Annotated in this window: 52 protein-coding genes, 1 tRNA gene and 2 pseudogenes (2 of these 55 running past the window's edge); 32 read left to right on the top strand and 23 right to left on the bottom strand. The window is 71.4% G+C overall.

Going from position 1 to position 56,681, the window contains the following annotated elements:
- Together ACZ42A_RS04815 and ACZ42A_RS04810 are read right to left on the bottom strand one after the other, a co-directional pair.
- Window positions 1–1,625, bottom strand: the 5' portion of a protein-coding gene (locus tag ACZ42A_RS04815) for a helix-turn-helix transcriptional regulator (protein ID WP_468525682.1). 1,240 nt of this gene lie to the left of the window's left edge; only the first 1,625 of its 2,865 coding nucleotides appear in the window; its start codon is at window positions 1,623–1,625; the stop codon falls past the left edge of the window.
- Window positions 1,626–1,822: 197 nt separating this feature from the next.
- A pseudogene (locus tag ACZ42A_RS04810) lies at window positions 1,823–2,872 on the bottom strand (alpha/beta hydrolase); the annotation flags it as partial.
- Window positions 2,873–3,224: 352 nt separating this feature from the next.
- Here ACZ42A_RS04810 and ACZ42A_RS04805 point away from each other — a divergent pair.
- The 5 genes from ACZ42A_RS04805 (at window position 3,225) to ACZ42A_RS04785 (ending at window position 7,023) form a co-directional block, all read left to right on the top strand.
- Window positions 3,225–3,542: a hypothetical protein gene (locus ACZ42A_RS04805; RefSeq protein ID WP_468525681.1), complete on the top strand. Its 318-nt coding sequence runs from the start codon at window positions 3,225–3,227 to the stop codon at window positions 3,540–3,542.
- Between the two features lie 514 nt (window positions 3,543–4,056).
- Window positions 4,057–4,473 (top strand): GlcG/HbpS family heme-binding protein, encoded by a 417-nt coding sequence (locus ACZ42A_RS04800; RefSeq protein ID WP_443309013.1) that lies wholly within the window; start codon window positions 4,057–4,059, stop codon window positions 4,471–4,473.
- Between the two features lie 117 nt (window positions 4,474–4,590).
- Window positions 4,591–5,397: an SDR family oxidoreductase gene (locus tag ACZ42A_RS04795; protein ID WP_365473284.1), complete on the top strand. Its 807-nt coding sequence runs from the start codon at window positions 4,591–4,593 to the stop codon at window positions 5,395–5,397.
- A 170-nt stretch (window positions 5,398–5,567) separates the two neighbouring features.
- Entirely contained in the window at window positions 5,568–6,134 is a 567-nt protein-coding gene (locus ACZ42A_RS04790; RefSeq protein WP_468525680.1) for a Dps family protein, read from the top strand.
- A 721-nt stretch (window positions 6,135–6,855) separates the two neighbouring features.
- On the top strand, window positions 6,856–7,023 hold the full coding sequence (locus ACZ42A_RS04785) for a hypothetical protein (protein ID WP_468525679.1): 168 nt from the start codon (window positions 6,856–6,858) through the stop codon (window positions 7,021–7,023).
- Between the two features lie 646 nt (window positions 7,024–7,669).
- On the opposite strand, the pseudogene ACZ42A_RS04780 reads toward ACZ42A_RS04785, so the two are convergent.
- From ACZ42A_RS04780 to ACZ42A_RS04755, 6 genes and pseudogenes are all read right to left on the bottom strand, one after another.
- A pseudogene (locus ACZ42A_RS04780) lies at window positions 7,670–8,004 on the bottom strand (Dps family protein); the annotation flags it as partial.
- A 37-nt stretch (window positions 8,005–8,041) separates the two neighbouring features.
- The gene (locus ACZ42A_RS04775; protein WP_468525678.1) at window positions 8,042–8,872 is read right to left on the bottom strand and encodes an SDR family NAD(P)-dependent oxidoreductase; all 831 of its coding nucleotides are present in this window, start codon (window positions 8,870–8,872) and stop codon (window positions 8,042–8,044) included.
- A 534-nt stretch (window positions 8,873–9,406) separates the two neighbouring features.
- Window positions 9,407–10,606 carry an XdhC family protein gene (locus tag ACZ42A_RS04770; protein WP_468525677.1) on the bottom strand — a complete coding sequence of 400 codons (1,200 nt, stop codon included), beginning with the start codon at window positions 10,604–10,606 and terminating at the stop codon, window positions 9,407–9,409.
- A gap of 89 nt (window positions 10,607–10,695) precedes the next feature.
- Window positions 10,696–12,906 carry a xanthine dehydrogenase family protein molybdopterin-binding subunit gene (locus ACZ42A_RS04765; protein WP_468525676.1) on the bottom strand — a complete coding sequence of 737 codons (2,211 nt, stop codon included), beginning with the start codon at window positions 12,904–12,906 and terminating at the stop codon, window positions 10,696–10,698.
- A complete protein-coding gene (locus tag ACZ42A_RS04760) occupies window positions 12,903–13,892 on the bottom strand; it encodes an FAD binding domain-containing protein (RefSeq protein ID WP_468526139.1) in 990 nt (329 codons plus the stop codon). Before ACZ42A_RS04760 ends, ACZ42A_RS04765 begins: the two co-directional genes overlap by 4 nt.
- A 2-nt stretch (window positions 13,893–13,894) precedes the next feature.
- Entirely contained in the window at window positions 13,895–14,413 is a 519-nt protein-coding gene (locus ACZ42A_RS04755; protein WP_468525675.1) for a (2Fe-2S)-binding protein, read from the bottom strand.
- Window positions 14,414–15,266: 853 nt separating this feature from the next.
- Here ACZ42A_RS04755 and ACZ42A_RS04750 point away from each other — a divergent pair.
- Both ACZ42A_RS04750 and ACZ42A_RS04745 read left to right on the top strand, forming a co-directional pair.
- Entirely contained in the window at window positions 15,267–16,301 is a 1,035-nt protein-coding gene (locus tag ACZ42A_RS04750) for a helix-turn-helix domain-containing protein (protein ID WP_468525674.1), read from the top strand.
- A 633-nt stretch (window positions 16,302–16,934) separates the two neighbouring features.
- Window positions 16,935–18,044 (top strand): low temperature requirement protein A, encoded by a 1,110-nt coding sequence (locus ACZ42A_RS04745; protein WP_468525673.1) that lies wholly within the window; start codon window positions 16,935–16,937, stop codon window positions 18,042–18,044.
- Between the two features lie 355 nt (window positions 18,045–18,399).
- Here the strand turns inward: ACZ42A_RS04745 and ACZ42A_RS04740 are convergent, their stop codons facing one another.
- From ACZ42A_RS04740 to ACZ42A_RS04720, 5 genes are all read right to left on the bottom strand, one after another.
- Window positions 18,400–19,320, bottom strand: a complete 921-nt coding sequence (locus ACZ42A_RS04740) for a helix-turn-helix domain-containing protein (RefSeq protein WP_468525672.1) — start codon at window positions 19,318–19,320, stop codon at window positions 18,400–18,402.
- Between the two features lie 43 nt (window positions 19,321–19,363).
- On the bottom strand, window positions 19,364–20,212 hold the full coding sequence (locus tag ACZ42A_RS04735; RefSeq protein WP_468525671.1) for an oxidoreductase: 849 nt from the start codon (window positions 20,210–20,212) through the stop codon (window positions 19,364–19,366).
- A gap of 49 nt (window positions 20,213–20,261) precedes the next feature.
- A complete protein-coding gene (locus ACZ42A_RS04730; RefSeq protein ID WP_468525670.1) occupies window positions 20,262–21,527 on the bottom strand; it encodes an MFS transporter in 1,266 nt (421 codons plus the stop codon).
- Between the two features lie 167 nt (window positions 21,528–21,694).
- Window positions 21,695–21,862, bottom strand: a complete 168-nt coding sequence (locus tag ACZ42A_RS04725; RefSeq protein ID WP_468525669.1) for a hypothetical protein — start codon at window positions 21,860–21,862, stop codon at window positions 21,695–21,697.
- 511 nt (window positions 21,863–22,373) lie between these two features.
- The gene (locus tag ACZ42A_RS04720; protein ID WP_468526138.1) at window positions 22,374–23,039 is read right to left on the bottom strand and encodes an ArsR/SmtB family transcription factor; all 666 of its coding nucleotides are present in this window, start codon (window positions 23,037–23,039) and stop codon (window positions 22,374–22,376) included.
- Between the two features lie 362 nt (window positions 23,040–23,401).
- On the opposite strand from ACZ42A_RS04720, the gene ACZ42A_RS04715 reads away from it, so the two are divergent.
- The 18 genes from ACZ42A_RS04715 to ACZ42A_RS04630 all read left to right on the top strand — a co-directional run bounded on the left by ACZ42A_RS04715 (window position 23,402) and on the right by ACZ42A_RS04630 (window position 41,734).
- On the top strand, window positions 23,402–24,031 hold the full coding sequence (locus tag ACZ42A_RS04715; RefSeq protein ID WP_468525668.1) for a flavin reductase family protein: 630 nt from the start codon (window positions 23,402–23,404) through the stop codon (window positions 24,029–24,031).
- A 161-nt stretch (window positions 24,032–24,192) separates the two neighbouring features.
- The gene (locus ACZ42A_RS04710) at window positions 24,193–25,803 is read left to right on the top strand and encodes an MFS transporter (protein WP_468525667.1); all 1,611 of its coding nucleotides are present in this window, start codon (window positions 24,193–24,195) and stop codon (window positions 25,801–25,803) included.
- A 449-nt stretch (window positions 25,804–26,252) separates the two neighbouring features.
- Window positions 26,253–27,908, top strand: coding sequence for an adenosine deaminase family protein (locus tag ACZ42A_RS04705; protein ID WP_468525666.1), 1,656 nt, complete (start codon window positions 26,253–26,255; stop codon window positions 27,906–27,908).
- A gap of 537 nt (window positions 27,909–28,445) precedes the next feature.
- Entirely contained in the window at window positions 28,446–30,377 is a 1,932-nt protein-coding gene (locus tag ACZ42A_RS04700) for a sensor histidine kinase (RefSeq protein ID WP_468525665.1), read from the top strand.
- 83 nt (window positions 30,378–30,460) lie between these two features.
- Window positions 30,461–30,895: a roadblock/LC7 domain-containing protein gene (locus ACZ42A_RS04695; RefSeq protein ID WP_468525664.1), complete on the top strand. Its 435-nt coding sequence runs from the start codon at window positions 30,461–30,463 to the stop codon at window positions 30,893–30,895.
- On the top strand, window positions 30,892–31,269 hold the full coding sequence (locus ACZ42A_RS04690) for a DUF742 domain-containing protein (protein ID WP_468525663.1): 378 nt from the start codon (window positions 30,892–30,894) through the stop codon (window positions 31,267–31,269). The genes ACZ42A_RS04695 and ACZ42A_RS04690 overlap by 4 nt, the downstream gene beginning before the upstream one ends.
- Window positions 31,247–31,909, top strand: coding sequence for a GTP-binding protein (locus ACZ42A_RS04685; protein ID WP_468525662.1), 663 nt, complete (start codon window positions 31,247–31,249; stop codon window positions 31,907–31,909). The genes ACZ42A_RS04690 and ACZ42A_RS04685 overlap by 23 nt, the downstream gene beginning before the upstream one ends.
- Before the next feature lie 76 nt (window positions 31,910–31,985).
- Window positions 31,986–32,555 carry a GAF domain-containing protein gene (locus ACZ42A_RS04680; RefSeq protein WP_468525661.1) on the top strand — a complete coding sequence of 190 codons (570 nt, stop codon included), beginning with the start codon at window positions 31,986–31,988 and terminating at the stop codon, window positions 32,553–32,555.
- A gap of 47 nt (window positions 32,556–32,602) precedes the next feature.
- Complete coding sequence (locus ACZ42A_RS04675) at window positions 32,603–33,781, top strand: Gfo/Idh/MocA family protein (RefSeq protein WP_468525660.1); 1,179 nt, start codon at window positions 32,603–32,605, stop codon at window positions 33,779–33,781.
- Window positions 33,782–33,960: 179 nt separating this feature from the next.
- Window positions 33,961–34,989 carry an L-threonine 3-dehydrogenase gene (tdh, locus tag ACZ42A_RS04670; protein ID WP_468525659.1) on the top strand — a complete coding sequence of 343 codons (1,029 nt, stop codon included), beginning with the start codon at window positions 33,961–33,963 and terminating at the stop codon, window positions 34,987–34,989.
- A gap of 28 nt (window positions 34,990–35,017) precedes the next feature.
- Entirely contained in the window at window positions 35,018–36,211 is a 1,194-nt protein-coding gene (locus ACZ42A_RS04665) for a glycine C-acetyltransferase (protein WP_468525658.1), read from the top strand.
- Window positions 36,212–36,242: 31 nt separating this feature from the next.
- A complete protein-coding gene (locus ACZ42A_RS04660) occupies window positions 36,243–37,145 on the top strand; it encodes a LysR family transcriptional regulator (protein WP_468525657.1) in 903 nt (300 codons plus the stop codon).
- A 36-nt stretch (window positions 37,146–37,181) separates the two neighbouring features.
- Window positions 37,182–38,555, top strand: a complete 1,374-nt coding sequence (locus ACZ42A_RS04655) for a B12-binding domain-containing radical SAM protein (RefSeq protein WP_468525656.1) — start codon at window positions 37,182–37,184, stop codon at window positions 38,553–38,555.
- Window positions 38,556–38,618: 63 nt separating this feature from the next.
- On the top strand, window positions 38,619–39,191 hold the full coding sequence (locus tag ACZ42A_RS04650) for a helix-turn-helix domain-containing protein (RefSeq protein ID WP_468526137.1): 573 nt from the start codon (window positions 38,619–38,621) through the stop codon (window positions 39,189–39,191).
- On the top strand, window positions 39,188–39,721 hold the full coding sequence (locus ACZ42A_RS04645) for a GNAT family N-acetyltransferase (RefSeq protein ID WP_468525655.1): 534 nt from the start codon (window positions 39,188–39,190) through the stop codon (window positions 39,719–39,721). Before ACZ42A_RS04650 ends, ACZ42A_RS04645 begins: the two co-directional genes overlap by 4 nt.
- 30 nt (window positions 39,722–39,751) lie before the next feature.
- Window positions 39,752–40,111 carry an MmcQ/YjbR family DNA-binding protein gene (locus ACZ42A_RS04640; protein ID WP_468525654.1) on the top strand — a complete coding sequence of 120 codons (360 nt, stop codon included), beginning with the start codon at window positions 39,752–39,754 and terminating at the stop codon, window positions 40,109–40,111.
- Between the two features lie 201 nt (window positions 40,112–40,312).
- Entirely contained in the window at window positions 40,313–41,566 is a 1,254-nt protein-coding gene (locus ACZ42A_RS04635) for an MFS transporter (protein WP_468526136.1), read from the top strand.
- 94 nt (window positions 41,567–41,660) lie between these two features.
- Window positions 41,661–41,734 (top strand) — tRNA-Pro (locus tag ACZ42A_RS04630).
- Between the two features lie 70 nt (window positions 41,735–41,804).
- Here the strand turns inward: ACZ42A_RS04630 and ACZ42A_RS04625 are convergent.
- Complete coding sequence (locus tag ACZ42A_RS04625; RefSeq protein ID WP_468525653.1) at window positions 41,805–43,532, bottom strand: AfsR/SARP family transcriptional regulator; 1,728 nt, start codon at window positions 43,530–43,532, stop codon at window positions 41,805–41,807.
- Window positions 43,533–43,656: 124 nt separating this feature from the next.
- Between ACZ42A_RS04625 and ACZ42A_RS04620 the strand changes: the two genes are divergently transcribed.
- The 3 genes from ACZ42A_RS04620 (at window position 43,657) to ACZ42A_RS04610 (ending at window position 46,068) form a co-directional block, all read left to right on the top strand.
- Entirely contained in the window at window positions 43,657–44,697 is a 1,041-nt protein-coding gene (locus tag ACZ42A_RS04620) for an NADP-dependent oxidoreductase (protein ID WP_468525652.1), read from the top strand.
- Window positions 44,698–44,765: 68 nt separating this feature from the next.
- Complete coding sequence (locus ACZ42A_RS04615; RefSeq protein WP_468525651.1) at window positions 44,766–45,392, top strand: hypothetical protein; 627 nt, start codon at window positions 44,766–44,768, stop codon at window positions 45,390–45,392.
- A 103-nt stretch (window positions 45,393–45,495) separates the two neighbouring features.
- Complete coding sequence (locus tag ACZ42A_RS04610; RefSeq protein WP_468525650.1) at window positions 45,496–46,068, top strand: sigma factor; 573 nt, start codon at window positions 45,496–45,498, stop codon at window positions 46,066–46,068.
- Between the two features lie 111 nt (window positions 46,069–46,179).
- Here the strand turns inward: ACZ42A_RS04610 and ACZ42A_RS04605 are convergent, their stop codons facing one another.
- The 7 genes from ACZ42A_RS04605 to ACZ42A_RS04575 form a co-directional block, all read right to left on the bottom strand.
- Window positions 46,180–47,352 carry a GTP-binding protein gene (locus ACZ42A_RS04605; protein ID WP_468525649.1) on the bottom strand — a complete coding sequence of 391 codons (1,173 nt, stop codon included), beginning with the start codon at window positions 47,350–47,352 and terminating at the stop codon, window positions 46,180–46,182.
- Between the two features lie 6 nt (window positions 47,353–47,358).
- The gene (gene rpmF / locus ACZ42A_RS04600) at window positions 47,359–47,529 is read right to left on the bottom strand and encodes a 50S ribosomal protein L32 (protein ID WP_086173436.1); all 171 of its coding nucleotides are present in this window, start codon (window positions 47,527–47,529) and stop codon (window positions 47,359–47,361) included.
- A gap of 93 nt (window positions 47,530–47,622) precedes the next feature.
- Window positions 47,623–48,042, bottom strand: coding sequence for a (2Fe-2S) ferredoxin domain-containing protein (locus tag ACZ42A_RS04595; protein WP_468525648.1), 420 nt, complete (start codon window positions 48,040–48,042; stop codon window positions 47,623–47,625).
- Entirely contained in the window at window positions 48,039–48,566 is a 528-nt protein-coding gene (locus ACZ42A_RS04590; RefSeq protein ID WP_365762911.1) for an NUDIX hydrolase family protein, read from the bottom strand. Before ACZ42A_RS04590 ends, ACZ42A_RS04595 begins: the two co-directional genes overlap by 4 nt.
- A 24-nt stretch (window positions 48,567–48,590) precedes the next feature.
- Entirely contained in the window at window positions 48,591–49,730 is a 1,140-nt protein-coding gene (locus tag ACZ42A_RS04585; RefSeq protein WP_468525647.1) for an amidohydrolase family protein, read from the bottom strand.
- A 1-nt stretch (window position 49,731) separates the two neighbouring features.
- Complete coding sequence (locus tag ACZ42A_RS04580) at window positions 49,732–51,135, bottom strand: type I glutamate--ammonia ligase (protein ID WP_468525646.1); 1,404 nt, start codon at window positions 51,133–51,135, stop codon at window positions 49,732–49,734.
- A 40-nt stretch (window positions 51,136–51,175) separates the two neighbouring features.
- Entirely contained in the window at window positions 51,176–51,985 is an 810-nt protein-coding gene (locus ACZ42A_RS04575) for an SAM-dependent methyltransferase (RefSeq protein ID WP_468525645.1), read from the bottom strand.
- A 171-nt stretch (window positions 51,986–52,156) separates the two neighbouring features.
- On the opposite strand from ACZ42A_RS04575, the gene ACZ42A_RS04570 reads away from it, so the two are divergent.
- On the top strand, window positions 52,157–53,038 hold the full coding sequence (locus ACZ42A_RS04570; RefSeq protein ID WP_468525644.1) for a Cof-type HAD-IIB family hydrolase: 882 nt from the start codon (window positions 52,157–52,159) through the stop codon (window positions 53,036–53,038).
- Window positions 53,039–53,167: 129 nt separating this feature from the next.
- Complete coding sequence (locus tag ACZ42A_RS04565) at window positions 53,168–54,145, top strand: Dyp-type peroxidase (RefSeq protein WP_468525643.1); 978 nt, start codon at window positions 53,168–53,170, stop codon at window positions 54,143–54,145.
- A gap of 1 nt (window position 54,146) precedes the next feature.
- Here the strand turns inward: ACZ42A_RS04565 and ACZ42A_RS04560 are convergent, their stop codons facing one another.
- Both ACZ42A_RS04560 and ACZ42A_RS04555 read right to left on the bottom strand, forming a co-directional pair.
- Window positions 54,147–55,556, bottom strand: coding sequence for a serine/threonine-protein kinase (locus ACZ42A_RS04560; RefSeq protein WP_468525642.1), 1,410 nt, complete (start codon window positions 55,554–55,556; stop codon window positions 54,147–54,149).
- Window positions 55,557–55,688: 132 nt separating this feature from the next.
- Window positions 55,689–56,111, bottom strand: coding sequence for an arsenate reductase ArsC (locus ACZ42A_RS04555; protein ID WP_468525641.1), 423 nt, complete (start codon window positions 56,109–56,111; stop codon window positions 55,689–55,691).
- A 42-nt stretch (window positions 56,112–56,153) separates the two neighbouring features.
- Here ACZ42A_RS04555 and ACZ42A_RS04550 point away from each other — a divergent pair, with 42 nt between their 5' ends.
- A complete protein-coding gene (locus ACZ42A_RS04550) occupies window positions 56,154–56,468 on the top strand; it encodes an ArsR/SmtB family transcription factor (protein ID WP_468525640.1) in 315 nt (104 codons plus the stop codon).
- 77 nt (window positions 56,469–56,545) lie between these two features.
- Window positions 56,546–56,681, top strand: the start of a protein-coding gene (locus ACZ42A_RS04545) for an aquaporin (protein ID WP_468525639.1). It continues 662 nt past the right edge of the window; only the first 136 of its 798 coding nucleotides appear in the window; the start codon lies at window positions 56,546–56,548; its stop codon lies off the right edge, out of view.

The raw sequence follows: 56,681 nt of genomic DNA, 5'->3' as shown, positions 1-56,681 counted from the left end.
TCCGGCTTCAACCGTTCCAACACCCGGTAGTAGGGCTGCCACAGCTCATGCCGGGCACCGAAGAAGCAGATCACCGCCAGCATGTGAAGCGCGTCGACGAGCGCCTTGTCGCGGGCGTCATACCTGTGGGTCTCGGCCGCGGACTCGACGACGGCGACCAGCAGTCGGTGAGCAGTGTCGACATCACCGCCGCTGTTGAGGTCGAGCAGCGCCGCTGCTGTGGCGAAGTGCAGCGAGCCTTCGTCGATCTCCGGGGAAGCGGATCTGGCGTCGTCCAGGATCTTGCGGGCGCTGTGAAGTGCGCCGGTGGACTCAGCGCCAAGGTAGGCCGCCTCAGCGAGGCGGCGGCTGCGGTTTGGTCCCTGGGGGGTGAGGACTGCAGCCCGGACAAGCGTCCGCATCCCGCCGTTTGCGTCACCACGACGCAGGGTGAGGCACGCTGCGTGCTCCAGCAGGGCGGCAACCTCCTCGTCGGGTTCCAGGGTCGCCTCACCCAGGTGCCAGGCGCGGCGCTCGGGCTGGTCGACGAGGACCTGGGCGAGTGCCCCGTGTGCTGCGCGTCGTTCGCTGCTGGTCGAGTTGCTCACCACGGCGGAGCGGATCAGCGGGTGGCGAAACCTCAGGCGCCGCGTCCTGTCCTCGATGTGCACCAGTTGGTCACGCTCGGCGGGCGCGAGATCGTCCAGGCTGTATCCGTCGTTCGCCTGCCGCGAGGCCGCCTGCAGCACACCCAGGTCGCCGGTCCCTTCCAGCGCCGCGAGCAGCAGCAGACTCTGGGACGGCATGGGCAGCCCAGTCACGCGGGAGCCGAACAGCGTCTCCAGGCGCCGGCTGAGTGGGAGCACGGCGGGCGGGTCAGCCAGCGCCGGCTGCAGTGCTGTCGGTAGTTCCAGCAGCGCCAGGGGATTGCCGCCCGCCACAGCCAGAAGGTGTTGGCGCACATTGCGCGCGAGGGCGGGGAACTTGCTACCGATCAACTGAGCCGCCGACTCCGCGTCGAGCGGTGGCAGCTCGTACGTGGGCAGTGCGCCGCCCTCGGAGAGGCTATGAGCTCCGGGGCGCGCTGCGGCGAGCATGCTCACCCCGACGCCGGCCACCCGGCGGGCGACGAAGCCCAGCACGGCGGTGCTTGCCCGGTCGACCCAGGGCAGGTCATCGATGATGATCAGAAGCGGATCCCCGGCGGCGACCGTCTGGAGGAGTCGCAGTACAGCGTTGGAGACGAGTAGCCGCTCCGGCGGCCGACCGCTGTCGAAGCCGAGCGCCACGCGGAGGGCGTCACGGAGAGGCAAGTCGAGGTCGTCCAGGGTGTCCAGGAACGGGAAAAGGATCTGATTGAGGCCCGAGTAGCTGCAGTCTGCCTCGAACTCCACGCCGGCGGCGCGGAGGACCCGGATGCCTTCCGCCTCCGCGGCCCCCGCCAGCTCGTCCAGCACCGCCGTCTTCCCCACCCCGGCTTCGCCGGCCAGCAGCAGCGCCCCGCCGCCCGCCCTGATACGCAGCAGATCACGGATCCGACGGAGGTCACCGTCCCGACCGATCAGCGTGCCCGTCGCACTGTGCCTGGCTGAGCCACCACCGATCACAACCACTTTCCTCTGCACTTCAAGGCTTGCCCTGGTCATGGATGCGTCAGAGTCATCCTTTGTGTCGGAGAGGTGACTCTGTGCACGGCCGCAAAACCCAGGCGGACCCCAGACAGTATGCACGACATTCTGTTGGACATAGTGTCCGACGGGGGTCAGTCGGACAACCTCGTTGTCCAGAGGGAGGGTTGGGTGGCCACACGCCGGTGGGGCGCTGCGGCGGTGGGTTCGCCGGTCGTGCCCAGTGCCTGCCGCAGCACGAGAACGGCCTGAGTGATCGCCCCGCGTGCCGCAGACGTCGACGAGAGCGGGGTGAGCACGACGAAATCGTGGATGACGCCCTCGTAGCGCGTCGCGGTTACCGCCACTCCTGCCGCACGCAGCTTGGCCGCGTACGCCTCGCCTTCGTCCCGTACGACGTCCGCCTCCGCGGTGATGACGAGCGTTGGCGGCAGTCCGGTGAGCTGCTCCTCGGTCGCCCGCAGCGGACTCACGGTGATCTCCGTACGCTGCGCGTCACCGGGGACGTACTGGTCCCAGAACCACCGCATCGCGTCCCGCCGCAGGAAGTAGCCTTCCGCGAATCGGTGGTAGGAGTCGGTGTCGAAGTTGGCATCGGTGACCGGACAGAACAGCACCTGCTGGACGAAGCTCACGTCCCCGCGCTCCTTGGCCAGCAGCGTCAGCGCCGCACTCAGATTACCGCCCGCCGAGTCCCCCGCGATGGCCATACGCATGGGGTCGATGCCGTGGTCGGCTCCTCGGTGCGCCGCCCACCGGGCGACGGCGTAGCACTCCTCCAGCGCGACGGGGTAACGGACCTCCGGGGAGAGGGCGTACTCGGGGAAGACCGCGGCGGCCCCCGCACCGACCGAGAGTTCACGCACCAGTCGGTCGTGAGTGAGCGCACTGCCGAAGACCCAGCCCGGGCCGTGGATGTACAGGATGGCGGGCAGCGCGCCGACGGCCCCCTTGGGGCGGACGATACGGACTGCGACACTGCCGTTCGGTCCGCCCGAGACCGCGATCCACCTCTCGTCCACTTCGGGCATGCCCGCCTGCCGAGACCGCCCTTCCTGCCCACCGTGCGTGCCTTGCACGGCAGGTGTCGCCTCTGCCGCCCGTACCGCTTCCGCCGTCCCTGCCGTCTGCATTCTCTGCATGGCTTTGCGGCCTTCCACCGGCCCGAGATCCGTGAGGTACGGCGGCTCTGCGGTGGCTTCCGCGAACGCGCGGGCTTCCGGTTCGAGCGCTGGCTCCACAGGGATGGAGGACGAGTCGGACATCACACACTCCTTTACGGCGGTGGCGTCGGACTCGGAAGCTCAACGCCCGGTGCGCCTGCGCCGCGCAGCCGTGGAGGCGCACCTGGGTACCGGCGGAGGCGAAGATCACCTGCGATGGAAACACCGGCGCAGCCCCCAGTGCATCAGTCACATGACTGGGAAGTGCGGGCCTGCTGCCGCGCACAGCTGTCGTACTGACCGGCGTCGCCGGCTGTGGTGCAGCGATCCGGCGGGCGCGCAGGTCGGGCCGTCGCCAGGCAGGCGCCCGGCTGGGAGAGGAGAGGCCGGGCGCCTGCGGGGGGGGGCTGGGCGTGGCGTTGGGGATCGCCGTGGCCCCGGGCCTGTGGTGGGTATGCGGACGCCGGCCGCGGCGTTGACCGGCATGTTGCGCAGGATGGCCTGCCGCGCCGAGGGCATCGGTCGTCAGGCAGACCAGCCCGTGGATGGCAACGGCGGCCAGATAAGCCAAAGGGAAGGCCCAACCCTCGGGCGTGAAGGCGTAAGGCACATCCAGCCCCATGATGAAGAAGCCGGTCATGGCAAGCGTCAGCAGCAGGCGCTCCTGCACCGCGTCGGGTCCCACCGCGTGGGTGACCTGGGTGACGAAGAAGACGAACACCAAGTCGAAGAAGCGCTCGGCCGGCGTCACACGGCCCTGGGGACTCTCTGAAATCCACAGCCACCTGGGAACGAGAGATCCCGGTCCGTTCGGTTCGTCTCACGAGCGGTTCGCTTTCCCTCAGCGGTACGAGCGGAGCTGATCGCTTCTTCGTGGGATCGGCGTGCCGACCGGGTGCGAGCCAGGGGCCCGCCCGTCCACGAACTGCGCGCCGCGGCCTCAAAAGGCGGACCGGCGATCCGGCAGCACGGGGCGTCTGAGCGGCGTCGGATCGCCCGACATGACCCTGAAGCGGTCACCTCATCCCTTCCGGTAACCGCGTGCCGCTCGTGCCAATCGATACCTATGCGGGAGTCAAGTCTGCCTGCCCCGCCATGGGCACCATACCTATGGGAACCGCTGACAGCCCGTTCCGGCATGGTCGGATGACGGATTACCCCCACGCCCGGCATGGCCAAACATGGATGTCGAAAGGGAACGCCGACCGGTTAGCAGAAATTCACGGCAAGCGCCTGAATGACGAAAGCGGTCGGCAATGAAGACACTATGTAAGGAGCTGGTCGCAGTGCCTGACATTTCGACCGAAGAGGCCCAGCGGGTTCTCTCGGCCGGTGTGCGAAGGGCAGCGGAAATGGCGCTGCCTGTGAACATCGCGGTGTTCGATACCGGTGCGAACCTCAAGACCTTCGTTCGTATGGACGGTGCCCTGCTGGGCTCCGCCGATATCGCGATGGGGAAGGCGCGCACGTCGGCGCTGTTCCAGCTGGACTCCGAAGCGCTCTTCGAATACTGCAAGCCGGGCGGTACGTCGTTCGGCCTGGAGAACAGCAACGGCGGACTGGTGGTCTTCGCCGGCGGCAAGCCGATTCGCAACGCCGAGGGCGTGGTCGTCGGGGCCGTGGGTGTGTCCGGGGGGTCGGTCGCCCAGGATGCCGAGATCGCCCAGGCGGCCGCTGCCGCGCTCGCTGCCGCGTCGGCCTGAGTTTCCGTCCCGGCCTGAGCTTCCGCCCCGGCTGGGGTGTGCCATGAACCGGTCCTGTCGATCGGTTTCTGAAAAATCACCACATACAAAAAACCAAGTAAAGGAATATGCATCATCATGAGCGGTAAGCGGATTCTGATCACGGGTGCCGGATCGGGTTTCGGTGAGGGTGCGGCCATCGGTCTGGCGAAGGAGGGTCACGACGTCATCGCCACGGCCCAGATCTACCCCCAGGTCGCGGCGCTCCGGCTGAAGGCGCGCGAACTCGGCCTGGACAACCTGCGGGTCGAGAAGCTGGACGTCCTGGACCCGTACGACGTCGCGGCCGCGCTGAAGTGGGACATCGACGTGCTCTTCAGCAACGCCGGTATCGGTGAGGCCGGTCCGGTCAGCGAGATCCCCGTCGGGCTGCTGCGGAAGAACTTCGAGACGAACGTGTTCGCCCCGCTCGAGCTCGCTCAGAAGTTCGCCCGCAAGTGGATCGACCAGGGCCGGCCGGGCAAGGTGGTCTTCACCTCCTCGATGGGCGGTCTGTTCACCCCGACCGGCTTCGGCCCCTACGTGTCGACCAAGCACGCGCTCGAGGCCCTCGCGGAGGCGCTCCGGGACGAGCTGCGCCCGCACAACATCAAGGTGCAGACCGTCAACCCCGGCGCCTACCTGACCGGTTTCAACGAGACCATGGCCGAGACGGCCTTCAGGTGGCTCGACGACGACAAGAACTTCAACAAGCGTGCCGACGTGCAGGCCGGGTTCGACTCGCTGCTCGGCACCGATGAAGGTCGCCTCGACCCCCAGGAGATGATCGACGCGATGGTGCGGATCGTGCCCAGCGACACGGGCAAGTTCCGCAACGTGGTGCCGGGCTTCGTCGAGGACATGCTGAAGAAGTCCCAGACCGAGGCCTGGGACATCACCATCTAGGTGTTCCGTCCACGGAGATCGCCCTGACGCGGATCTCCTCCGAGGCACCTTGAAACGGCTGAGGGCCTTCTGGCGCGGTGCGGATTCCCACATCCGCGGCGGTGACCGGAAGGCCCTCATGCCGTCCCACCTGATGCCCTGACACGGGGCACTTCCCACTGGATGCCCGGATGGCGCATCCCGCCGCTGTCGACGCCGCGCCGGGTGCGCCTCCTGGGCTGTTGAACGGAGAGAGTGTGACAACCATAGGCTCGACCGTGACGAAAAGGCGGAGCGAGGACGACGTTCCGTTGATCACCGCGTCACCGGCCTTGACCGGCGCCCTTCAGCAGGTGCTCGTCGATCTGATCGAGCTGCACCTGCAGGGCAAGCAGGCACACTGGAATGTCGTAGGTCGCACCTTCCGTGACCTGCATCTGCAACTCGACGACATCGTCGACACGGCCAGGGAGGCGGCCGATACGGTCGCCGAGCGCATACGCGCACTCGGCCCCGCCGTGGACGGACGTTCCGACATGGTCGCCGCGACCACGACGCTTCCCGCCTTCCCCGGCGGAGAGCAGGACACGGCAACCGTGGCCTCCCTGCTCGACACCCGCCTCCGTGCTACAGCGGCGACGCTCAGGCAGGCACGTGACGAGGTGGACGCGGAAGATCCGCCGACCGCCGACCTCCTGCACGCGATCATCGGCGACCTGGAAAAGCACGCATGGATGATGCGGGCGGAGAACCGTTAAGAGGTCGTCTCATTTGGCGTGTTCGATCGTCTGGCATCGTGGGCATCGTTGAGCGTCCGGTGCCGGATGAGTTGTGGGAGCTGTTCGAGTGGGTGGTGCCGCCTGCTCCCTCGCGGGGGGAGCTGACGGGCGCGAACCTACACGACGGCCAAGCTCTAAGGAGATCGCTGGCCGCCTGCACCTGAGCGCCCGCACGGATGGGTGCGCGGCCTGTACATGGAGTTCACCCAGGTGAACCGCGACCCGGAACTGCAGCGGGTCTCGGTCTGCGTCATGAGCGGAGCATTGTCTCTGCTCTCGTTCCAGCAGAAGGGTGGGTCACCGGGCTTCCACCAGGGGCGCGGCGATGTCCGCTGCCTGCAGCAGCGGACCCGGCCGGCGAACCGGCTTTGCTGTGGCTTGTGGCCGAACAGCTCGGGATCGGCATCGACGCCTCTGCTCCTGCCGTGGCCGCAGGCATGCTCACGATCGACGCTTGAGTCAGGTTTATCCGATGGCTCGGTCGGCGGTCTACTGGGCGGCATCCGCAGAAGAGCGGCGCAGCACGCAGCGCGCGCTGTCGAGAATGACGGATCCAGCGGCGGATCCCGACCCAGCCGTGCCTGGCATACGGCGCAAGGTGTCATGGCACGGGCGGTGGAGGACGAAGGGTTGATGGCGCATCGTCTACCGGGCGGCGTTCCAGCCCGACGTTGGTGAAAGCCTCCTGGGCTTCTACGGTGTGCCCACTCCGTCAGAGCCCCAGGCCCTGGCCACCGAGAGCCAGCAGGCACTGGCCGAGAGGTCCGATGCGGTACGCCAAATGCCCGGCGGCCACACACCGTTCCTGTCGAAGCCGGCGGAGTTGGCCGCCCTGCTGACGGGCATCGCCCTGTCTTTCTACGGCTGATTCCGGGCTGCCCGATCACTGCACCGTTGGGCAAGTTCATCTCGTGGCTCGGGCCGTCGCGTGACGGCATCGAGGGCCCCCGCCTGTGCGCGGATCCTGTCCGTGATCGAGGAGTGCCTGCGTGGCGGCGTGACATGTACCGAACTCAGCGTGGAGCAGATCGCATCCAGTGGGCCGCCATGTAGCACGGCCTTACACCCGTCGAGTGCTGTTGTCGGTCCGGTCCGGACCGACAGAGGCAGGCGGTCCGACGACCTTGGGAGTGCTTGCGTTGGCGACAGATTCCCGGTCGTGAGGCTCGTCGGCCGTCGGAAGTCAGTGAGGTCACCTCATAAGGAGGATGTGGCCGACGACAGCGGGATGTGGCCAGCTGTCAGGTGCCGTCGGCATCGCGGTCACCTGTCGCGCGGTCGCGCAGGGCCCGACAATGTCTGCTTCCCTCTTTGGGCAGCACGTTGGACAGGATGTCCAATCGATCTTATGATTCGGCAGTGGATGCGGGACTGACTGCCCTCTTCCTCCAGGAACGAGCCCCGGCCGGTGTGCTGTCCCCCGTGGCCCCGGCCGGGGCTCATCGCCACGACACCGGCGTACCGACGCCCACAACCCGGAGTTCATCGCGGCATGGGGGGAACGGCGGTCGGTGTCAGGTGTTCTCCGCCTGGAACATCCAGTGCTGCTTCTCCAGGTCCGCGGTGATGGAGATGGGCAGGTCCTGGGTGACCGGGTCGGCCTCTGCGGTGTTCGTGACCCGCTCCCGCATCCGGACGACAACCTGCGCCAAGGACTCTACGACTGCGGCTACCGCATCGCTGTCCCTTACCCAACCAGCCGGGTAACCGGGCAGGTTGCTGCGGGCGGCGATGGTCCCGCCCGTCCGCCGGGCGTGATGCCGAGTGCGGCAGCCCGCTCGGCGACAGCGTCGGAGAACTCTCGGGCGCCCGTCACGACCTCGTCGAGTTGCCGCCGATGAACTTGCCGCCGGTGAAGCGACTGGCAGGCATCGAACGGGGCGCGCTCAGGGGAAGGCTTGAGCCTCTCCGGGTACTGGGCCGGAGCGGCGCAAGACGTTGAATGTGTGCTTGGCGAGTCGGTGCCGGAATTCGGCGTCGAGGGAAATAGGGTTCGGCTGGACTGGCCGTCTCTCGTCCAGGTACTGGCCGGCCCACCTATTGGTGTACAGGGCAGCGTTCACAACATTGTGGGCTCCGCGCACGACCGAATCACCGCGTATATCGAACATGGCGTGCAACAGATCAGTGCTGATGACTCCCGGGTGCACACTTACGGTGTCCGGCTGGGGCTGCGGAGCCTGCTCGACCAGCCAGCGAGCGTGCGCCACCAACGCCAGCTTGGAGCGTGCGTACGCGATCGTGGCGCTGTAGTCGGAGCGCTCGAGATTGAGGTCGTCCGGGTCGAGCGTAGCGAAAAGATGGGTCGACGAAGCGACATGGACTACTCGGCCGCCGGATGCGAGGAGCGACGGGGTGAGAAGTTCGGTGAGCAGGACGGCCGCTAGGTAGTTCGTCTGTAGAGTCGCTTCATTGCCGTCCTGGCTGAGCCGACGCCGCGGTGCTCCCGGACGGCCTGCGTTGTTGATGAGTACGTCGACCCGATCCGTGATCTTCGAGATCTCGGAGGCAAGCGCGCGCACCATGGCCAGGCTGTCGAAGTCAGCCTGTACGTATTGCACCTCTCCTGCGCCGGAAGCGCGGAGCTCCTGCAATTGCCGAATTACTTCTTGTGGCCTTTGCGGTCCATGCAGGATCAATTGAGTCGTATGCGGAGCCAGCAGACGGGCGGCGGCTTGCCCAATGCCGCTGGTAGCGCCGGTGAGCACCACCGTCATGTCGTGTCTTCTCGGCTGAGCGAGCCGCCCTGTTGCACTCACTGTTTCTCTCATGCGACCTGTTCCTGGTCGAGGAAGTCGGTGGACTTCGGCAGCTCGCTCCCCAAGCGGCGGTCTCCGCATCCAAGGCGGTGCGGGGGTCGGCGACAAGCCGGAGACATCTTCTCTCCTTGGAAACGAGGTCCGATGACGAGCGCACAGGCGCGCCGAACGCAGTGCGCGTGAGCTTGATGACGTGCTCTCTGTGAGGCGGGGCAGCGCTGGTCAGAAGGGCGCTCAGGTATCGCCGAGCAGACGCTCCACCAGCAGCGGCTTGAATCGCGTGGCATGACGGCACTGTTCGAGGGATCGCCGGGGTCGTAATGGAACACCGCGCCGCAACCCTGGCGCGGGCCATCCCTGGGGACAGTCGTCACCTGTCCGGCGGGTACCGCCGACCCCGGGTCCGCTCCGTCGCGCGCCGGGTTGCTCAGCTCGGCCAAAGCGTCGCAGAGACGTTTCTTCTGTGTATTGCGCAGTGCTGGTGTGGGTGTGTCATCTGACGGATGCGCTGTCGTCGAGAAGACGCGGAGCGGCAGTCCGCATTGGCTGCTCTCGCACACGGCAACCGGAGACGGAAGCCGTGTCATGGTGAATGGAAGTGCCTGTACTGGCCAGTGGGAGGCCTGAGCCGCCCCGTCGATCGGCGACGATCTCGGCAACGATCGACAGGGCCGTCTCCTCGGGCGTGGCCGCGCCGAGGTCGAGGCCGATCGGCGATCGCAACCGGGCCAGCTGGTGATCGGTTACCCCTGCTGCGCGCAGGCGCCGTATGCGGTCCTCGTGGGTGCGCCGGGACCCCATGGCCCCGACATAGGAAACCGGCAGCTTCAGCGCCTGTTGCAGGAGCGGTATGTCGAACTTGGCATCGTGCGTGAGCACACACAGCACTGTTCGGTTGTCGAGGCGAGTGGCTGCCAGGTAGCGGTGAGGCCAGTCGACGACCACTTCGTCCGCCTGGGGGAAACGCGCCTTGGTCGCGAATACCGGTCGGGCATCGCAGACGGTCACGTGGTAGCCGAGGAATTTGCCGAGCCGTACGAGCGCTGCCGCGAAGTCGATTGCTCCGAAGACGATCAGGCGGGGGGCCGGGGCACTGGATTCGACCAGCAGTGTCAGCGGGCGACCGCAGTAGGAGCCCTCCTCGCCGATCACGACTGTCCCGGTGCGCCCGAGTTCCAGCATCGCCCGAGCCCTGGCTGCTGCGGTGCGATCCAGCTGGGGCTGGTCTCCGAGCGTTCCCTCATACGACCCGTCGGAGTGGACTGTCAGCGCGCGACCGAGCCGTTCGGCCGGTCCGTCGACAACACGAGCCAGCGCAACCGTCTCCTGTGAGCGTGCGGCGGACAACGCGGCAGCGAGGACGTCCCGGTCCGGATTACCGGCACGGACCGGCGCGACCAGGATGTCGATGACCCCGCCACACGTGAGGCCGACGGCGAAGGCGTCCTCGTCGCTGTACCCGAACTGCTGCAGGACGGTCTCACCGTCTTTCAGCGCCTGCTGACACAGGTCGTACACCGCGCCTTCCACACAGCCGCCGGAGACCGAGCCGATGGCAGTGCCGTCGCCGTCCACGGCAAGGGCGGCGCCAGGCGCACGGGGTGCGCTACCGCTGACCGCGACCACGGTGGCGACGGCGAAGTCATGGCCTTGCTCAAGCAACTGGCACAGCTCTCGTGCGATGTCCAGCATGGGTTTCTCCCCGGCCTACGGCGGTGCGATACGGCGCCGGACGGTGGCGCCGGCGACGGCTCCGCGGCTCACGGCCGCGGAGCCGGTCTTCAGAGCATGAGCTGGTCGATGGTGATCGGAAGGGAGCGGAGGCGGCGTCCGGTGGCATGGAAGACGGCGTTGCCGATGGCCGCGGCCAGGCCGACCAGACCGACCTCACCGACTCCCTTGGTTCCGACCGCGGTTGCCCGGTCGGGACCGCCGACGAACAGCACCTCCATGTCGGGAACATCCGCGTTCACCGGCATCAGGTAGTCGCCGAACGTGGCGTTGGCGATGCGGCCGGTGACCGCGTCGGTGGCCGTCTCCTCGAACATCGCCTGGCTGATGCCGCCCACCGTGCCGCCGATGATCTGGCTGGTGGCGGTCTTCTCGTTGAGGATGCGACCGCCGTCGATCGCGGAGACCACCCGGGCCACCCGCAGCAGGCCCAGTTCCGGGTCGATGCGCACCTCGACGAACTTGGCTCCGAAGGCGCCGGAGAGCGCCATCCCCAGCTCCTCGGCCTGCGGGGGAGTGCTCCGGCCGTCGGCGCTGAGTTCTTCAAGGCCGTGACGGGTCAGGATCTCCGTGTAGGTCTCCCCCCGTGCGGGATCACCGATGCGGTGGACGCGCCCGTCGGTGACGGTCACGTCGTCGAGCGCGGCTCCGTGCAGCGGGGATTCGGTGTCGTCGCGCACGACGTCGAGGAATTCCTGCACCAGGCGTCGGCACGCGGCGTGGACGGCGTTGGCGAGAGCCCCGGTGAGGCCGGAGCCGCCGGCCTGGGGGGAGTAGGGCATGTCGGAGTCGCCGAGGCCGAACCGCACCCGGGCGACGTCGAGTCCCAGAAGCTCGGCCGCCAGCTGGGTCATGACCGTGTAGGTGCCGGTTCCGATGTCGGTGGCGGCGCTGCGCACGTATGCCGAGCCGTCGTGGCGCACCGAGGCGCGGGCCTGGCACGGCACTTGGTAGAACGGGTAGGAGACGCCGGCCAGGCCGTAGCCGACGAGCCAGCGGCCGTCGCGCATGGAGCCCGGTTCCGGGGTACGGCGCGACCAGCCGAACCGCTCGGCGCCCTCGAGATAGCACTCCCGCAAGGCCTTGCTCGACCAAGGCAGGCCGAGCAGCGGGTTCTCCTCTGCGTAGTTGCGCAGGCGGATCTCGAGGGGGTCCATACCGATGGCGTGGGCGACTTCGTCGATGGCGGACTCGAGAGCGAAGTTGCCCTGGCCCTCGGCTGGCGCGCGCATGGAGCCCGGGCAGGGGATGTTCAGCCGGGCCTGCCGGTCGCGGGTCAGCACGTTGGGGCAGGCGTAGGAGACGGCAGATCCGAAGGAGACCGGTTCGTAGTCGTCGTCCTCCATCGCGACCGACGAGATGCCGTGATGCTCGATGGCGACGAGGTCCCCGCCCCGGGTGGCACCGATCTTGATCTGCTGGACGCTGTTGGGCCGGTGCCCCACGGAGGTGAACATCTCCGGCCGGGTCAGGACCAGCTTGACCGGGCGCTTGACCTCGCGGGCGGCCAGCACGGTCAGGATGACGTGGGACCACACCCGCAGGCCGGCGCCGAAGCCGCCGCCGACAAAGGGGGCGAGCACGCGGATGCCGCTCTCGGGGACCTTGAAGATCGTGGCCAGCGAGGTACGCACGTTGTGCGGCCACTGGGTGGAGTCGTGCACGGTGAGCGCGTCCCCGTGCCAGTACGCGACGGTGGCCATCAGGCCGAGCGGGTTGTTGGTGTTGTCGGGGGTGGTGTAGGTGCCCTCGACAACGACATCGGACTGGGCGAATCCGGCGTTGACATCTCCGCGCTCGGTGTCCAGCCCCCAGGGGTTCTCGACGATCTCGGCACGCGGGTCGTCGACGTCGAGCAGGGCCTCGGCAGCCTCGTACTCGACGCGTACCAGCCGTGCGGCGTGCCGGGCCTGCTCGGCGCTCTCGGCCACCACGATCGCGATGTGCTGCCCGTAGTGCAGGACGCGGTCGTCCTGCAGCGGAGCCGGAGGCGATCCGCCCAGCAGTGTCATCGGGCCGCGTTCCAGCTTCGGCGCGTTCAGGTGGGTGATGACGGTCAGCACACCCGGCGCCGCCAGGGCCTCGGCTACGTCGATGCTGCGGATGCGCCCCGCGGCGATGGTGCTGCCCACCAGGGCGGCGTGCGCCATAGCGGGGAAGGAGAAGTCGTTGGGGTACTGAGCCGATCCGGTCACCTTCAGCGGGGCGTCCACGCGGTCCAGGCCCGCCCCCACGACCGTGCCGGTTTCGAGAGTCGTCATGACAGCACTCCTGCGACAGTCTCCAGCGTGCGCACGAGGGTGCGCTTGGCCAACTCCACCTTGAACGCGGTGCCGGGCAGCGGCCTGGCCTCCGCGAGGGCCGCCTCCGCCGCGCCGCGGAAGACGTCGGCATCCGCGCGGGCCCCTCGCAGGACGTCCTCGGCGTCCCACGCGCGCCAGGGGATGGTGCCGACCCCGCCCAGCGCCACGCGCGCCTCTTGAACGACACCATCCTCGATCACCAGAGCCACGCCGGCCGAGGCCAGCGCGAACTCGTAGGAGACACGGTCACGGACCTTGATGTAGTGAGACCGCGCTCCTTCGGCAAGCAGCGGGATCTCGATCGCCGTGATCAGCTCACCGTGCCGCAGCACGTTCTCCACGTGCGGCGTGTCGCCCGGCGGCAGGTAGAACTCGGTCAGGGGAATCGACCGTGGGCCGTCCGTGCCCTGGACGTGGACGATCGTGTCGAGCGCGGTCAGCGGTACCGCGACGTCCGAGGCGTGCAGGGCGATGCAGTGGTCGCTGGTGCCGAGGATGGCGTGCATCCGCTGGATTCCCGTGATGGCGGCGCACCCCGAGCCCGGGTTGCGCTTGTTGCAGGCGAGGACGGTGGGGTCTCTGAAGTACCGGCACCGGGCTCGCTGCAGCAGGTTTCCGCCGATGGTGGCCATGTTGCGCAGCTGGGTCGAGGCGCCCAGCAGCAGGGCCTCTCGTACGAACGGCAGCCGCTCTCTCACGACGGGATCGGCGGCCAGTTCCTCCATCGTCGTCAGCGCGCCGACCCGGATCGCCGAGTCTGTGTGCGTGATGCCGCCGAGGGGCAGGCGGGTGATGTCGATGAGCCGTTCGGGGTTCAGAACCCCGTCCTTCATCAGATCCAGCTGCGTGGTGCCGCCGGCCAGGAACGACGCGTTCGGATCAGCGCTGACCACGGCCACGGCCTGGTCTGCGTCGGTGGCCCGGGCGTATGCGAAGGGGTGCATCATCAACCTTCCGTTGTCACTTCGCGAATCGCCGCGCGAATGTTCGGGTAAGCGCCACAGCGGCAGATGTTGCCGCTCATGAACTCACGGATGTCCTCGTCCGAGTTCGCGCGTCCTTCGGCGATGAGGCAGACCGCCGACATGATCTGCCCCGGCGTGCAGTAGCCGCACTGGAACGCGTCATGCCGGGCGAACGCCGCCTGCATGGGGTGCAGCTCGCCGTCGACCGATAGCCCTTCGACGGTGGTGATCTCACGCCCCTCGTACTGCGCCGCCAGCGCCAGACACGACACCACACGCTTCCCGTCGACCATGACCGTGCAGGCCCCGCACGCACCCTGATCGCACCCCTTCTTGGCCCCGTTCAGGCCCAGATGGTCACGCAGCGCGTCGAGCAGCGTGACCCGCGCATCGAGCCGGAGCCGGTGGAGTATGCCGTTCACATTCAGGGTGACGTCGACCTGGGGCACTTCCGGCGGTGCCTGTCCGGCCGACCGTGCCTCGGTTTCCACATGCTTCATGGCGCCTCAATTCTGAGTTTCCGGAGGGTTACTGGCCAGGCAAGGGAAATTGTTTGATTCCGGCCCTGCAGTCAGATGTCGCTGCTCAGCAAAAGTCACTCCGCCACCTCGTACAATCATGCCACTGAAGAGAAATAGCCGCCGTGTGCCTATGCGTGTGGGGTCTGTTCACGGTTCTGGTGCTCGACGCGCCAGCAAATCGAACACGCGTCGGCGTCGTCCCAGGTCGTGGAGGTGGCAAGAAGTCGGCGACCCGGCGCCACGAGTCTGTTCAAGAGACGCACGCCGCACCCCGCCGCACTGTCGCAGGCCGAACGCGTCCACGTCCGCAGGATCCGCTCAGGGGCATCCCGCCAGGGACGCTACGGATGCGAGTTCGTATAGGCAGCGGGATCCTGTCCTGTAATACGCATTCCCGCCGCACCCTACCTCCGCGCGAGGCAGTCCCGATGATCGACGACCTCTCAGCCTCGATGCACCGAGTGCTGCCACACCCTGTGTGTCAACGCCGACGCCCGGTTTTCCTCGAGCACCTGCTCCTCGCCCGCCGTCACACCACCGACCCTCCGGACAGATCTAAAGGCGTCCCGCCATTTCCACCACCAGTCCCATCAGTCCCGGCAGTCCCACCAGTACCGCAGAAGTCAGAACGCGCCTCGGACTGCCTCTTGAACAGAGCCGACGTCCGACTAGAAACGCCTGTGGAGAGCACCCGCTCGACCTCGCCCGAGAGAGTTGGCATGCCTGTAGTTGATGACATAACCGTCAGGCGCGGAAGGGGCGCATTTGTCCCTGGGGCGGCCACGACCCTAGGTACGCCAGTACCCCCCCTCGCTGACACGCGGCGGCCCCAATGAGCCGCAACACGATGCTCAAAGATTTCCTGCGCTCACGCCGTGCCCGGGTGACACCCGGGGAGGCGGGTCTGCCGCTCGGGCCTGGAGCACGCCGTGTGCCCGGCCTTCGGCGGGAAGAGGTGGCCGACCTCGCCGGCATCAGCGTGGACTACTACGTCCGCTTCGAGCAGGGCCGTTGCCCCAACGTGTCAGACGCGTTGTTGGACTCGGTCGCCAGGATTCTGCGCCTCACCCCTGTCGAGCGAATTTACTTGTACGAGATCGCCCGGACGTCTGCCACCCACGCACCCGGGTGTGCCGACGGCCAGCAGATCAGCGCCGGACTACGCCTGCTGCTCGAGAACCTTTCCACCCCGGCGTTCGTCATCGGACGGCTACTCGACCTCCTCGCCATGAACGAGCCCGCGCACGCGCTGTTCCGCGGCTTGGGAGCCCGCGGAAACTACCTGCGCTGGCTGATCCTCGACGCTCCGGGCGAGGCACCGGACGCGGACTGGAACGTCGCAGCCCACGAGGCAATCGCCATGCTGCGCTTCGACGCCGCCCGCCATCCATACGATCCAGCCGTCGCCGCGCTCGTCGACGAGCTCACGGCGGTGAGTTCCGAATTCCGCCGAATCTGGGCCACCCATGAGGTTGAGCTCAGGAACGGCCGACGTCGCTACCGCCATCCTCTTGTCGGCGAGATCGTGCTCCACAGCGAACGCCTCCACATTCCGAACGAACCTGATCAGACGCTCTTCACCCACAGCATCGTCCCGGGCTCGCCCTCCGACGCAGGCCTTCGCCGGCTCACCCGTACCGCTGATCCGGCCATCGCCACGAGTGCCGTGAGAACGGCCACGTCTGCCTCCCGGGGGACCGACTCCGTGGTCGGCCGGCCGAGCGGCCCCCGTTCCGCGTCAGCCGCGCCACGGCTGGTGCCTGCGCCGCCGAGCGAGAGCCGGGAGACGCGAGCGGTGCCGCTGCCGGCCTCGAGCGCGGCGGCGACCGACACCACTGACCTCGACTTACCGTGCCCAGGCCGGTGACGCAGTGATCAACGGAAAATCGTCCTCACGGAGCCTTCGGGGCATGGCCGATCCGCTGGTTGTCGCGCTCTCGTTGTTCAACAGCCCCAGACCTCTGGGGGAAATTCGCCCCTGCCGGGGCCTGAGGAAATGCGGGATGAGGGCCTTCCGGTCTCCGCTGTCGTCGATCTCCGTGGACGGAAAACCCGGATGGTGATGTCCCATGCCTCGGCCTGGCTCTGCTTCACCATCTTCTCGATGAACTCCGGTACCACGTTGCAGAAATAGCTCGTGTCGCTGGGCACGATCCGCACCATCGCGTCGATCACCCGGTGAGGTCGAGGCGACCGTGGTCATTGCCGAGCAGCGAGTCGAACCCAACCGGCACGCCGATCTCACGCAGAAACGATCAGTTAATCTGGATGCCGCCAACTGCCAGGAGACCTTTGCCCTCAGCCATGGCGAGCAGGGTCAGGCGCACTGTGGCGTTTCTGCCGCCTCTTTCGATCGCGGGATCCGCCACCGGGTGCCCCGGCGGACGGCTGTCCGCTCGCACCGATGAGGAAAAGCGAACCGCCCATGAGAAGAAACGAACGGAATGAGACTTCTCTCGTTCCCAGGCGACTGTGGATTTCAGAGAGTACCCAGGGCCGTGTGACGCCGGTCGAGCTCTTCTTCGACTTGGTGTTCGTCTTCTTCGTCACCCAGGTCACCCACGCGGTGGAGAGCCATCCCGGGTGGGTGGGCCTCCTCAAGGGACTGTTCCCGATGGTCATCGTGTGGTGGATGTTCAGCGGGTTCGGATGGCTCACCAACGCGGTGCGGCCCGACGCGGTGCAGGTGCGCCTGCTGCTGATGCTTGCCATGACCGGCTTCTTCATCATGGGGCTGGATGTGCCTTACGCCTTCACGCCCGAGGGTTGGGCCTTCCCCTTGGCGTATCTGGCCGTCGTTGCCATCCACGGGATCGTCTATCTGACCGCCAATGTCCCGTCGGCGCGGCAGGCCATCCTGCGCAACATGCCGTTCAACGCCGCGGCCGGCATTCTCGTACTCGTCGCCCCTCACCTTCCGGAAGCATGGGGCTGGGTGTGCTGGGCCGCCGCAGTGCTGGTCCTGTACCTCTCGCCCTTCCTGGGCCGCATCCGCGGCTTCGTCCTCGAGCCGCACCACTTCGTGGAGCGGCATGCGCTGCTGCTGATGGTGGTTCTGGGCGAGTCGGTGGTCGCCATCGGGATCGGCGCCGAGGGATCGGAGAGCCACGCGGTGGATGCACCCCTGGCGCTCGGCGTGGTGTTGGGAATCGCCGTGGCGTCGGGCCTGTGGTGGGTGTACTTCGACGGGGACGAAAGCCGGGCCGACGCCGAGTTCGAGAAGGCCACCGAGCACCGTCGCCAAATGCTCGCCTACTACGCATTCACCGGCGGACACCTCGTGATGATCGTCGGCATCATCCTGGTCGCCGCGGGGATCACCGACGCCATCCACCACTTCGATGGTCATGCGCACCGGTGGTGGCTGGGCTGCGGCACAGCCTTGTTCCTCTTGGGCCACGCGGCCTACCGGGGCCTGCTGGGAAGCGGACGGATCGCCGACCGCGTGGTCGGAGCGGTGTGCGCGGTGCCGCTGGGAGCGACGGCGTCCATCGCCGGCTGGATCGGTATGACCATGGTTGTGGTCGTCCTGACGGCCATCGCCACCGTCGACCACCGCCTGGCGTCACAAAGGACCCAAGCCTCTGAGACGACCCTGAGTACTGGCTGACACACGACTACGCCGGGACTCCACCATGGGGACCACTGCGCTCGGTGGCGTGAGATGCACCCATAGTCCTCAGCTTTCACTCGCCGTAGAACTCGGTGCGCCCTCAGTGTCCTCCGAGACGCTCGCGCGCGGCATCGGAGCCCACTGCTGGTCGTGGATTCGTTGAGCTGCTCAACCAAGTCCGAGGGGCGCGACTCCTCACCGAATCTGCTGGGTGCCCTCATAGAGCAGGCGGGAGCAGGCGGCGGGAGGCGTTGCCGAACATGTGAGGAGCGTATAGACGGACAGCGTTGGGGAGCAGGGTGTCGCACACCCTGCTCCCCAAGTGTCTCGGCCCGGCCGTCCCGCTGATGCGCTACGCCCCGTCGTTGGATTCCCCCGCCGAAGGTGCTGCCCCGGGCCGCCGGAGGGATCCTGCCGCCTCCGTCGGCCGAGCCGGGAGCTCGGTAGCGGCCCAGCCCGCCAGGTAGGTGAGGGCCTGCGCGCTCGGCGAGTGCGGTTCCGCCGTGTAGACGAGCAGGCTCTGGTCAGTGGAGCCCCGCACATCCAACACTTGGAAGTCCAGGCTCAGTTCCCCGGCGATCGCGTGGACGAACTCCTTGCGGCCATGCCGCTGCGCCCGGACCCTGTGGTCGGACCACCATCGGCGGAAGTCGGGGTCCTTCAAGGACAGTTCCCCGACGAGACGGGCGAGTTCGGGATCGTTCGGGTAACGGCCGGCGTCCATGCGGAGGTAGGCGACACACTCCTGGGCCACTTGCTCCCAGTTCGCGTACAGCCCCCGGACCTCGGGATCGAGGAAGGTGAGCCAGATGTGGTTGCGCCGCTTGGCCGGCAGCCTGGAGTAGTCGGTGAACAGCGCGGCGCTCAGTTTGTTCCACGCCAGGATGTCCATACGGCGGCCCAGCACGAGTGCCGGGACATTCACCATGCTGTCCAGGAGGACCTGGGTGGCATGCGATACCTGCTGATTTCTCGGTGTGACCGGCTTCGCCCGGTCGGAGATGCCGGCTTCGGCCGCACACCGCAGCAGGTACTCCTCCTCGTCGGGCCGCAGCTCGAGGGCCCGGGCCAGGGCACTGAGGATGGCGGGCGACGCGGACTTCACGCGGCCTTGTTCCAGCCTCACGATGTAGTCCACGCTGACGCCGGCCAGCGAGGCGAGTTCCTCACGCCGCAGTCCCGGCACCCGGCGGTGCCCGGACGTGGGCAGCCCCACCTGCTCCGCACTGACCCGGGCGCGGCATGCGCGCAGGTACTCACCGAGTTCTGTCACGGCAGCCTCCTTCTCGTGTGACTCATGCGAGTCATACGGCGGGTCAGTTGGTGACCTTCGTGTCGTCATGGTCCGTGGACAGGGCCAGCTCCCGCCAGGTGTCGGTCTCCTCGCGAAGCTGAGCGATCTTACGGTCCATGGCCGAGGCGCAGTCGCTGCCGAGCTGGGCGCGCAGCGGCGGGTTGGCGGCGTCGGCAAGGGCGAGGATGGCCGTGGCCCCCTTGACCGGGTCACCGGGCTGAGCGTGATTGAGCCCGGGGACAGCCTGGCGCACCGCGCCGGCGGTCTCGGCGTAGTCGGAGATGATTCGGCCCTCTGTGAGCAGGCTGGTGGCGTCGAGGAAGTCGGTCCGGAAATATCCCGGCTCGACAATCGTGACCTGGATACCCAGCGGCGCCAGTTCGGCGCGCATCGCCTCGGACAGGCCCTCCACGGCGAACTTGGTCGAGCAGTAGACGCCGAAGCCCGCCACGCTCTCGAAGCCCCCGATGGAACTCAGGTTGAGAACGCGGCCCGAACGCTGCCGGCGCATGACCGGCAGTACGGCGCGGGTGACGTTGGCCAGACCGAACACGTTGGTGTCGTAGACCGAGCGGAACGCGGCATCGGTGGTTTCCTCCACCGCGCCCAGCACACCGCGTCCTGCGTTGTTGACCAGGACGTCGATCGTCCCGAACTTCTCCACGGCTGCCTCGACAGCCTCACGGGCCTGCGCCTCGTCGGTGACGTCCAGGGCGACAGCGAGCAGACTGTCCCCGTACTGGGAGAGCGCGTCCTGCACGTCCTGAGGCCTGCGGGCCGTCGCCACGACCTTGTCGCCCCGCTCCAGTGCCTGGCGCGCGATCTCCAGGCCGAAACCGCGGGACGCACCAGTGATGAACCAAGTGGCCATGCCACTACCTCTCATTCGTTTGATTTTAGGAAAATCGGGTTGGATGTAGCTATTGCTTCCGGAGCTCGGCCCGGCCCGGGCGGACAGCAATGACCCCTGCTGCTACGGCCAGCAGTGCCACGAGCAGTCCGAACCCCGAGAAGGCGGCCGCGACGCCGAACCGGGAAGCGGCGGCGCCCAGAACGACCACCGGCACACTCACCGCCAGGTAGGCCAGGGCGAAGAACCCCGGCAGGAGCTGGGGGTAGCCCTTGGCGACCATCGCCGCCGTCACAGTGCTCGTGGACCCCATGAAGGTCAGGCCGAAGCCCGCCCCGGTGATCGCCGCACCGAAGAAGAACAACAGGGTGTGGGCGGTGTCGTAGCCGATCACGGACACCCCGACCCCGGCGACGAGCAGCGCGCACCCCGTCACCGATGCCGCCCGGTCCCCGAGCCTGCGCAGCAGCATCGGAGCGATGCCGCCGCAGCCCTGCACCACGAGGATGACCAGCGAGGACAGTGCCCTGTCGGTGGTGTGCAGCAGGCCGGCGACCAGGTCGACACCCAGTGCCAGGTACAGGCCGACGACCGCCCAGCCGGCCGTCACGATGGGGGCCACCCGCAGCAGGATCCCCCGTGGCTCCGCACCCAGCCGCAGCACCCGGGGGCGCCAGAGCCTGAGCCGTTCGGGCGCGATCTGCCAGGCGGGAATCGCCCGCACCAGGGCAAGTCCACCGACGGACAGGACGGTCAGCACGACGAACGGGGTGACCAGCGGTGGGGGAGCGAACTGAACGGCGAGGCCGGAGAACACCGCGCCCAGCGCGATGCCTGTCGAGGTCGCCGCGCTGTTGGCCGCCGCCGCGGCCCTGTGACTGCGATCCCGGTGAAGATCGGCCAGGGCCGAGCCCGCGCTGCTGGTGAGCAACCCGACCCCGACGCCCTGGATCAGGCGAGCCAGGCACAGCGCCCACGCCCCCGTGGCCAGGAGGAATGTCAGGAAGCTGGCGACGATGGTGGCCAGCGCCACCACGATCGTCCGCTGAGTACCCAGGTGCTCGCTCAGGTCCCCGGCGAACAGCAGGGTCAGGATCGCGCCGACGGCGTAGCAGGCGTAGACGACCGTCGAAGTGGTCGTTCCGAAGTGCCATTGCTGCTGGTAGAGACCGTACAGCGGAGACGGCGCGCTGCTGGCGGCCATGACCACGAAGACGATCGCGACCACGGTCTTGAAGTGCCAGGGGCGGTGTTGCCGGTGATACTGGGCGGTAGGGCGCCGGTGCCCCCGGAGCTCGGGGACAGCCGACTTGTCGGCGATCATCAGTCTTGCCATCTTTCGACGGGAATCCGGCGTCGGCGGCAGAGGTGGCTTTCCTCTGCGAAGGGCGCCTTGCGGGATCCATCGTCGTGGCGGAGTACCTGGGCATACAGGGAGGCCTTTTCCTGGGCAGCCGTCCCTAGGAAAGCCAGTACCAGGCAGACGAGCAGGCTGCTCCAGGGCTACCCGCCGAGCATCCCCAGTTTCCGCAGCTCCTGGCGCAGCAGCGGGGTCAGCGCCTCGGCGTAGGGATCCGCCACATGGCTCTCGTCGCGGTAGCCGAACGTGTCGCCTACGACCCGGGCGCACCTGCCCGACCCCGGGCACAGCCAGGGCTCCGGGTCGACCACGGCGGCACCGGCACGGCGGGCGCCCTGCCGGTTGGCCTACCGGCGGGTGGGCTCCTTGATCGCGTCGCGCTGGTCCTGCTCGCAGTCTTGCAGCTGCAGCGGGTAACTCGACACGTACTCGACGGCATCGTTTCTTCGGCCACGGATTGTCGAGCAAGCGCGAGCCAGACGCCCCAGGCCAGCAGCTGCAGCGGGAAGCGTGCGGGGGTGGACGAGAGTTGCTGCCGGTGGCGGTATGAGCTACGGACGCAGCTCGCGCCGCTGCACAGAATCAGGGCTGCGCCGCCGACCCAGAGGGGCAGGGCGAGGAGAAGGGTGACCCCTTCCGGCCGATCCCGCACCCGTGGCGCCGACCGCGGGCCACGGAGCCGGCGCCCGACACACCGAGCGGAGGGATCTGGACCTCGCGGGCGAGCGGTGAGGTCGGCCGAGCAGCGGGCTTCGTCGAGCACCTCGGCGCCGAACTCCCGGAGACCTGGGCCCAGTCCCTCTATCCAGAAGGCGCGGCCCGTCAACCGGCGGTGAGCGTCTGCTCCGGCAGGCCCAGGTGTCGGCCGAACGCGTCGCGGCCGTGGTCCGTCAGCCGTACGACGCGAGCGCCCTCGGCCGGGACGAGCCAGGACTGGTCGAGCGCGTGGCGGAAGAGGCCCGCCGCCACGGCGCCCGCCAGATGCAGACGCCGCTCGGTCCAGTCCAGGCAGGTGCGTACATGGGGTGTGGTTCCCGCGGGGATGCCCAGGTCCCCGAGCCAGGCGGTGCCGGACGGGGTGAGGGACGGGCCGAACTCCCAGTCCAGGAAGCCCCGTTCGGTCATCGCGTCAGTGAGGGCGACGGACAGGGAGCCGCCGAGGTGGTCGTAGCAGACGCGGGCGAAGGCCACGGCGCGGTGCCGGCGGGCGGCGGCGAGCGAGCGGACCGGGACCGGCCGGCGCGGCGCGCGGGCCGCCAGGGCCTCGATCATCTCGGCGATGCCGGGGTCCGCCAGGCGCACATGGCGGTGCCGGCCCGCGCGCTCCTCGGTCAGCAGCCCGCCGGCCACCAGCCGGTTGAGGTGGCTGGTGGCCGTGGACGGCGCGACGCCGGCCAGCCGCCCGAGTTCCGTCGCCGTCCAGGCGCGGCCGTCGAGCAGCGCGAGGCAGAAGGCGGCACGGGTGCGGTCGGCGAGCAGCGCCGCCAGGGAGGCGAGATCCGGTTCCCGGGCGTGGTCGCCGGGTTCGCCGGTGTGGCTGCCGGGTTCCCGGGCGTGGTCGTCGGGGTTGCCGGTGTGGCTGCCGGGTTCCCGGGCACGGCCGTCGGGCTCCTGGGCGTGGTTGCCGGGTTGCCGGGTGCGGGCGTCGGGCTCCTGGAGGCGGGCGTCGGGCTTCCGGGCGTAGCCGCCGGGCTCCTGGGGGAGGGCGTAGTGCTCCGGGCCGGGGGCGTCGGGCTTCCGCGCGTGGCCGCCGGGCCCCTGGGCATCGTCGTCTGGGCTGGTCACCCCGCCATTGTCGGGTGACGACAGTTCGACGCACAGCGAAACGTCGGGCGCCTAGCGTCGGCGGCATGACGACTGACACCCACCGGGTCATCCGGCCCAGCATCCTCTACTTCGGTACCCCCGTGGTCCTGTTGACCACCGAGAACGACGACGGCACGGTCAACCTCGCCCCCATCTCCTCGGCCTGGGCGCTGGGGCGGTACGTCGTGCTGGGGCTGGGCAGCGAGAGCCGGACCGTGCGCAACCTCGCCGAGCGGCCGGAGCTGGTGATCAACATCGCCTCGCCGGAGCTGTGGGAGCGGGTGGAGCGCCTCGCGCCGCTCACCGGCGCCCATCCGGTGCCGGAGAGCAAGCGAGCGGTGTACCGGTACGAGCCCGACAAGTTCGCCGCCGCCGGGCTCACCCCCGCCCCTTCCGATCTCGTGAAGCCGCCCCGGGTCGCCGAGTGCGGTCTCCAGCTGGAGGCGCGCGTGCGGGCACTGACGCCCGGCGGAGAGGGGCTCTTCTTCGGCGTCGAGTGCGAGGTGCTGCGCGTCCACGCGGACGAACGCATCGTCGTGCCGGGCACGCAGCACATCGACCCCGCGGTCTGGAGCCCGCTCATCTACAACTTCCGCCACTACCACGGGCTCACCCCGGAGCTGGGTCACGGCTTCCGCTCGGAGACCGCACGGAAGGCGGCGGGGGTCCGGTGAGGAGTTAGGTATGTTGGATTAGGTATGTTGACATAGGTATATGGGAGTACTTATGGTGGGTGCTCGCGGGCTCCGCCCCGCGCCGGCAGCTGCCCGAGCGGCTGCGCGAGCACCCGCGTGAGCACCCACCCGGACACCACGAGAACAGGCACCTCCCACCCATGCCCTCCCCCTCCCTGCCCGTCTCCGCCCCGCCCACCGCGTCCCCGCCCACGGACGCGCCCCGCGGCGGGCGGGGCAACCCTTGGCTGACGCTCACAGCCGTCGCCTTCGGGCTGTTCATGGTCGGTCTCGACGGTTCCGTCGTCTCCATCGCCAACCCGGAGATCGGCCGGGACCTGAACGCCACCACCGCCGACCTGCAGTGGGTGACCAACTCCTATCTCCTCGCGCTCGCCGCCGCCCTGATCCTCGGCGGCAAGCTCGGCGACCGCTTCGGGCGGCGCACCTTCTACCTGATCGGCGTCGCCGGATTCACCGTCGCGTCCGTCGCCATCGGACTCGCCGGTTCCATCGAGGGCGTCATCGCCTTCCGCGCCGTACAGGGCTTCTTCGGCGCACTGCTGATGCCCAACACCCTCGCGCTGCTGCGCGCGGTGTTCCCGCCGCGGAAGTTCGGGATGGCGGTCGGCATCTGGGGCATGGTGTCCTCGGTCTCCACCGCCCTCGGCCCCATCGTCGGCGGGCTGCTGGTCCAGCACGTCACCTGGGAGTCCGTCTTCTATCTCAACGCCCCCATCGGTGTCCTCGCGCTCGTCTTCAGCGCCCTCGTGCTGCCGCAGAGCAGGAACACCGCCGCCGCGGAGGAGAAGTTCGACATCGTCGGGGTCGTCCTGCTCGCACTCGGCCTGCTCGCCGTCGTCTTCGGCGTCGTCAAGGGCGAGACCTGGGGCTGGACTTCGGCCGGCACGCTGGGCGCCATCGCCGCGGGTGTGCTGGTCCTGCTGGTCTTCGGCCGGTACGAGACCCGCGTCGCGCACCCGCTGCTGCCGATGCGCCTCTTCCGCAACCCGGCCCTGGCGATCGGCACCGTCATCACCGCGCTGAACTTCTTCGTCCTGCTCGGTGTGATCTTCTTCGTCATGCTCTATCTGCAGAACGTGCGCGGCTTCACCCCCGTCGAGGCGGGTGTCCGCACCCTGCCGCTGAGCCTGGCCTCGGTGGTCGCCTCCCCGCTGGGCGCCAAGCTGACGGAGCGGTTCGGGCCCCGGCTGACCATGCCGCTCGGCATGGTCCTCCAGGCCGCCGCCGCCTTCACCCTGCTCACCTGGGGCGCCGACTCCTCGTACGCCACGATGTGGCCGCCCTTCATCGCCCTCGGCCTGGGCGTCGGCATGGTGATGTCCGCCTCCTCCGAGGCGATCGTCGGCAACGCCCCGGTCCGGGACGGCGGTGTGGCGGGCGGCCTGCAGGCCACGTCCCTCCAGGTCGGCGGCGCGCTGGGCACCTCCGTCCTCGTCTCGCTCATCAGCGGGCGCGTCGGCTCCACCCTCACCGGCGCCCTGACCGACGCGGGCGTCCCGGCGCCTCTGGCCCACGGCCTCGGCGAGGCCAAGGACGCCGTGGCGATGGGCGTCGCGCCCGTCTCCGACGACATGCCGGCCCGGGTGGCGACCGCGGTCGTCGAGGGCAGCCACACCGCGTTCATGACCGGTGTGCACACCGCCGCCCTGGTCACCGGCGTACTGACCGTCCTCGGCGCCGTGGTCGCGGCGCTCGGGGTGCGCGGCCGGCCCGCCGCCGAGGCGGGGACGCCGACTACCGCGGGCTGACCGACTACCGGGGGCTGACCGGCCGCCGCGGGCTGATCGACCGCCGCGGGCTGACCGGCCGGCGCGGGCTGACCGGCCGGCGTCCGGCAGGGCCGGCGCGAGTCCCGCGCGGGGGCCTCCGGCAGGCCCGAGCGGGGCACGCGGCCGATCCGCCCCGGGGCACGTGGCCGATCCGCCCAGGGCGCGCGGCCGATCCGCCCGGGGCACGTGGCCGATCCGCCCGGGGCGCGCGGCCGATCCGCCCGGGGCGCGCGGCCGATCCGCCTGGGGCGCGCGGCCGATGCGCCCGGGGCACGTGGCCGATCCGGTGGGCGTCCAACTTCCTTGTACGGTCGTCGGATTGACGCCAACGAGCAACACGGCGTCGGTCGTCCCCCGGTCGGGTGGCATCGCCGTGGAAACCGCCGGAAAGCGCCTCGTGCCGACGGCCCACTCGCGATCATGCGGCGGTGACTGCCGAACACCACCGACCCGCCCGCCTCCGCCGGCTCCCGCTGACGGCCGGTCTCGGCGCGCTGGGCCTGCTGCCGCTGCTGTCCGCGCTGCCCGCCTCCGCCCAGCCGGCCGAGGCCCGCACCGCTCCCGCCCGGCCCGCCGAGGCCATCACCGCCTCCGACGACCTGCCGACCGCGCCCCTGCCGCGCACCGCCGCCGAGCTCCGCACGGACGTCCATCTGCGCACCATCCGCGACGACCCGCGGGCGCTGCGCGAGTTCTTCGAGCGCCTGCCCAAGGGCGGCGAGCTGCACAACCACCTGTCCGGCGCGGTCCGGACCGAGTATCTGATCCGGCTGGCCGCCGAGGACGGCCTGTGCATCGAGACCGCGACGACCACCGCCGTGCCCCCGCCCTGCGGACCGGGCACCCGGCCCGCCGCTGACGCCCGCACGGACCGGGCCTTCCACGACACGATCCTGCGCGCCTGGTCCATGCAGGACTTCCCGCCGGACGGCAACGGCCACGACCACTTCTTCGCCACCTTCGGCAAGTTCGGCGAGGTGACCTGGCGGCACCCGGGCAAACTGCTCGCCCAGGTCGCCGACGACGTGACCCGCCACAACCAGTTCTACCTGGAGACCATGGCCACCCCGGCCTCCGAGGGCGCCAAGCGGCTCGCCGCCGAGGTCGGCTGGGACGACGACCTGGCCGCGCTGCACCGCAGGCTGACCGCGGACGGCAAGCTGGACGGCCTGGTGGCCGAGGCCCGCAAGGAGGCCGACACCGCCACCGCCGAGTTCCGCACCGAGGCCCGCTGCGACACCGACCGCCCCCGCCCGGCCTGCGAGCTGCCGGTGCGCTGGATCTCCCAGGTCTCCCGCAACAGCGCCCGGGAGCGGGTCTTCGTCCAGATGGCCCTCGCGATGCGGCTCGCCGAACGCGACCCGCGGTTCGTCGCCGTCAACCTCGTCCAGCCCGAGGACGGAGAGACCGCGCTGCGCGACTACCGCCTCCACATGCGCATGCTCGCCTTCCTGCGCGATGCGTACCCCCGCGCCCACGTCACCCTGCACGCGGGCGAGTTGTGGCCGGGCCTGGTCAAGCCGGAGGACCTGGCCTTCCACATCAAGGAGGCCGTGACCGTGGCCGGCGCCGAACGCATCGGCCACGGCGTCGATCTGGTCCACGAGGACGACTGGCGGGCCACCGCCCGCACCATGGCGGCCCGCGAGATCGCGGTGGAGGTGCCGTTCACCAGCAACGCCCAGATCCTCGGCGTCAAGGGCGCCGACCACCCCTTCCGGACGTACCGGGCCTACGGCGTGCCCGTGGTGCTGGCCACCGACGACCCCGGGGTCTCCCGGATCGACATCAGTCACGAGTACCGGTACGCCGCCGAGACCTACGGCCTGTCCTACCCCCAGCTGAAGGACCTGGCCCGGGCCTCCCTGGAGTACGCCTTCCTGCCCGGCGGCAGCCTGTGGCGCGGCAACCCCACCGCGCAGGGCTACCGGCCCGTCGACGCCTGCCGCGGGGAACGCCTCGGCACGTCCACACCGGGCCGTGCCTGCCGCGCCCTGCTGGACACCAGTCCCAAGGCGGCCGTCCAGTGGCGCCAGGAAGCCGCCTTCACCGCCTTCGAGGCGGCCTTCCGCTCCGGCCGCTGACCCGGAGGACCCTCCGGAACAGGCCCGGCAGCGCCGCCCCCGGCCGCGAGGCCGGGCCTGTTCACGGCCGCTCGTCGAAGGTGACGACGACTTCAGTCAAGCAAGCATCGCTTCAAGTCCATGTGCGGGCGGTGACGTAGTCCCCGCCGAGCAGTCAAGGGGGGCGGGCGGTGGTGAAGTCCCCGGCGGAGTGGAGCGCGGCCCTGAAGGGTGCGGAGGGAGCGGGGAAGGGGCTCGGTCGCCGTGTCCGTCGTAGACCGCTTCCGACCAGCTCTGATCGTTCCCTTTCCACTTCGCGTGCGGCCATGTGGGGGGTTTATCGGTCTGTCGTACGAGGCCTCATACCAGAGCGGGACGCTCCGCGGGGGACTTTGTCAACTGCCCACCGCACATGATGCGTTGGCGACTACTGTGAGTGTCCGTCGGGCGACGCAGGGCCGCATCGCGGTCCCGCCGGCCGGCACCGCCATGGCGCATGCCCGCAGCGCGCGACACCGCGCGTCGGGCCCCGACCGACGGATCAGTACGAGGACACCGATGTCACACCTCCGCGCACCGGCCGCACGCGCAGACCGCCGTGAAGGCGGACGGCACGGACGACCGGTCGCCCGCACTGCCCCCGCACTGCCCGAGGCCCACATACGGTCCCAGTTGCTGCGCCTCGCGGTCCTGCCGCCCGTCGCGGTCGCCCTCGCCGGCAGCGCGGCCGTGCTGTTCACCGTGCGTTCCACGGGCGTACGCACCGGCCACACCCTGTGGGCCGTCCTCGCCGGAGCGGTCTGCGTGGCGCTCGCGGGCATCGTGATCGCCGCCGTCGCCGCCGGGCGCGCCGCCCGGACGGTGCACGAACGCGTCGCGGGTCTGCGCCGCGCCAGCACCCGCCGCGAGGCCGATCTGCGCGCCCTGGTCGAGGGACTGCGGCGCGGCGAGGCACCGCCCCGGCGCACGCCGCGCGACGGACCGCCCGAGGACGCCGACGACTTCGACTTGCTCGCCGCCGACCTGGCCCGCGCGCACGACGGCGCCGTCACCGCCGTCGTGCAGGCCGCGCAGCTCTCCAGCCAGACCGGCAGCGAACAGAAGCTGGAGGTCTTCGTCAACCTGGCCCGCCGGCTCCAGTCGCTGGTGCACCGCGAGATCGCCCTCCTCGACGAGCTGGAGAACGAGATCGAGGATCCCGACCTGCTCAAGAGCCTGTTCCACGTCGACCACCTCGCCACCCGGATCCGGCGCCACGCCGAGAACCTGGCAGTGCTCGGCGGTGCCGTCTCGCGCCGGCAGTGGAGCAACCCGGTCTCCATGACCGAGGTGCTGCGCTCGGCGATCGCCGAGGTGGAGCAGTACTCGCGGGTCAAGCTCGTCCCGCCGATCGACGGCACCCTGCGCGGCCACGCCGTCGCCGACGTGATCCATCTGCTGGCCGAACTCGTCGAGAACGCCACCGTGTTCTCCGCCCCGCACACCCAGGTGCTGCTGCGCGCCAACCTCGTCACCTCCGGGCTCGCCGTCGAGGTCGAGGACCGCGGCCTCGGCATGCCGGTCGCCGAGCAGGAGCGGATGAACCAGCTGCTCGCCGACCCCGACCAGGTCAACGTCGCCCGCCTGCTGGCGGACGGCCGCATCGGGCTCTACGTCGTCTCCCAGCTCGCCCGCCGGCACGGCATCGGCGTCCGCCTCCAGAGCAACATCTACGGCGGCGTGCAGGCCGTGCTCGTCGTACCCCAGGAGCTGCTCGGGGCGGCACCGGGCGCCGACGCGGCGCGGTCGCAGATCGCCGCGGGGGACACGGCGGGACGAGCAGCGCAGCACACCCCGCAGCCACCGGACCAGGCCGCGCGACCGCACCCGCACGGCGCCATGGGCTCCGCGAGCTCTTCCACGGGCGCCCACGCGGCTCCCCACCACCGGTCCCAGCCCACCGCACCGCCCCCCGCCGCGCACCGCACCGCCCCCGTACCGCTCCCCGTCCGCGGCGCGCACGAGGAGCGGCCGACCCCGGCGGACGCCGTGCCCGGGATCCGGCCCGAGGACCGGCCGGTCGTCGCCGAGCGCGAGGGCATCCCGCCGGTGCCGCGGCAGAGCGGTGTGGTGCGCGGCACCATGGGCAAGCCCCAACTGCCCCGGCGCCGCGCCCAGGAGCACATCGTCCCGCAGCTGCGCGGCGGCCCCGCCCCGCGCCAGGACGACGACGAGCCCGCCGGCCACGACCCCGCCCTGATGGCGGCCTTCCAGCGGGGCATCGGCCTCGCCGAGGCCCAGCAGAGCCTGGAGCCCGCGCCCGGCGCCCCCCTCGACCCGATCCCCTCCGCCGGACCGCACCCCACGGTCGTACCGCCTCTGGACGTACGCCCCGTGGACCCGGTCCGCACCACCCGGGCGCGCCCCGTGCGCGCGTCCGCGGCCCCCGAGGCACCCGCCTCCGACCACCGAACCACCGCCCGGCACGACGGGAGCGCACCAGCCGGATGACCACCCCCACCACCCCCCGTAGCACCACCACTCCGTACCCCAGCGCTTCCGCAGACCTTCGTACCCCAAGGAGTCGATCCACCATGGCGAGCGATGCCACCACCGGCCATGTATCCGATCTCGACTGGCTGATGAGCGGCCTCGTGCAGCGCGTCCCGCACACCACCAGCGCGGTCCTCCTGTCCTGCGACGGGCTGGTGAAGTCCGTCCACGGCCTCGATCCCGACAGCGCCGACCACATGGCGGCGCTCGCCTCCGGCCTGTACTCCCTCGGCCGCAGCGCCGGGGTCCGCTTCGGCGACGGCGGCGACGTCCGGCAGGTGGTCGTCGAGCTCGACTCGACCCTGCTGTTCGTCACCACCGCCGGCTCCGGCACCTGCCTCGCCGTGCTGGCCGGCCGGGAGGCCGACGCGGCCGTCCTGGGGTACGAGATGGCGATGCTCGTCAAGAGCGTCCGCCCGTACCTGGTGACCGCGCCCCGGCAGCAGTCCGTCGAACCCACGGCGATGAGGCCTTGAGCGCGGCGGCGGCCGGCGACGGGCCCTGGCTCGACGACGCTGCCGGTCGGCTGGTGCGGCCGTTCGCGGTCAGCAACGGCCGCACCCGCCCCACCGTCGCGCTCGATCTGATGTCGCAGGTGATGGCCACCGGGGCGACCCCCCTCGGCTACCTCGGCCCGGAACACGTGCAGGCCCTCGACCTGTGCCACGCGCCCGTCCCGGTCGCCGAGGTCGCCGCCCATCTGAAGCTGCCGGCGGTGGTCACCAAGGTGCTGCTGGCGGACCTCCTCGACTGCGGGGCGCTCACCACCAAGCCCCCCGCCTTCCACCACAACCCCACGGACCGGGCCCTTCTGGAGGCAGTGCTCGATGGACTACGACGACAGCTCTGAGTACGACGACGGCGCCCGCGAGTACGACGACGGCGGCTCCGGCCACGACGACGGCGCCGATCCCTTCCCCACCGCGCTGAAGATCCTGGTCGCGGGCGGGTTCGGGGTCGGCAAGACCACCTTCGTCGGCGCCGTCAGCGAGATCGCGCCGCTCAGCACCGAGGAACTCCTCACCACCGTCAGCGTCGGAACCGACAATCTCGACGGCATCGAGAACAAGATGGAGACGACCGTCGCCATGGACTTCGGTCGGATCACCCTCGACTCCGACCATGTGCTCTACCTGTTCGGCACCCCCGGACAGGAACGGTTCTGGTTCATGTGGGACGAACTGTCCGAGGGCGCGCTCGGCGCGGTCATCCTCGCCGACACCCGCCGGCTGGAGGAGTGCTTCGCGGCCGTCGACTTCTTCGAGGAACGCGGCCTCGGCTTCATCGTCGCCATCAACGAGTTCGACGGCGCCCACCGCTACGACCCCGAGGAGGTGCGGGCCGCCATCGACCTCGACCCCGGGATCCCCATCGTGCGCTGCGACGCCCGGATCTCCGCCTCCGGCGTCCAGACCCTGCTGACCCTGGTCCGGCACCTCATCGCCCACGCGCCCGTCGTCCCCGCGCCGACCCACGGCGCGCACCGGTGACCCCGACGCCGATCACCCCATCGCCTCACCGCACGGAGCCGCACATGACATCCGCCCACAGCGACGGAGCCCGGCCATGAGCTACGACCCGCCGCGTCCGGCCGGTCGTCTGCTGCTCACCCCCGAGGACAAGGAGGCCCCCGCCCGCACCCGACGGCTGCGCGGACTCGGCCTCGGACAGCGCCCGGAGCCCGCCCTCGACGACTTCGCGGCCCGCCTCGCCGCGTACACCGGGGCGCCGTACGCCATGGTCAACTTCCTCGACGAGAACGGGCAGTTCTACGCCGGGCTGCACGCCCCGGACACCGGTCCTCCCGTGCCCGACGGCGGCACCCGGCCGGTGATCGGCCGCCGGCTGCCGCGCGACCACGGCTTCTGCCCGCATGTCGTGGTGCGGCGCAAGGCGCTGGTCCTGGAGGACGTGGGCGACTATCCGCGGTTCGCGGGCAACCCGGTCGTCGACGAGTTCGGCATCCGCTCCTATCTCGGCGCCCCGCTCATCGACACCACCGGCATGGTGCTCGGCACGGTCTCCGTCGCCGACACCGCGCCCCGGCCCTGGGGGCGGACCGGTCTGGAGACCATCAAGTCGACGGCCGCGGACCTCGCCGTACGTCTGGAGGGCGGCGTCCCGCCCGGACCCTGAACTGCCCTCGGGTTTCCCGGGGAACGGCCCGAGGGCACAGCCACCCCATGAGCGATCTCCGTCTGGGCGTCCTCGGCTTCGGCCTGCGCTCCTCCCTCGCCCGCACCGCGCACCGTCCCGGCCACGGCGCGTCCGTCACCGTCGTCGCCGATCCCGACCCGGCGCGCCGCGCGGACGCCGCCGCGCGCATCCCCGGCGTGCGCACCACCGCGGACCACCGCGCGGTGCTCGACGCCCCGGACGTCGACGCGGTGCTCGTGCTCACGCCGGACCACACCCACGCCGACCTGGCCGGCCAGGCGCTGCGCGCGGGCAGGCCGGTCTTCGTCGAGAAGCCGCTGGACATCACCGTGGAGCGGTGCGACGAACTGCTGCGCACCGCACGGGAGACCGGCACCCGGCTCTACGTCGGCCACAACATGCGGCACATGCCGGTGGTGCGGCTGATGCGCGACATCGTCGCCCGCGGCGAGATCGGCGCGGTCAAGACCGTCTGGGTGCGCCACTTCGTCGGCTACGGCGGCGACTGGTACTTCAAGGACTGGCACGCCGAACGCCGGTACACCACCGGCCTGTTGCTCCAGAAGGGCGCCCACGACCTCGACGTGCTGCACTGGCTGGCGGGCGGCTACAGCCGGCGGGCCCAGGCTTTCGGCGACCTCATGGTGTACGGCGCCAATCCGCACCGCCGGGCGCCGGGCGAGCCCAAGCCCGACGACTGGTACACCGCGGACGGCCACTGGCCGCCGCACACCCAGCGCGCGCTCAACCCGGTGATCGACGTCGAGGACGTCTCCCTGGTCAACCTGCGCCTGGACAACGGGGTGCTGGCCGCCTACCAGCAGTGCCACTTCACCCCCGACTACTGGCGCAACTACACCGTCATCGGCGACGCCGGCCGGCTGGAGAACTTCGGCGACGGGCCCGGAGCGGTGGTGAAGGTCTGGAACAGCCGCCGCTCCGGCCACCGGCCCGACGCCGACGCGGTGTACCCGGTGCCCGACGCGCGGGACGAGGGCGGGCACGGCGGCGCCGATCCGCTGCTCGTCGCCGAGTTCCTGCGGTTCGTCCGGGACGGCGGGCGCACCGACACCTCGCCGGTGGCCGCACGGATGGCGGTGGCCGCCGGATGCGGGGCGACCGAGTCGCTGCGCGCCGGGGGTGCCGTACGCGAGGTGCCGCCGCTGGATCCGGAGCTGGCCGCGTACTTCGAGGACGGGCAGTGAGTGCTCCGTTCGGGGCAAGCGTGGCGGGCGTGAAGGAAAGCTGTGGCGCCGCTTAAGAAAACCTCGATGGACCGGGGGCAGACTCTTACGGCAGATTGCTAGGCGATTCCACCCCTCTCCCCGTCTGCGGGCTTCTTCGGCATGCCCGCGGCCGGGGTCTCACCCTCAGGAGCCGCAGCTTGAAGGCGCTGGTCAAGGAGAAGGCGGAGCCAGGGCTCTGGCTGGCGGACGTACCCGAGCCCGGCGTCGGACCCGGTGACGTACTGATCAAGGTGCTGCGCACCGGTATCTGCGGCACCGACCTGCACATCCGGTCCTGGGACGGCTGGGCGCGGCAGGCGATCCGCACCCCGCTGGTGATCGGACACGAGTTCGTCGGCGAGGTCGTCGAGACCGGCCGGGACGTCACCGACATCGCGGTCGGCGACCGGGTCAGCGGCGAGGGCCACCTGGTGTGCGGCAAGTGCCGCAACTGCCTGGCCGGGCGCCGCCATCTGTGCCGGGCCACGGTCGGCCTCGGCGTCGGCCGGGACGGGGCGTTCGCCGAGTACGTGGCGCTGCCGGCCTCCAACGTGTGGGTGCACCGGGTGCCGGTGGACCTCGACGTCGCGGCGATCTTCGACCCGTTCGGCAACGCCGTGCACACCGCGCTGTCGTTCCCGCTGGTCGGCGAGGACGTGCTGATCACCGGCGCCGGTCCGATCGGCCTCATGGCCGCCGCGGTCGCCCGGCACGCCGGCGCGCGCAACGTCGTCATCACCGATGTGAGCGAGGAGCGGCTGGAGCTGGCCCGCAAGATAGGGGTGAGCCTCGCGCTGAACGTCTCCGGCGCGACGATCGCCGACGGCCAGCGGGAGCTGGGCCTGCGCGAGGGCTTCGACATCGGCCTGGAGATGTCCGGCCGCCCCGAGGCCATGCGCGACATGATCGCCAACATGACGCACGGCGGCCGGATCGCCATGCTCGGCCTGCCCGCCGAGGAGTTCCCGGTCGACTGGGCCCGGATCGTCACCTCGATGATCACCATCAAGGGCATCTACGGCCGGGAGATGTTCGAGACCTGGTACGCGATGTCGGTGCTGCTCGAAGGCGGCCTCGACCTCGCCCCCGTGATCACCGGCCGGTACGGCTACCGCGACTTCGAGGCGGCCTTCGCCGACGCGGCGAGCGGCCGCGGCGGCAAGGTCATCCTCGACTGGACTGCGTAACCCCTCGCAGCTTTTAGGAGCTTCTTCCATGTTCGACTCCGTGCGCGACGACCTGCGCGCCACCCTCGACGAGATCCGCGCCGCCGGACTGCACAAGCCCGAGCGGGTGATCGGCACCCCGCAGTCCGCCACCGTGAACGTCACCGCGGGCGGCCGCCCCGGCGAGGTCCTCAACTTCTGCGCCAACAACTACCTCGGCCTGGCCGACCACCCCGAGGTGATCGCCGCCGCCCACGAGGCGCTGGACCGCTGGGGCTACGGCATGGCCTCCGTGCGCTTCATCTGCGGCACGCAGGAGGTGCACAAGGAGCTGGAGGCGCGGCTGTCCGCGTTCCTCGGCCAGGAGGACACGATCCTGTACTCCTCCTGCTTCGACGCCAACGGCGGTGTCTTCGAGACCCTGCTCGGCCCCGAGGACGCGGTGATCTCCGACGCCCTCAACCATGCCTCGATCATCGACGGCATCCGGCTGTCCAAGGCCCGCCGCTTCCGGTACGCCAACCGCGATCTGGAGGACCTGGAGCGCCAGCTGAAGGAGGCGTCCGACGCGCGCCGCCGCCTGATCGTCACCGACGGCGTCTTCTCCATGGACGGCTATGTCGCGCCGCTGCGGGAGATCTGCGACCTCGCCGACCGCTACGACGCCATGGTCATGGTCGACGACTCGCACGCCGTCGGCTTCGTCGGCCCCGGCGGGCGCGGCACCCCCGAGCTGCACGGTGTGATGGACCGCGTCGACATCATCACCGGCACCCTCGGCAAGGCCCTCGGCGGCGCCTCCGGCGGCTATGTCGCCGCCCGCGCCGAGATCGTCGCCCTGCTGCGCCAGCGCTCGCGGCCGTACCTGTTCTCGAACACCCTCGCCCCGGTGATCGCGGCCGCCTCCCTGAAGGTGCTCGACCTGCTGGAGTCGGCGGACGACCTGCGGGTCCGGCTGGCCGGGAACACCGCGCTGTTCCGCCGCCGGATGACCGAGGAGGGCTTCGACATCCTCCCCGGCGACCACGCCATCGCGCCCGTGATGATCGGCGACGCGGCCGAGGCGGGCCGTATGGCCGAGCTGCTGCTGGAGCGCGGGGTGTACGTGATCGGCTTCTCCTACCCGGTCGTGCCGCAGGGCCAGGCCCGGATCCGCGTCCAGCTGTCCGCCGCGCACTCCACGGACGACGTCAACCGGGCCGTGGACGCCTTCGTGGCCGCGCGGGCGCAGCTGGCGGCCTGATCCGGCCTTCTGACCTGAGACAATCGGTTCCGTGATCGAAGCGCGGCGGCTGCACATCCTCCGTGCGGTGGCGGACCACCGCACGGTGACGGCGGCTGCCGCCGCGCTGTATCTCACCCCGTCGGCGGTCTCCCAGCAGCTGACGGCCCTGGAGCAGGAGACCGGCCACCGGCTGGTGGAGCGCGGCGCGAAGGGCGTACGGCTCACCCCGGCCGGCGAGATCCTGCTCAGCCACACCAACCTGGTCCTCGCCCAGCTGGAGCGGGCCGAGGCCGAGCTGGCCGCGTACGGCTCGGGCGCGGCCGGCACGGTCACCGTGGCCGCCTTCGCGACCGGCATCGCCCAGGTCGTCGCGCCCGCCGTGGCCCGCCTCGCCGCGACCTCGCCCGGCATTCGCATCCGGGTCCAGGACGCCGAGGGCGACGCCAGCCTGCCGATGGTGCTGGACCGGCAGGTCGACGTGGCGGTCGCCGTCGAGTACCGCGGGGCGCCGCCCGCCGACGACCCGCGGCTGACCCACGTGCCGCTGTACGCCGAGCCGTTCGACGCGGTCGTTCCCCCGACGCATCGGCTGGCGGACGCGCACGAGGTCCCCCTCGCCGAGCTGGCCAAGGACCCGTGGATCGGCCCGTACCCCGGCAACCCCTGCCACGACGTGGTCGTCCTGGCCTGCGAGAGCGCCGGTTTCCAGCCACGCCTGGAGCACTCCTCCGACGACTTCCGCGCCGTCGTCGCGCTCGCCTCGGCCGACGTGGGCGTGGCCCTCGTCCCGCGCTCGGCGCTGCGCGGCATGGACCTGACGGGCGTGGTCGTCCGCCCGGTCGACGGCGTGGCGCCCACCCGCCGGGTGTTCGCGGCCGTACGCCGGGGCGCGGAGGAGCATCCGCTGATCCGGCCCGTGCTGGACGCACTGCGAGAGGCCGCGGAAGGATAGGGAACCGGCCACGGGTGGAACGCAGTCTCGGCTGTCATGCGTGTGACGATGATCCTCCCGGCCCTCACCGAGGCGACGAGCCCGCTGTTCCGGCCCATCAAGTACTCGCTGTTCCCGCCCCTGGGCCTGGCCACCCTCGCCGGGTACCTCGACCCCGACGACGAGGTCACACTCCACGACGAACACGTGGAGCGCCTCGACCTCGAGTCCCTGCCGACCCCCGACCTGCTGGTCGTCCAGCCGTACATCACCTCCGCCCGGCGCTCCTACGAGATAGCCGACCACTTCCGCGCCCGCGGCGTGCACGTGGCCATGGGCGGACTGCACGTCACCTCGCTCCCGGAGGAGGCCGCGGCGCACGCCGACACGATCTTCACGGGCCCGGGCGAGGACACCTGGCCGCTGTTCCTGAAGGACTTCCGCGACGGCGTCCCCGCCCGCCGCTACGACTCGACGCAGCGCACTCTCGCCGGGCTGCCGCCGGTGCGCCGCGACCTGATCAAGCGGCACCTCTACCTCGTCCCCAACTCGATCGTGGTGTCCCGCGGCTGCCCGCACCACTGCGACTTCTGCTACAAGGACGCCTTCTTCGAGGGCGGCAAGTCCTTCTACACCCAGGCCGTCGACGACGCCCTGGCCGAGATCGACCGGCTGCCCGGCCGCCATCTGTACTTCCTCGACGACCATCTGCTGGGCAACCGGCGGTTCGCCGAGGCTCTGTTCGACGGTATGAAGGGGATGGGCCGGCTGTGGCAGGCGGCGGGCACGGTCAGCTCCGTACTGAGACCGGATCTGCTGGAGCGCGCCGTGGAGGCCGGGCTGCGCAGCCTGTTCGTCGGCTTCGAGACCGTCAACGACGCCAACCTCGCCGAGCGGCGCAAGAACCAGAACATCGGCACCGACTACGACGCGGCAGTGCGGCGGCTGCACGACGCCGGGGTCATGGTCAACGCCAGCTTCGTCTTCGGGCTCGACCAGGACGGACCGGACGTCTTCGACCGCACCGTGGCGTGGGCGGTGGAGCAGGGCATCGAGACGGCGACCTTCCACATCATGACGCCGTATCCGTCGACCGGGCTGTGGAAGCAGCTGGAGTCCGAGGGGCGGATCGTGCACCGCGACTGGGACCTCTACGACACCCGCCATGTCGTCTACCGACCCAAGGGGATGACGCCACGTCAGCTGGAGGACGGCTACTGGCGGGCCTACCGCGACTTCTACCGCTGGTCCAACATCTGGCGGGGCGCGGCGGCCCAGCCCGGCCCGCACGAGCGGCTGCGGCATCTGGCGTACGCGGGCGGCTGGAAGAAGTTCGAGCCCGCCTGGGACCTGCTCATCCGGTCCAAGCGGGTGGTGCGGGCGCTGCCGGCACTGGAGCGGACGCTGGCGGCGTTCGGCGGGCGGGAGTGATCACCGCCACGATGCGCTGTGTCCCACATTCGGGATAGCATCCCGGATGTGAAACAGACTGCCATGGGGGCCGGGCCGCCCGACCCCGTCGACGCCCGGCTCGGCGCCCGCCTCGCCGAACTGCGGGCCGAGCGCGGCTGGTCGCTCGGCGAGCTGGCGGAACGCAGCGGCGTCAGCCGGTCCACCCTGTCCCGGGCCGAACGCGCCGAGATCAGCCCCACCGCCGCCGTGCTGAACCGCCTGTGCGGCGTCTACGGCCGCACCATGTCCCAGTTGCTCAGCGAGGTCGAGGACGCGCCCGCGCCGCTGCTGCGGGCCGCCGAACAGCCGGTGTGGGAGGACCGCGCCTCCGGCTTCGTGCGGCGCTCCGTGTCCCCGCCGCACCCCGGGCTGCGCGGCGAACTCGTCGAGGGACGGCTCGCCGCGGGCGCCGACCTGGCCTACGACCGGCCGCCCGTGCCCGGCCTGGAACAGCACCTCTGGGTCCTGGAGGGTGCCCTGGAGGTGACCGCCCAGGAGGTCGAACACCACCTCGACGCCGGGGACTGCCTGCGGCTGCGGGTGTGGGGGCCCACGCGGTTCCGGTGCGCCGGACCCGAGGACGTGCGCTATGTGCTGGCGGTGGTGCTGCCATGACCATCACCCGGCTCGACGCCTCCGAACTCCTTGATCACACCGAGCAGTTCGCGGAGCTGCTGGTCGACACCGTCGCGGGCGGCGCCTCCGTCGGCTTCCTCGCCCCGCTCGACCCCGCCGAGGCCGCCGCCTGGTGGCGGGAGCGGGCCGCCGCCGTCGCCGCCGGACAGCTCGCCGTCTGGGCGGCGTACGACGGGGACCGGCTGGTCGGCACCGTCAGCCTCGCCTTCCCCGACAAGGCCAACAGCCGCCACCGCGCCGAGCTGGTCAAGCTGATGGTGCACCGGGACGGCCGCGGTCGCGGACTCGGACGGCGGCTGCTCACCACCGCCGAGCGGGCCGCCGCCGCGGCCGGGGTCACCCTGCTGCACCTGGACACCGAGACCGACAGCCCCGCCGAGCGCCTGTACGGCTCGGCCGGCTGGACACGGCTCGGCGCCATCCCCGACTACGCGGCCGAGCCCGGCGGGGAGCTGCGCCCGACGACGATCTACTACAAGCGGCTGCCGACCGCGGCTCCCACCAGCTGACTGTCAGTGGCAGCGGCTACCGTGCGGAGCATGTCGGACGCCGAAGACGTACGCCGGATCGCCCTGTCCCTGCCGGACACCACGGAGAAGATCGCCTGGAGCATGCCCACGTTCCGGGTGGCGGGCAAGATGTTCGCCACCCTGCCCGAGGACGAGACCTCCATGGCGGTGCGCTGCCCCAAGGAGGAGCGCGACGAACTGGCCCTCGCCGAGCCGGAGAAATTCTGGATCGCCGACCACGAGGCCCAGTTCGCCTGGGTCCGGGTGCGGCTCGCCGCGCTGGAGGACGAGGCGGAGCTGCGCGACATCCTCGCCGACTCCTGGCGGCAGGCCGCGCCGCCCCGACTCCTCGACGCCCACCCGGAGTTGGGGCGGCCGGCCGCGCAGTGAAATTCCCTTCGGCGGGGTCGGGCGCCATGGCATGATCCCGGGCTTGGGTTGGGGGCCGGGAAGGGAGTGTCGCCAGTGACGTCCGGGACGCCGTCGGGTGGGGGAAGCGGGGGCAGGGCGGAAGGCGAGAGCGCGGCCGACGGGAGCACGGCCGGCCGGAGACCCGGCACCGGCGCGGAGGAACGCAGCGACGGTCGGCGGCTGTGGTCGCGGAACTTCGGCCTGTTCTTCCTCGCCCGTGCCGTCGCCCGGCTCGGCGACACGATGCTGCCCGTGGCCCTCGCCGCGGGGTTGCTCCAGCACGGGTACGGGGCCGGTGCGGTGGGTCTCGCGATGGCCGCGACGGCCGCCACCTTCGCGGGGCTCGTCGTCTTCGCCGGGGTGATCGCCGACCGGTTCGCCACCCGCACCCTGATGATCTGGGCCGACGTCGTCCGGCTCGGCACCCAGGCCCTCGCCGCGGCGCTGTTCTTCGCGGACCACGTGGTGCTCTGGGAGATCTGCGCGATCGGCCTGGTCAACGGCGCCGCCGGTGCCCTGTTCCAGCCCGGCGTGGCCAGCATGGTGCCCCGCCTCGCCACCGACGTCCAGGGCGCCAACGGCGCGATCCGGGTCGCCGAGTCCGTCGCCCAGCTGGCCGGACCCGCCGTGGCCGGACTCCTCGTCGGCTTCGCGACTCCCGGCGGGGTGTTCGCCGCCCACGCCGCCACCTACGCGATCAGCGCCCTGTGCCTCCTGCTGCTGCGCCTGCCCCCGCCCGCCCCGGACAGCCGCCCCACAGGCCACGCGGCGGCCACCTTCCGGGCGGACCTGGTCGAGGGCTGGCACGAGTTCCGGTCGCGGACCTGGCTGTGGGGCGTGATCGCCGTCTGGTGCCTCTACATGATCGCCGTGTGGGGGCCGACCGGACCGCTGGTGGCCGCCGAGGTGGTGCGCGACCACGGCCCGCGGGCCTACGGCCTGGTCAACTCCGCCCTCGGCGCCGGCACCGTCGTGGGCGGCCTCCTCGCCCTGCGGGTGCGACCCCGCCGGATGCTGCGCGCCGGTGCCCTCGCCCTGGTCGGCTTCGCCGCGTTCCCGCTCTCCGTCGGCCTCGGGCTGAGCGTGCCCGCCATGGCGGTAGGGGCCGCCGTGGCCGGGGCCGGGTTGTCGTTCTGGAGCGTGATGTGGGCGACCAGCGTGCAGACCCAGGTCTCGCCCGACGTCCTCAACCGCATCCACGCCTACGACGTGGCGGGCTCGCTGGCCATGATGCCGGTCGGCCAGGCCCTCGCCGGCCCGGCCGCCTCCGTGCTCGGCGCGGAGCAGGTGCTGCTGGTCTCCGGGGTGACGAGCTTCGTCGTCGTGATCTCCCTGCTCTCCGTTCCCGCGATCCGCGGTCTGGTCCGCGTCGACGCGCCCCCTGCGCCGCCCGCGTCCTCGCAGGACAAGGCCGGTCTCGTCCGCCCCGAGTAGCCGCTGCGGCATAAAGGGGTGCGCGACCACCGACCCGAGTGCGGTATTGTTTCTGTGCGCGTTCGGCCAGGGGAAAGCCCAGGTCAGACGGCACCGGGACGTGGCGCAGCTTGGTAGCGCACTTGACTGGGGGTCAAGGGGTCGCAGGTTCAAATCCTGTCGTCCCGACGGTGCGAAGGGTCTTCGCAGGCGAGAGCCTGCGGAGGCCCTTACTCGTGTTCGAGGGCTTCGAGGGCCCTCAAGCGTGGTGCAGGGCGTAGGCCCGGACCGTCTCCGGCAGGTGGTAGCGGGGGCCGCCGGTGTCGTCCGCGAGCACGACGAGCGAGCGGTCCACCAGCCGGGACAGGGCGTCCAGGGCGGTGTCGAGCCCTTCCTCGGCGGCCGTCTTCTCCACGTCCGCGAGCGGGCACCCGTCGTCGCCGCCGGCCAGCAGGCGCAGGACGGCCCGTTCGGGCGGGGACAGCAGCGTCCAGCTCCACTCCAGCGTGGCGCGCAGGGTCCGCTGCCGGGCGGGACCGCCGCGCCGACCCGCCGTGAGGACGGCGAACGGGTCGGCGTCGAGCCGGGCGGCCAGCTCGGCCACGCCGAGGGCGCGGACCCGGGCGGCGGCCAGTTCCAGGGCCAGCGGCAGTCCGTCCAGCCGACGGCAGATCGCGGCGACGGCCGGCGCGTTGTCGGGGCCGAGCCGGAAGCCCGGGGGCGCGAGGTCGGCGAACAGCTTCACGGAGTCGTACGAGGTCAGCTGCTCCAGGGGGGTCCGCGGCGGCGGGGTGGAAAGGGGCGGTACGGCCCACAGGCGCTCGCCGGGCACGCCGAGCGGTTCCCGGCTGGTCGCGAGGATCCGCAGCCGGGGCGCCCCGCGCAGCAGGGCCTCCACCGCCTCGGCGACCGCTTCGACGACGTGCTCGCAGGTGTCCAGGAGCAGCAGCGGGGGACGGGCGGCCAGGGCGCGGGCGATCAGGTCGGACACCGTCTCCGGGGTGGCGGACGACCGGTCCAGTTCGGCCAGGTCGACGTAGCCGACGTCCTCCGCGCCCACGTCCCCCACCGCCGCCACGGCGAGGCTCGTCTTGCCGGCCCCGCCCGGCCCGGTCAGCGTCACCAGCCGTGCCGACGCCAGCAGCGCCCGCACCTCGGTCACCGCGTCCGCCCGGCCGGTCAGCGGGCCCAGGGCGGCGGGCGGCCCGGCCGCGGGGCGTGCGGGTACGGGTGGTGCGGGCGCGGTGTCGTGCTGCCGGAGGATCGCCTCGTACTGGGCGCGTACCTCGGGGCCCGGGTCCACGCCCAGTTCCTCGGCGAGGCGGACGCGCAGCCGCTCGTAGGCGGTCAGCGCCTCGCTCTGCCTCCCGGCCAGGTACAGGGCGCGCAGATGGGCGGCGTGCAGCCGCTCGCACAGCGGGTGGCGGGCGACCAGCGTGCCCAGTTCACTGGCCAGGGTGGCGTGCTCGCCCAGGTCCAGCCGGGCCTGCGCGTGCGCCTCCAGCGCGGTCACCCGCTCCTCCTCCAGCCGTACGACCGCGGCGCGGGCGAACTCCTGGTCGCCGACGTCGGCGTAGGCGGGACCCCGCCACAGGCCGAGCGCGTCCGCCAGCAGCGTCGCCCGGGGCCCGGGATCCTCGGCCTCGCGGGCCCGCGCGGTCAGCGCGCGGAACCGGCCCGCGTCGACCGCGTCGGGGGAGACGGCGAGCAGATAGCCGGGCGGCTGCCGGACGACCAGGTCGCGGCCGCCGGGTTCGCCCGCCTCCAGTGCGCGGCGCAGCTGGGAGACGCGGGTCTGGAGCGTGGCTACCGGGTTGCGGGGGAGCCGGTCGCCCCACAGGTCCTCGATCAGCCGGTCGGCCGGCACCGGCCGCCCCTCGGCGAGCAGCAGACGCGCGAGCAGCGCCCGCACCTTGGCCTCCGGGACCGGCACCGGCAGGCCGTCCTCCGTCCACACGGCCAGCGGCCCGAGCACCCCGAAACGCACACCTGAACGATACCCGCAGTCCAGTCCGTTGATCACGGACCTGAAGCGAACCCGAAGAAGACCCGAAGTGCCCTCCGGCACCGTCGGAACGTCAACACGACGCCAGCGCCGAAGGGTTGCAGCCATGACCACGCACGCCACCACACACCCCACCGCGACCACCGCCACCGTCAGCCGCGAGATCCGGCTCGCCGCCCGCCCGCACGGAGAGCCCCTGCCCGCCGACTTCGCGCTGGTGCGCACCGAGGTTCCGGAGCCGGGGGACGGACAGATCCTGGTCCGCAACACCTGGATGTCCGTGGACCCGTACATGCGCGGCCGGATGGACGACAACTCCTCCTACGTCGCCCCGTTCGAGGTCGGCCGGGTGCTGGAGGGCCACGCCGTCGGCGAGGTGGTGGCCTCGCGCAGCCCGGACGTGCCGGTGGGCGCGACGGTGGCGCACTTCGCGGGCTGGAGGGAGTACGCCCTGCTCGGCGCCGCCGAGGCGACCGTCCTCGACGTGACGGACTCCCGGCCCCAGGACCATCTGCACGTCCTCGGCCAGACCGGGTTCACCGGCTATCTGGCCGTCACCGAGACCGCGCCGGTCCGGGAGGGCGACGTCGTCTTCGTCTCCGGCGCCGCCGGCGCGGTCGGCAGCGTCGCCGGGCAGCTGGCCCGCGAGTTCGGCGCCTCCCGGGTGATCGGCTCGGCGGGCGGGCCGGAGAAGGGCCGGGTGCTGACGGAGGAGTTCGGCTTCGACGCGGCCCTCGACCACCGGGCCGGACCACTGGCCGCCCAGCTGGCCGAGGCGGCGCCCGACGGCATCGACGTCTACGTCGACAACGTCGGCGGCGACCACCTCGAGGCCGCGATCGGCGCGCTGAACACCGGGGGCCGGGTGGCCCTGGTCGGCATGATCAGCGGCTACAACGCCACCCGGCCGGTGCCGGGCCCTGCCAACCTCTACGACGCCGTGCTCAAGCAGCTCACCCTGCGCGGACTGCTGGTCGTCGACCACCTGGACCGGCTCCCCGGCTACGCCGCCCGGGCGGCCCGCTGGCTGGCCGACGGCACGCTGCGCACCCGGGAGACGGTGGTGACGGGCATCGAACGCGCTCCCGAGGCGTTCCTGGGCGTGCTGAACGGCGCCAACACCGGCAAGATGCTCGTCCGCCTCTGAGTGGCGGGCCGCCGATTTCCGTAGGGCACGAGTGAGGATCGAGCCCCGGATGCGAGGATGAGGCGGTCATGACGGCAGGGTGGGGTGCGCGCACGGTGCGGGCCGCGGTGTTCGCGGCCGTCTGTGTGCTGCTCGCCGCCCTGGGGCACGTCCTGATGTCCGGACGGCACGTCCCCGGCTGGACACTGGCCGGCGGGCTCGCCGTCACCGGTGCCGTGGGCTGGGGGCTGGCCGGGCGGGAGCGGGGGCTGCCGCTGATCACGACCGTCGTGGTCGCCGCCCAGACCGCACTCCACTCGGTGTTCTCCTTCGCCCAGTCCGGGTCGCCGGATCTCGGTCACACCGCCCATATGCCCCACATGAGGAACATGGCTCATATGGGGCATGGGGGTCACTCGATGGCGGCCGACCCCGCCCCGGCCGGCTCCTCCTCCGGCATGCTCGCCGCTCACCTGCTGGCCGCGCTGCTGTGCGGCCTGTGGCTCGCGTACGGCGAGCGCGCCGCCTTCCGCATCCTGCGCGCCGTGGCCGGCTGGCTCGCGGCACCGCTGCGGCTGCCGCTCGGCCTGATCGTCGTAGCGCATCCGCCGCTCCCGCGTCCGCGGCGGCGCCGCTCGGACCGGTCGCCGCGCCGGCTCCTCCTCGTCCACGCGATCACCTCCCGGGGTCCGCCCGTGGGGACCGCTGTCGTCTGACGACAGCCGGTTTCCCGAGGTCGCCCGTGTGCGCCTCGGGCCCCGGCCGTACGCCCGCGCAGGGCCGTACGGCCGTCTCCCCACGTGACGAGAAGGACACCAGGTGATCACTTCTGCCCTGCCCACGCCCGAGCGTGCCGACGAGTCGATAACCGCCTGGGCGCTCGCCGCCCGCGGCGGTGACCCGGACGCCGTCGAACGGTTCGTCCGCGCCCTGCACCGCGACGTCCTGCGGTACGTCGCCCACCTCTGTGCCGATCCCCAGGCGGTCGACGATCTCGCGCAGGACACGTTCCTGCGGGCGCTCGGCAGTCTGCACCGCTTCGAGGGGCGGTCCTCGGCGCGCTCCTGGCTGCTGGCCATCGCCCGCCGGGCGGTCGTCGACAGCTACCGCCACGCCGGAGCCCGGCCACGGCCGTGCGACACCGCGGACTGGCGGGTGGCCGTGGAGCGGGCGCAGCCGTGCGGGCTGCCGGGCTTCGACGACGGGGTCGCCCTGCTCGATCTGCTCGCGGCCCTCCCCGACGAGCGCCGGGAGGCCTTCGTCCTCACCCAGCTGCTCGGACTGCCGTACGCGGAGGCGGCCCGGATCGGCGGCTGCCCGGTCGGCACCCTGCGGTCCCGGGTCGCCCGGGCCCGCGCGACGCTGATCGAGCTGCTCGCGGCGGCCGCCTGAGCGGAAGGGAGGGTGCCCTCGGGCCTCGGGCACCCTCCCTCGTCGTAGGACCCGCCCTGTGTGTACCGGGCCGGGCGGCGCCGTGGCTGCGTCCGCCACCCGGCCCGGAGTTCAGTGGCTCCCGGCGGGTTCGAGGTGGTCGAGTGCGCAGGCGTCGTCCACGCCGTGCGCCGTCCACGCGGGGAACGGGTCCTCGGCGGGCACCGGTTCGCCGGCGCGCAGCAGACAGGCGGACAGCTCCGCGTGCAGCGACGCCGGGTCCAGCTCGGTGCCGATGAAGACCAGTTCCTGTGCGTGCGGCGCCTCGTGGTCGCGGGCCGAGGACGGCTCGAAGCGGGCGACGGAGCCCGCCTGTGACCACAGGCCGGTGACATGGGGACGGGTGGCCAGGGTGAAGAAGCCCTTGGAGCGCAGGATCCGTCCGTGGGCGCCGCTGTCCATCCGCTCGGTGACGAACGTCCACAACCGCCCGGGATGGAACGGCAGTTCGGAGCGGAAGACGGTCGAGGAGATGCCGTACTCCTCGGTCTCCGGCACATGGTCGCCGTTGAGCTCGCGGACCCAGCCCGGCGCCTGCTGGGCGCGGTCCAGGTCGAACAGGCCGGTGTCCAGCACCTGCCGGAGGTCCACCCGGCCCTGGGTGGCCGGGACGATCCGGGCCGCCGGGTTGAGCCGGGCGAGGGCCGCGCGCAGCCGGTCGGCGGCGGCCTCGTCCACCAGGTCGAGCTTGTTGAGCACGAGGACGTCGGCGAACTCGACCTGGTCGATCAGCAGATCGCTGACGGTGCGCTCGTCGTCCTCGTACGGGGCGAGGCCCCGCTCGGCCAGTTCGTCACCGCTGTCCAGCTCGGCCAGGAAGTTGGCCGCGTCGACCACGGTGACCATGGTGTCCAGACGGGCCAGGTCGCCGAGGGTGGCGCCGTCGTCGCGGGCGAAGGCGAAGGTGGCGGCCACCGGCATGGGCTCGGAGATGCCGGACGACTCGATCAGCAGATGGTCGAAGCGGCCCTCGCGGGCCAGCCGGTCGACCTCGTCCAGCAGATCGTCCCGCAGGGTGCAGCAGATGCAGCCGTTGGTCATCTCGACCAGCCGCTCCTCGGTGCGCGACAGCGCGGCCTCGCCGCCGCGGACCAGCGCCGCGTCGATGTTGATCTCGCTCATGTCGTTGACGATCACGGCGACGCGCAGCCCCTCGCGGTTCGCGAGGACGTGGTTGAGCAGCGTGGTCTTGCCCGCCCCGAGGAACCCGGACAGGACGGTGACGGGCAGTCGGTCGTACGGCATCGCCGGTCAGCCCTCGGGGCGCAGCAGCCCGCGCTCGTACGCCCTGACCAGGTGCTGCGGCACCAGGTGGCGGACGCCGTCGACGGTGACGGGGACCAGGTTCGGCGTGCTCGCCTTCCACTGGGCGCGGCGGTGCCGGGTGTTGCTGCGGGACATCTTCCGCTTGGGAACGGCCATGGGAGTCCTTCCTGGGTGGGTGAACCAGGCAGAACGCTACATGAAAATGGATCCCATTACGAAAAGAGGTCCCGCGTAGTCCCGCGGCTCTCCTCAGCGGCGGCTGCGCACCTTCCCCTCGCGCGGCGCGGGGATGAACTGCAGCTGCAGCGTCGCCGGCGGCTCGGCGACCCCGGGCCCGCCCGCCGCCGCCCACTCCAGCAGCTCCTCGGTGGAGTCGTCGTCCATGGCGAACCCCACCCAGACCGCCCGGCCCCCGGCCCGCCGGCCCGCGCTGGAGGGCTGGACGACGATGACGTTCGCCTGGTCGCAGGGGCCGAGACAGTCCGTGACGCGCACGGTGAACCGGCCGCCGGAGTCCGCCGCGGCGGCCCGCAGCCGCTCCAGCTGCCAGGCGTGGTCGGTGCCGGGGTGCTTGCGCGGGTTGCCGCAGCAGCAGCCCCGGCAGACGACGAGGGTGCAGGGCCGGGGGGTGAACCGGAGGGTGCCGAGGGTGCCCGGCGTGGTGCTCAAAGCGCCAGGCCCACGTGGGCGAGGGCCTGCTTGAGCAGGACGCCGTGCCCGCCCGGCATCTCGCTCTGCACCGCCTCCGACGCGGCCTCCTGGGGGCTGAACCAGACCAGGTCGAGGGCGTCCTGCCGGGGCCGGCAGTCGCCGGTGACCGGGACGACGTAGGCGAGGGAGACCGCGTGCTGGCGCGGGTCGTGGTACGGGGTGATGCCCTGGGTCGGGAAGTACTCGGCGACCGTGAAGGGCTGGAGCGAGGCCGGGACGCGGGGCAGGGCGACCGGGCCGAGGTCCTTCTCCAGATGGCGCAGCAGGGCGTCCCGGACCCGCTCGTGGTGCAGCACCCGGCCGGAGACCAGGGTGCGGCTGACGGTGCCGTCCGGCCCGATGCGCAGCAGCAGTCCGATGCTGGTGACCTCACCGCTGTCGTCCACGCGGACCGGCACCGCCTCGACGTACAGGATCGGCATGCGGGCGCGGGCCAGTTCGAGTTCGTCGGGTGTCAGCCAACCGGGCGTGGTTTCGGTCATGTCAGACATTGCTTGATCATACTTTCAGGTGTCGTCGGAAAACCGGTAGACCCGGCGGGCGTTGTCCCGTCCCGCCCACCGGGCGATCCGCAGGGCGTCCGGCAGGCTCAGCTCGTCGGCGTCCACCCTCTCCTGGAGCAGTCCGGCCAGTCCCCGCCGGAAGGCGAGCGCGCCGAGCCGGTGGAACTCCGCCACACCGTAGGCGTCGGAGCTGTACAGCAGTTTGCGGAACGGGGTGATCTCCATCGCCTCGGCGAGCACGGCCCCAGCCCGGGCCGGGCCGACGTGCGTCAGCGTCAGGCCGAGATCGAGATACACGTGCTCGAACACCGACGCCAGATAGCCGGCCTGCCGGTGGTACGGCCAGCAGTGGAGCAGCAGCACCGGAACCGTGCCCGCGGTCAGCCGCAGCCAGTCGGTCAGCAGGGCCGGGTCGGCGTGGTGCAGGCGCAGGTCGGCGTCCCCGAACCCGGTGTGCAGCTGGAGCGGCAGGCCCAGCTCGACGGCCGTCCACAGCAGATGCCGGACGAGGACGGGGTCGGCGAGCCGTCCGCCGCCCGCCGCGAGCCACCGGCGGGCCGCCTCGGTGACCTCCGCGTCCGCCGGACGGGCGGGGTCCAGGGCGAAGCCGGTGCGGTAGGCGGCGACCGACTTCACCGCCACCACGCCGGGCCGCCGCACCTCCTCCCAGGCGGCTGCCCGGAACGTTTCGGCATAGGCGTCCGGCTCCACCCCGGCCGCCGTCACCGCCTCCGCGACGCTCTCCAGCCGTACGACTTCGTACGCGACGGCGCCGGAGGCAGCGGCCAGTTCGGCCGGGGTGGTCAGGGCCTGCGGGGCGTATCCGGTGTCGACGCAGAGGACTTCGGTGCCCGCCGCCGTCAGGAACCGCCGGTTGACCTCCGCCGCCCCCAGCTCCGTGCGGCGGGCCAGATACTCCTCGGCCGGTGCGTGCCGCGGCAGGTCCAGCAGGGGAGCGCAGTGCCGGCGCACGGCCACGCCGACGGGGCTGTCGAAGGGGGAGACCCCGGGCCAGGCGTCGCCCTCGGTGAGCAGCGACTCGAAGCGGTCCCGGTCGGGGTCCTCGGTGACGACCCCGTGGCAGTGGTGGTCCACGAGCGGCAGCGCGGCGAGGGCCTCCTCGACCGGTCCGGGGGCGGCCATGTCAGTACACCCACCGGTACGCGGCGGCCACCTGCCCGTCGTCCAGCCCCGCCACGGCGGCGGCCTCCCCCTCCCGTACGGCGATCACCGCGTCGGCGAGCACCGGCCCCAGCGCCCGCCGCAGCCCCGCGTCCCGCCGGAACTCCGCCACCGACTCCGGCAGCGAGGCCGGCAGCCGCCGCACTCCGCGCGCCGCCGCCTCCGCGGCGCTCAGCAGGGCGGGGTCGTCGGTCGTCTCCTCCGGGAGCGCGGCGCCCGCCGTGATCCCGTCCAGTCCGGCGGAGATCAGACAGCCGAGCGCGAGATACGGGTTGGCGGCCAGGTCGACCGGCTTGATCTCCAGGTTCGCCGCCCGGTCGCGCCGGCCGGCGGGGCCGGTGACGACCCGGAGCGCACACTCCCGCGCCTCCCGGCCCCAGGCGGTGAACACCCCGGCCCACCGGGACGGTTGGAGCCGAAGCCTGCTGGCCGGGCTCGGCGCGGTCACCGCCGTGAGCGCGGGCAGCCGGTCCAGGATGCCGGCCGCGAAGGACTCCGCCTCGGCCGTCATGCCGTACCGGCCCGGTCCCCCCGCGTGCAGATTGACGCCGTCGCGCCAGGCGGAGAGGTGGATGTGGCCGCCGTTGCCGACGCCATCGGCGAGGACGGCCGGGGCAAAGGAGACCCGCAGACCGTGGCGCCGGGCCACCGCCCGGATCGTCTGCCGCACCAGGACGCTGCGGTCGGCCGCCGCCACCGGGTCCAGGGCGCCCACCGAGATCTCGAACTGGCCGGGCGCGTACTCCGGGTGCACCTGTTCGACATCCACGCCCTGTGCCGCGCAGGCCGCCAGCAGATCGGCCGCGCACTCGCTCAGCTCCACCTGCCGGATCGCGCCGTACGCCGGACCCGACACCGCCGGGACGAACTCCCCGTCGGGCGCCGACGCCGGCCCCACCGACCACTCGATCTCCACGGCCGCGCGGAACGCCAGCCCGTACTCCCGCCCGGCCCGCTCCACGACCCGGCGCAGAAACGTGCGGGAGCAGGCCGGATACGGCTCGCCCTCCTGGGTGATCCGGTCCACCGGCGCCCACGCCCAGCCGGGCTGCGCGGCGAGCACCGACAGCCGGTCCAGGTCGGGGAAGAGACGCAGATCCCCGTCCGGGGAGCCGAGCACATCGGTGCGCACGATCGTGTCGTCGGCCAGGAAGGTGTCGAACACCGGGGACATACCGACGCCCCAGGCCGCGGCGTCGGCCAGCCGCGCGGTCGGGATCGTCTTCACCCGGCAGACACCCGCGGTGTCGACGTAGGCCAGGACGATCCCGTGCACGCCCCGCCCGGACAGCTCCTCGCCCAGTGCGGCGGCCCGCTCGACGTCCCCGGGCCGGCCGCCGGGGACGGGGTCGGACAGCGTGGTCATACGTCTTCCTCCTCGACGCGCTCGGCGGGCCGCTGCCGGGTCAGGGCTTCACGGCCACCGCGCCGTACTGCGGAACCGCGACGGGCCACGGGTGCTCCGAGCGCCACTGGGAGCAGGAGACCAGCCCCGGCTCCAGCAGCTCCAGCCCCTCGAAGAACGCGGCGATGTCGGCGCGGCTGCGGGCGGTGATCGGCGGCGTGGCGTTCTCGTTCCAGAACTTCATCGCCGGGATCTGGCCCTCGCCGCCCAGCTCGGGCTCGAAGGTGGGGTGGGTCAGTACCAGGAAGCTGCCGGAGGGGACCGCCGCCATGACCCGGCGGACGATGTCCCGGGCCTCGCCGGTGTCGAGGACGAAGTTGAGGATGCCCAGCATCATCACCGCGACCGGCCGGGTCAGGTCCAGGGTGCGGGCGGCCTGCTCCAGGATGCCGTCCGGATGGTGCGCGTCGGCGTCGATGTAGTCGGTGGCGCCCTCCGGGGTGCCGGTCAGCAGGGTGCGGGCGTGCATCAGCACGATCGGGTCGTTGTCGACGTACACGATCCGCGACTCGGGCGCGATGCGCTGGGCGATCTCGTGGGTGTTCTCCGCCGTGGGCAGCCCGGTGCCGATGTCCAGGAACTGCCGCATCCCGCGCTCGGCGGCCAGGAACCGCACGGCCCGGCCGAGGAACTCCCGGTCCGCGCGGGCGATGTCCCGGATCACCGGGAACATCGAGGCCACGTGGTCGCCGACCCGCTGGTCGACCTCGTAGTTGTCCTTGCCGCCGATCCAGTAGTTCCAGACCCGGGCGTTGTGCGCCACACCGGTGTTCAGGCGTGCCGCTCCCTCCGGGGTGGGGCCCTCGCTCACGTCGATTCCTCTCCTCGCCGGTACCGCCCTCCCCGCCATTGTGCCGCGCTCATGATCAGCGCGTCCGGGAAACCGGAGGAGGGGATGCTCACCCGGACGGGTGAGTGCCCCCGGGTAGGGTTGACAGTCGTCCACGGAACGACAAAGGGCTGCCGTCGCAGGAAGCAGGACATGCCGTACTCCCACTCACCCCTCCCCACCGCCGCCGACACCCCGATCGCTCCCGCTCCCGCCGACATCCGGCTCGTCGTCACCGACATGGACGGCACGCTCCTCGACGACCACAAGCGGGCCCCGGACGGGCTGTGGGAGGTGCTGGCGCTGCTGCGCGAGCGCGGCGTGCTGTTCAGCCCGGCCAGCGGCCGCCAGTACGCCACCCTGGCGCGGGAGTTCGCCCGGGCCGCGCAGGGCATGGTGTTCATCGCGGAGAACGGCACCTACGTGGTGCGTGACGGGGTGGAGCTGAGCTCCGACCCGCTGGAGCCGGGCGTCGTCGCCGAGATCGTCGCGGCCGTACGGCGGCTGTCCGCCGACGGCGTCGACGTCGGGGCCGTCGTCTGCGGCAAGAAGTCCGCCTACGTCGAGCGGACCGACGCCGCCTTCCTCGCCGAGGTCCGCCGGTACTACGTGGAGAACCGGATCGTCGAGGACGTCACCGCCGTCGACGACGACATCCTCAAGGTGGCCCTCTACGACTTCGGGCCCGCCGAACGCACCACCGCCCCCGCGCTGGCCGCGTTCGCCGGGACCCATCAGGTCGTGGTCTCCGGCGAGCACTGGGTCGACGTCATGAACCGCACCGCCGACAAGGGCGCCGCCGTCCGCCGCCTCCAGCGGGAGCTGGGCATCACCCCCGCCCAGACCATGGTGTTCGGCGACTACCTCAACGACCTGGAGCTGATGGACACCGCCGAGTGGTCGTTCGCCATGGCCAACGCCCACCCCGAGGTGATCCGCCGGGCCCGCCATCTCGCGCCCTCCAACAACGACGACGGCGTCCTGCGCACCGTCCGGCGCGTGCTCGGCCTGCCGGACGCGGACCCGGCCGGCTGACGGTCGGCCGACCTCCCCCGCGCCCCCTGACGCCCCCTCCGTGCGCCGTGTCGCGCTCCGCCGTACGGGGCATGGTGAGGGGTGCCGACCGGCCACTTGGCCGGGACGTCACGTCGAAGAGGGGGAGCCATGCCGTCCTCGGTTCCGTCGGATCCATCGGTTCCAGCGGTCGCATCGCCCCGGGTCCGGCAGCAGCCGGTGCTGGGCCCGCCCGCGAGCGCCGCGGTCTTCCTGGTGGTCACCGTCGACCCCGGTGGGGAGACGGCGGCCCGCGAGGTGCTGGCCGCGCTCCCCGGCTGGGAGCGGGCACTCGCCTTCCCGCACCCGGACGGGGCCCTGTCCTGTGTGGCGGGCATCGGCGCCGGGGCCTGGGACCGGCTCTACGGCGCGCCGCGCCCCGCCGCCCTGCACCCGTTCCGCGAACTGGCCGGGCCCCGCCACCACGCCGTGTCCACCCCGGGAGACCTGCTCTTCCACATCCGGGCCGCGCGGCCCGACCTGTGCTTCGCGCTGACCGCCGAGATCATGAAGGGTCTGCGCGGCGCGGCCACCGTCCAGGACGAGGTGCAGGCCTTCGCCTACTACGACGCCCGCAATCTGCTCGGCTTCGTCGACGGCACCGAGAACCCGGTCGGCCCCGACGCCGCCGAGGCGGCGCTGATCGGCGACGAGGACCCGGAGTTCCGGGGCGGCTCGTACGCCATCGTGCAGAAGTACCTGCACGACGTGGAGGCGTGGGAGAGGCTCAGCACGGAGGAGCAGGAGCGGGTGATGGGCCGGGCCAAGGCGACCGGCCTGGAACTGGACGCGCCCGGCTCCCACAAGGAGGTCAACACCATGCTAGGCCCGGACGGCACCGAGCAGCGCATCCTGCGCGCCGCGATGCCGTTCGGCAGGCCGGGCCGAGGGGAGTTCGGCACCTACTTCATCGCCTACGCCCGCGACCCGCAGCTCACCGAGACCATGCTGCGCCGCATGTTCATCGGCACCCCCGCCGGCGGCCCCGACCCGCTGCTGGACTTCTCCCGCGCGGTCACCGGCACGCTGTTCTTCGTCCCCTCGGCCGACCTGCTCCAGGACCTCTCCGAGCACGGCAAGCCGCGGTGACTCAGTCGTCCTCGCCCTCCTCGCCGTCGTCCCCGGCGGGCGCCGGAGTGCCGGCCGCCGGGGGCGGGGTCGACGCGGCGGGCGACGGAGCGGAGGCCACGGGCGCCTGCGCGGTGGTGGCGGTCACCGGAGCCTCCGCGTTCGGGACGGGGGTGTCGGCGGCCGGGACCTCGCCGGGAGCGTCGGCGGCCGGGGCCTCGCCCAGGGAGTCCGCGGCCGGCGCCCCGTTCTGCGCGTCCGGGGCCGTCGCGATGGGGTCGGCGGTGGCGGAGGGGTCCGTGCGGGAGCTCTCCGAGCCGCTCTCGTCGGGCGCGAACCACATCATCCCGGCGAGCATCGCGGCCAGGAAGAGCCCCAGTCCGGCGACGCCGGCCGCCACCTTCCGCCCGTTCCCGGAGGCCGGGCGGCGCCGGGAGACCGGTCCGCCGGAGGACGGCAGCATGTAGGTGGTCGCCGGACCGGTCTCACCCAGCGGGCGCGGCTGCGGCTGCTGTCGTGACGCCGGCTCCGGGCGCGGGCCGTGCTGCCCGGCCGCGTGCGGCTCGGGCCGCGGTTCCTCGGCGGGGAGTCCCGGCGCCGGCGCGGACAGCGGCCCGGGGCGGCCCTGCCAGGCCCCCGAGGCGAACCACTCGGCGACCTGCGCGGCGGCGGGCCGGTGTTCGGGCTGCTTGGCCAGCAGCCCGAGCAGATAGCTCTCGAAGGCGGGCGGCAGCTGGGCGCCGCGCTGCCGGGGCGGGGTGGGGGCGGCGTCGAGGTGCTGATGGAGGATGGCGATGGCGCTGTCGGCCTGGAACGGCGGGGTGCCGGTGAGGAGTTGGTACAGCACGCAGCCCAGCGAGTAGACGTCGCTGGGCGGACCGGCGGGCTTGCCCAGCGCGCGTTCCGGCGCGATGTACAGGCTGGTCCCGACGATCTGCCCGGTCGCGGTGAGCGCGGCGGCCGGGTCGTCCATGAAGCGTGCAATGCCGAAGTCGCCGATCTTCAGGGTCCCGTCGGCGTCCAGCAGCAGGTTGGCGGGCTTGATGTCCCGGTGCACGATGCCCTGCTGGTGGGCGGCGGCGAGCCCGGCGGCGGCCTCCGCGGCGATCCGGGCCACCCGCTCGGCGGGCTGCGGGCCGGAGCGGGCGAGCAGCCCGGCCAGGCTGTCGCCGTCGACCAGCTCCATCACCAGGAACAGCTTGTTCTCGTAGGTGCCGAAGTCCAGGACACCGACCACATGGGGGTGGTGGAGCCGGCCGGCCGTCTGGGCCTCCAGCCGGAACCGGGAGGCGGCGGTGGTGTCGGAGTCCTGGGGCAGCAGCAGTTTGACGGCCACCGGCCTGCCGAGCGTGTCGTCGTACGCCCGCCAGACCTCTCCCATCGCGCCGCGCCCGATCGGGTCCTGCAGCCGGTACCGGCCCGCTATGAGCACCTGTGCTTCGTCCTCGTCCTGAGTGAGTCGACCGCCGCGGGCCAACTCACCGCGCGGGTGCGGGTGATGTGGGGGGAGCGCCGCGGCTGCCACAGCGTACCGGCAGCGCGGGGGCGTTGATCACCGTGGGCGTCAGGCTCCCGGCCGTCCGGCGTCGATCTCGGCGATCAGCGCCTCGATGCGCTCGCGGATCTCGTCGCGGATCGGCCGGACCGCCTCGACGCCCTTGCCCGCCGGGTCCTCCAGGGCCCAGTCGAGGTACTTCTTGCCGGGGAAAATCGGGCAGGCGTCGCCGCAGCCCATGGTGATGACGTAGTCCGACGCCTGGACGGCCTCGGTGGTGAGGACCTTCGGCTTCCGGTCGGCGATGTCGACGCCGACCTCCTTCATCGCCTCGACGGCGGCCGGGTTGACCTGGTCGGCGGGGAGCGATCCGGCGGAGCGGACCTCGATCCGGTCCCCGGCGAGGTGGTCGAGGAAACCGGCGGCCATCTGCGAGCGGCCGGCGTTGTGGACGCAGACGAACAGGACGGAGGCGAGCGGAGCGGAGGCCATGGGCATTTCCTTCGGTGACGGGTGATGTGACAGTATCAGCCCATGCTGACGTCAGTCGATGCTGATCTGATCCGGGTGCTGGCCGATCCGCTGCGCCTGCGGATCGTCACCCTGCTCGCCCGCGAGACCCTGTGCACCACCCACCTGGTGGAGGAGACCGGGGCCCGGCAGACCAACCTGTCCAACCACCTGAAGGTGCTGCGCGAGGCGGGCGTGGTGGAGACGGAGCCGTGCGGCCGGTTCACCTACTACCGGCTCAGGCCCGACGTCATCGCCTCCCTGGCCGGCGGCTTCGCCGAGCTGGCCGAGACCGCGCGGGCCACCGCCGAGAACAACGTCAAGCGGTCCTGCCCCTGACCAGTCCGTCCTCGTCCGCTCCCTGATCAGCGCACCCTCGTCCGCCCCGAAAGGGGTCCCTCCCGTACGGAGTCCCGTTGACCGCCACCGAAGAGACCGCCGCCGGTTCCGCCGTGCCCGCCGCCGGTACGCCGATATCCGCTCCCTCCCCGGCCCCCGCGCCCCGGCCGCCGCTGGCCGCCCGCGCCGCCGCCGAACTGGTCGGCACCGCCG

The organism is Streptomyces sp. NPDC030838 (assembly GCF_055572035.1).
The sequence above is the reverse complement of the archived record's forward strand: the minus strand, read 5'-3'. Positions and strand labels throughout refer to the sequence as shown.

Excerpts from the sequence above, each read along its gene's own strand:
- ACZ42A_RS04615 (WP_468525651.1), top strand. The coding sequence starts at position 44,766 with ATGACGGCAGGGTGGGGTGCGCGCACGGTGCGGGCCGCGGTGTTCGCG.
- ACZ42A_RS04665 (WP_468525658.1), top strand. The coding sequence starts at position 35,018 with ATGTTCGACTCCGTGCGCGACGACCTGCGCGCCACCCTCGACGAGATC.
- ACZ42A_RS04760 (WP_468526139.1), bottom strand. The coding sequence starts at position 13,892 with ATGCACCCCTTCGCATACGCCCGGGCCACCGACGCAGACCAGGCCGTG.
- ACZ42A_RS04675 (WP_468525660.1), top strand. The coding sequence starts at position 32,603 with ATGAGCGATCTCCGTCTGGGCGTCCTCGGCTTCGGCCTGCGCTCCTCC.
- ACZ42A_RS04790 (WP_468525680.1), top strand. The coding sequence starts at position 5,568 with ATGGCGCATCCCGCCGCTGTCGACGCCGCGCCGGGTGCGCCTCCTGGG.
- ACZ42A_RS04620 (WP_468525652.1), top strand. The coding sequence starts at position 43,657 with ATGACCACGCACGCCACCACACACCCCACCGCGACCACCGCCACCGTC.
- ACZ42A_RS04715 (WP_468525668.1), top strand. The coding sequence starts at position 23,402 with ATGACGACTGACACCCACCGGGTCATCCGGCCCAGCATCCTCTACTTC.
- ACZ42A_RS04580 (WP_468525646.1), bottom strand. The coding sequence starts at position 51,135 with ATGACCACGCTGTCCGACCCCGTCCCCGGCGGCCGGCCCGGGGACGTC.
- ACZ42A_RS04695 (WP_468525664.1), top strand. The coding sequence starts at position 30,461 with ATGGCGAGCGATGCCACCACCGGCCATGTATCCGATCTCGACTGGCTG.
- ACZ42A_RS04640 (WP_468525654.1), top strand. The coding sequence starts at position 39,752 with ATGTCGGACGCCGAAGACGTACGCCGGATCGCCCTGTCCCTGCCGGAC.
- ACZ42A_RS04730 (WP_468525670.1), bottom strand. The coding sequence starts at position 21,527 with ATGGCAAGACTGATGATCGCCGACAAGTCGGCTGTCCCCGAGCTCCGG.
- ACZ42A_RS04565 (WP_468525643.1), top strand. The coding sequence starts at position 53,168 with ATGCCGTCCTCGGTTCCGTCGGATCCATCGGTTCCAGCGGTCGCATCG.
- rpmF (WP_086173436.1), bottom strand. The coding sequence starts at position 47,529 with ATGGCCGTTCCCAAGCGGAAGATGTCCCGCAGCAACACCCGGCACCGC.
- ACZ42A_RS04770 (WP_468525677.1), bottom strand. The coding sequence starts at position 10,606 with ATGCTGGACATCGCACGAGAGCTGTGCCAGTTGCTTGAGCAAGGCCAT.
- ACZ42A_RS04755 (WP_468525675.1), bottom strand. The coding sequence starts at position 14,413 with ATGAAGCATGTGGAAACCGAGGCACGGTCGGCCGGACAGGCACCGCCG.
- ACZ42A_RS04735 (WP_468525671.1), bottom strand. The coding sequence starts at position 20,212 with ATGGCCACTTGGTTCATCACTGGTGCGTCCCGCGGTTTCGGCCTGGAG.
- ACZ42A_RS04590 (WP_365762911.1), bottom strand. The coding sequence starts at position 48,566 with ATGACCGAAACCACGCCCGGTTGGCTGACACCCGACGAACTCGAACTG.
- ACZ42A_RS04605 (WP_468525649.1), bottom strand. The coding sequence starts at position 47,352 with ATGCCGTACGACCGACTGCCCGTCACCGTCCTGTCCGGGTTCCTCGGG.
- ACZ42A_RS04750 (WP_468525674.1), top strand. The coding sequence starts at position 15,267 with ATGAGCCGCAACACGATGCTCAAAGATTTCCTGCGCTCACGCCGTGCC.
- ACZ42A_RS04805 (WP_468525681.1), top strand. The coding sequence starts at position 3,225 with ATGCGGACGCCGGCCGCGGCGTTGACCGGCATGTTGCGCAGGATGGCC.
- ACZ42A_RS04795 (WP_365473284.1), top strand. The coding sequence starts at position 4,591 with ATGAGCGGTAAGCGGATTCTGATCACGGGTGCCGGATCGGGTTTCGGT.
- ACZ42A_RS04550 (WP_468525640.1), top strand. The coding sequence starts at position 56,154 with ATGCTGACGTCAGTCGATGCTGATCTGATCCGGGTGCTGGCCGATCCG.
- ACZ42A_RS04585 (WP_468525647.1), bottom strand. The coding sequence starts at position 49,730 with ATGGCCGCCCCCGGACCGGTCGAGGAGGCCCTCGCCGCGCTGCCGCTC.
- ACZ42A_RS04700 (WP_468525665.1), top strand. The coding sequence starts at position 28,446 with ATGTCACACCTCCGCGCACCGGCCGCACGCGCAGACCGCCGTGAAGGC.
- ACZ42A_RS04775 (WP_468525678.1), bottom strand. The coding sequence starts at position 8,872 with ATGACGGTGGTGCTCACCGGCGCTACCAGCGGCATTGGGCAAGCCGCC.
- ACZ42A_RS04765 (WP_468525676.1), bottom strand. The coding sequence starts at position 12,906 with ATGACGACTCTCGAAACCGGCACGGTCGTGGGGGCGGGCCTGGACCGC.
- ACZ42A_RS04685 (WP_468525662.1), top strand. The coding sequence starts at position 31,247 with ATGGACTACGACGACAGCTCTGAGTACGACGACGGCGCCCGCGAGTAC.
- ACZ42A_RS04555 (WP_468525641.1), bottom strand. The coding sequence starts at position 56,111 with ATGGCCTCCGCTCCGCTCGCCTCCGTCCTGTTCGTCTGCGTCCACAAC.
- ACZ42A_RS04680 (WP_468525661.1), top strand. The coding sequence starts at position 31,986 with ATGAGCTACGACCCGCCGCGTCCGGCCGGTCGTCTGCTGCTCACCCCC.
- ACZ42A_RS04650 (WP_468526137.1), top strand. The coding sequence starts at position 38,619 with ATGGGGGCCGGGCCGCCCGACCCCGTCGACGCCCGGCTCGGCGCCCGC.
- ACZ42A_RS04645 (WP_468525655.1), top strand. The coding sequence starts at position 39,188 with ATGACCATCACCCGGCTCGACGCCTCCGAACTCCTTGATCACACCGAG.
- ACZ42A_RS04570 (WP_468525644.1), top strand. The coding sequence starts at position 52,157 with ATGCCGTACTCCCACTCACCCCTCCCCACCGCCGCCGACACCCCGATC.
- ACZ42A_RS04655 (WP_468525656.1), top strand. The coding sequence starts at position 37,182 with ATGCGTGTGACGATGATCCTCCCGGCCCTCACCGAGGCGACGAGCCCG.
- ACZ42A_RS04710 (WP_468525667.1), top strand. The coding sequence starts at position 24,193 with ATGCCCTCCCCCTCCCTGCCCGTCTCCGCCCCGCCCACCGCGTCCCCG.